We start from the raw sequence: 57,671 nt of genomic DNA, 5'->3' as shown, positions 1-57,671 counted from the left end.
AAAAAGACCATCAAGCATTGGCAGAGTTAGCCACACAATTACCAACGCTCATACCAGATTTTGATGAGATTTTTTATGTGCATGTGAATGCTAATAATTTAGCAATATTGCCGCATGCTATTCATAAACATCATGCGGTACAATTTTTATTGGAACAGCATTTGGATCATCAGCGCCCAAGCTTCGGTTTTGGTGACAGTCTGGCAGATCTGCCATTTCTGCAATTACTTGACTGGTACGGCATGCCCAATCATGGACAGCTACATGAGAAATTTGCAGCTAAATGATGAGCGCTACCTTTTATTAAATGATATTCTGCTATTAATCTATTATTAAACCGTCATCAAACGAGTACAACTATTTCTACTATGACTTCAATCCATTCTAATATTAAAACAGCCGATTTATCACAATATGGCTCAGGCAGCTATCTTGCTAGCGATGTCACTGTGCTGCTCAATATCGTTGATAAAGATGCCGTTGCTGATGTGCCTGTCAGTCAAAAAGAAGCACTGATTCAAAGTGGGCAGCGTCATTACTCTGATATGCTGACCTTGGAAGACGCGCCAAGTGCCATGCATGAGCAGCTATATATCGAGGCGTTAGAGCAGGGAAAAGTAAGAGCAGCGACTGATATTACCAATTTGGCCCATACGCTACAGCAAGTTTTTCAGCCAAACGTCAATAATGAGCGCCCGTTAATATTAGTCAGTCTTGTGCGTGCCGGTTTACCAATAGGCGTGCTGTTACAACGCGCATTAGCAACTGCCGATAGCAGCTACTCTCTACCAAGTGTGCATTATGGCGTCAGTATTATACGAGATCGTGGTCTTGATCCAGTTGCATTAAAAATGATATTAAATAATCATCCTCATAGCCCGATTGTATTTGTCGATGGTTGGACAGGTAAAGGGGCGATTTATCAAGAACTGGCGCATAGTCTAAAAGCCTTTGCCGATCCTAACCACCCTAGCTTTGCCAATATTTTCCATCAAGGTCAGGATGTTATACCGCTACTGACCCTTGCTGATCCGGCTGGTGTTGCTTGGCTGGCTGCTAGTATCGATGACTGGTTGATTCCGTCAGGTTTATTGAATAGTACTGTATCAGGGCTTATATCACGCAGTTTATATACTGAGCCAGAATTGGGGCTGCATCGCAGTGTCTTTTATGATAATTTGATCAGTGTAGATCATAGTCTGGCCTTTATTGATTGTATCGATGCGACAAGGTGTACATTAAACACGCCTTTGAAATGTTTGCCAACACATAAGCAACCTCGCTATCAAACGGCCAAATTAGTCGATAGCTTGGCTGCTGAGTATAGTATCAGCAATCGTAATCGTATTAAACCGACCATTGCTGAGGCGACACGCGCGATACTACGCCGCGACCCTGAACGTATTTTGTTAGCGAGCGCTGAGCACCCCGACACTATATTATTAAGACATTTATGTACACAGCGACATATCGCTATTAGCGTACTAGGTGATAAAATACTGCCTTATCAAGCGATTACCCTTATTAAGCAGCGCGCTACAGACGATTAATAACTCCTTATCTTTCTACCTAATCTTGAAACCATACTTTTAGACCCATTCATTTACCACTATTTACGATGCCCATTATGTCAGATATGCCAAAAAACGAGTCCCACCTTTATCAAAACACCCAGTCTTACGCGCATCTGATTACTGAGCGTCATGCTATGCTCAAGCCTAACATGCATCATCCGTATCAGTTGGGAGCGAGCTTATATATGCCAGCGACGCGCCAAGATATCTGGCAAGTGATCAAGCGTGATAAATTACCGACGATTAATAGTATTATCATCTGTCTAGAAGATGCGGTCAGCCACAATGATGTTGAGTTGGCACTTGAGCGCTTGCAGACGCTGCTGTATACGTGGGCGACGCACGTTGATAGTATCAATGAGCCGACACAGCAAGCTGAAACACAACAAACCAAGATACAGACTGAGCAGCCAACGCGTCCGTTGGTATTTGTACGTCCGCGCCATCCTGCCATGTTAGAGCAGTTATCGGGCTTTACCCATATTGATTTGATTGATGGTTTTGTGATGCCAAAAGTCGATATGTACAGCCTATCTAATTGGCGCATGGCATGCCAGAATCTTAGTACTGACATGCTATTAATGCCGACGCTTGAGACGGCAGCATTGTTTAATCCACATCATAATCAAGAGCTGGCGATTGGTTTCAAAGAAGCTTTTAGCCAGCCGGTATTTGCTTTGCGTATTGGTGGTAATGATTTATTTGCAGCACTGCGTTTGCGCCGTCCTAAGAATAGCCTTGTCTATGACACACCTGTTGGTACACTAGCCTACCAGCTGCTTGGCTGTTTTGTGCCATATGGTTTTTATCTGTCGGCGCCGGTGTTTGAGTATTTGGATGAGCCTACGTTATTTATGCAAGAGTTGACGCGTGATGTCAGCTTGGGGTTGGTCGGAAAAACCGTTATTCATCCAAGTCAGATTGCTTTGGTACAGCAAGCATACTGCGTACCGCTTAGCACTTTAGATGAGGCACAGGCGATATTACATAGCGAGGCAAAAGCGGTCTTTAAATATAATAATACTATGCTAGAGCCTGCTACCCATCGTGCTTGGGCAACCGAAATCGTCAATAGAGCTAACGTTTTTGGTACCATTAATGATGGCAATAACGACTATACAGCGCGCTTATAAATTGTAAACACTCCTTTTAAAGCGTTAAAAAAGCCGTTATCAAATCCATGATAACGGCTTTTTTGCTACATTTTTTGCGATAATAAACGCTGTCATATCAGGTATATAGATCCGCAATGAATACTATATAAAGTTTACCAGAAACTTATTAATGGCTTTATTAACTTGCTCCGGCTCTTCAACCGTTGCCGTATGCCCCGCACCTTTAATCACCACCAGCTTAGAGCCTGCTATCGCAAAGTGCATGCGCTCAGCTTTTGCATACGGTGTTGCCACATCTTCATCGCCAACGATGATAAGCGTCGGTGTCTTGATATCACTGAGCTGATCATACGTTGCAGAGCGCTCAATCACGCCAGTAGTTGCCTTGATGACCCCGCCCTTACGATTGCTTTGCAACATAGACAACCACTCTCTACGGTCAGCTTTACGCGATTTATCTGCTAAAAAACTGCTACCAAACATTATGGGCATTACTTTTTGGCTGACACGCTTCATGCCCAACCAACGAATGGCTTTAATCAACTTGCGGTACTGTGGCACGTTTTTAGGATCTTCAGGATCAGCAGAAGTTTCAAGCAGCGTCAGCGATAGCAATAATTCAGGACGCTTTAACGCTATACGTTGGGCGACAAATCCACCCATTGATAGTCCTAAAAAATGACACTGCTGAATATCTAGCGCATCTAACAACGCCAGCGTATCTTCAGTTAAGGTTTCCATATCATAGCCAGATTTGGTAATTTCAGACTGACCTTGTCCCCGAAAATCAAACGCAATACAGCGATAACCCGCTTTAAAATACTCGACTTGCTTGTCAAACATACGCGTATTCCATAGCAAACCATGGGCGAATACCATGATGGGCTTTTGCTTATCGTTTGGCGCGCTGTCTTCATAATAAATATCGATATCATTGACATGAATCATTGGCATAACCACTTCCTTGTTGGTGTGATAAAAAATAAAACCTTTTGAAATCTGTCTTCTAGAATAATTCAACCCTCTTACAGATAGTAGCCTTATTTTTGAATGATAGGTTTTATACCTTTGGCAATAGTGATAGCAGCAAAAAATGTTATTCAAAACGTGCCTTAAGCGCGCACAAATCTCGCTTTTATAATAAGCTCAAACTGCTATAGTAATTAGTATTGCACTATTTGTTTTACTTACTGCCGATATAGTTGTTCCAATTTTAAAAGAGTACAACACTACTAAGGTTAATTATTCGCAGCCTCTGTCTGCGCAGGCACAGCAAGCAAGAAAAATTAACCTCAGTAGTGCTTTATAACATGTATATTCCTTTTATTCAGGCATGACTATACCAGTATTTTATTGCAACCATTATCTAGAACATCATCTTAAGGATATCCAAAATGTCACAAGCTCTCGTCGAATACCAAGCCGAAAACCATATCGCTACCATCACAATGAACGATGCTAAAACCTTGAACGCCTTTAGCACGATACTCAAAGATGCCATGATGGCAGCATTGACCAAAGCCGATGAAGATGAACAAGTACGAGTCATTGTCTTACAGGGTGCTGGCAATAACTTCTCAAGTGGCGGGCATATCGGTGAGATGTTGGAAAACGGTATGGAAAGCGAGGCATTATCGGATAAGCTAAACTTTATGGTTGGCGAAGTCGCTGAGATTAGCTTAAAGCTGCGTAATATTCATAAGCCTATTATCGCCAAATTAGAAGGTGCAGTTGCTGGTGCTGGCATGAACTTGGCGCTGACTTGTGACTTTCGTATTGCCGCTGAAAATGCCAAATTTGTACAAGCTTTTGTCAATATTGGTCTGATTCCAGATGCTGGTGGTATTTACTTATTGAATCAATTGATTGGCGTCGCAAAAACGACTGAAATGGTCATGCTTGGCGATAAGCTCAAAGCGGAAGATATGGCACGCTTAAACTTAGTCAACAATGTGGTTAGTAACGACGAGCTGGATGCGAGCGTACTGGCATTGGCAACGCGTCTGAGCAATCTACCCGGCAAAGCATTGGCATCGATGAAGCACATGATTAATACTCATGCCTATATGGGTCTTAATGAAGCATTGGATATGGAAGTAGAACAACAAACGATGCTTGCTAAAACCGATGATTTTAAAGAAGGTATTACCGCATTTATGGAAAAACGTAAGCCGGTTTATCAAGGCAAATAGTACGCTGATGACACTGTTCTTTGCAATATCATTAAAAAGGCTGCCAAGGTGCAGCCTTTTATTTTGGGTAGAGCTCTATAAACAACGAATATCCAAACAATAGATATTTACAGTAATTTACAGCAGTATTACTATAGTTGATCCACTTTTAAAAGAGTACAGAACTAATGGGGTTAATTATTCGCAGCCTCTGTCTGCGTAGGCACAGCAAGCAAGAAAAATTAACCCCAGTAGTGATTGATAATATTTGTACTTCTTTTATTTAGGACTGACTATACTTATCAAGAAGCAGAAGCACTTTTATAGTGATGTGGTAAGGTAAATATTTTGTCAAAACCCAAGGTAAAGAAAAAAGTATAAATCAAGAAAAACAGCAGTAGCACGGCTTCCATCATAAAGGCTTTGATAAAACCAACATCGTACCAAATCATATACACCGGCAGGCAAATCAAAACCAAGCCGCCTTCAAAACCTATCGCATGGGCACTACGTACCAATAACGTGCGCTGCGGCACCTGCTTACGACGTTCCCAGTTTTCAAATGCCGTATTGTAAATAAAATTCCAAATCACCGCTGCCAATGAGACCATCACGGCAACTGGTAGAGATTCTGCGGCGCTGCTGTTACTCAACAGCATAAGAACCAAGGTAGATGAAATGATAGCAATGATTTCAAAGACAGTCACATAGACGATGCGACGTTTGAGTGGGGATAAAGTAATCAACCAAAACTCCAAAGCACTTGAGCGTAAACAAAAAAGTGCCTATCAAAGTATCGGTCCGTCCCGAGATAGAAAAGGATAAATAACATACAGAGCCACGGTTTCCGCCTGCTCCCATATTATACATAAGATAATAAGAGAAACCAGCCATTGCTCACAGCAAAAAACCCCGCATCATGACGATACGGGGTTTTTGAAAACTTCAAAGCATTTAAGATTTGACCAAAATTAGCTCAACTGAGCAACGTTAATCTTATCAGCTTCTTCAGTATAGTCTTCCATACGGTCGAAGTTCATGTATTGATACACTTCTTCGCCCATGCTATCAAGCATGCCAGCGTACTGCTGATACTCTTCATTGGTTGGTAATTTACCAAGTACCGCAGCAACAGAAGCCAATTCAGCTGATGCTAGATATACGTTAGCACCTTGACCTAAACGGTTTGGGAAGTTACGGGTAGAAGTCGAAACGGCAGTAGAATTCGGTGCAATACGTGCTTGGTTACCCATACATAATGAACAACCTGGCATCTCTGTACGAGCGCCGGCTTGTGCATAGATATTATAGTAACCTTCTTCCATCAATTGACGCGCATCCATTTTGGTTGGTGGCGCAATCCATAGACGTGTTTGCAAGCTACCTGCTGGGACATCTTTTAGCAATTTACCAGCAGCGCGGAAATGACCGATGTTAGTCATACATGAACCAATGAATACTTCATCAATGGTGTCACCAGCGACATCAGCCAATGTTTTTGCATCATCTGGATCGTTCGGGCAGCAAAGAATCGGCTCTTTGATTTCAGACATATCGATAACCATATCGATGGTATATTCTGCATCTTCATCAGCACGCATCAGGCTTGGATTAGCCAACCACTCTTGCATACCTTCGATACGACGGCTAATCGTACGTGCATCGCCGTAACCTTCTGAGATCATCCATTTTAATAATGTGATGTTCGACGTTAGATACTCGGCAACTGACTTTTCAGATAGAGTAATCGTACAACCAGCAGCACTACGCTCAGCTGAAGCATCAGACAATTCAAACGCTTGCTCAGCGGTTAAGTCTTCTAAACCTTCGATTTCAAGAATACGACCGTTAAACTCGTTGATTTTACCTTTCTTATCAACGGTTAACAGACCTTCTTTAATCGCTTGATAAGGAATTGCATGGACCAAGTCACGTAAGGTGATACCAGCTTGACGCTCACCAATGAAACGGACACGGACAGATTCAGGCATATCAAGTGGCATAACACCAGTAGCAGCAGCAAAGGCGACTAGACCAGAACCGGCTGGGAATGAGATACCGATTGGGAAACGCGTATGCGAGTCACCACCAGTACCAACGGTATCCGGAAGTAGCATACGGTTCAACCACGAGTGAATAATACCATCACCTGGACGTAAGCTCACGCCGCCACGGTTCATAATAAAGTCAGGTAGTGTATGCTGAGTTTCGATGTCAACTGGCTTTGGATAAGCAGCCGTATGACAGAATGACTGCATCACCAAATCTGCTTGGAAACCTAGGCAGGCTAAGTCTTTTAACTCATCACGAGTCATCGGACCAGTGGTATCTTGACTACCGACCGTAGTGATTTTTGGTTCACAGTACATACCAGGACGAACACCTGGCAGGCCACAAGCTTTACCAACCATTTTTTGCGCTAAGGTAAAGCCTTTGCCGGTATCAACTGGCTCTTCTGGCTTAGCAAATACGTCTGAATGACCAAGACCCATATATTCACGAGCACGATTGGTCAGACCACGACCAACGATTAACGGAATACGACCACCAGCACGAACTTCATCAAGCAAAGTTGGCGAGTTTAGCTTAAAGGTTGACAGTACTTCATCAGAATCATGCTTAGTGATTTTGCCATCATATGGATAGATATCAAAGACATCACCCATGTTTAGGTTATCAACGGCTACTTTTTCGATTGGTAATGCGCCAGAATCTTCCATAGTATTAAAGAAGATAGGTGCGATATTGTTACCTAGTACTAGACCACCGCCACGTTTGTTTGGCACGTTAGGGATATCATCACCCATCAACCATAGTACTGAATTGGTCGCAGATTTACGGCTAGAACCCGTACCTACCACGTCGCCAACATAGGCTAATGGATGACCTTTTTCTTTTAACGCTTCGATCTGTTTCATCGGACCGATAACGCCCTCTTCGTCAGCAGTAATGCCGTCACGAGAGTTTTTATGCATCGCTAATGAATGTAATGGGATATCAGGACGGCTCCACGCATCTTGTGCAGGAGACAAATCATCGGTATTGGTTTCGCCAGTGATTTTAAATGTCGTGTAAGTCGTCTTTGCTGGTACAGCGTCACGGCTCAAGAACCACTCAGCGTCAGCCCAAGATTGAACGACTTCTTTAGCAATAGTATTGCCCGCTTCTGCTTTTTCGGTCACATCATTGAATGCGTCAAATACTAGCAAGGTTTTTTTCAACGCATCGGCAGCTTCTTGGGCGACTTCCGCATCATCAAGAGCAGCAACCAAAGGTTGTACGTTGTAACCACCTTGCATCGTACCCAAGATTTGAACCGCTTTTTTCTTACTTACTAGTGAAGAGGTCGCTTCACCCTTAAGGATCGCTGCCAAAAATGCCGCTTTAACGTAAGCAGCTTGGTCAACACCGGCAGGAATACGATTTTCAAGCAAGTCCATCAAGAACGCATCTTCGCCCGCTGGTGGATTCTTTAGTAGTTCAACCAACTCTGCTACTTGTTTTTCGTTCAGTGGTAGCGGAACCGTTCCTAGCTCAGCACGTTCTTCGACATGTTTACGATAAGCTTCTAACACAATAGTCGTCCTCGTCAGTTGGGAGTATTAGCACATTACGTGGGTAGTCAGCATGACCGCCTGCGTCTATATACTAGATGGAATAATTATCCGTGCAATCATAGCTTAAAACGCCCTAAATGTTAATGGCTCAGCCTTTAAAAGGCTCATAAAGCGGTCATAAAGGGGGCATATTGAACATTTATTATATAAATAGTGCCATAAATAATATGACTAATGGTGCCTATATCATAAATTCTAAATTTTTCAAACTGAGGGCTTATTGTGTTTTTTAACATTCACAATATATTGGTAGTAAATTGCGGTTGCAACTATCTATTCACTTAAAAAGATATACCGCTACTGTCTTAGTATCTCGTTATTGTTATACGTTGTTATTGTTAAATGGAATCAACTATATCTCGATTAACGGTTAAATAAAACCTACTCGACTGTTATAATGTTTGATAAGAATATACCGATTAAATGCAAAGGATTTAATCATAAAATCAAGGATGACAATGGCTAATAAAGAAAATGAAGATCGCAATACTACTCACAGTATGAGTCACAATGCCAATCAAGGCACCAGTCAAAACGCCAATTATGAAAACGGTCTAAAAGTTCGTACCGAGGTGATGGGTGCAGCACATGTCAAACGCTCACTTGAATCAGCAACGCCATTTACTCAGCCATTACAAGATTGGATTATTGAGCACGCTTGGGGCAGTACATGGCAAGATGACTCGGTACTACCGCGCAAATATCGCTCGCTTATCACGATTGGTTTTTTGATTGCACAAAAAAGTCCCGCTGAGCTAAAGGGACATATCCGAGGTGCCATCAATAATGGCGCCACTGTCGCTGAGATTCGAGAAGTCTTGATGCACAGCCTGCCTTATTGCGGCGCACCTGCCACTCAAGAAGCGTTTCGCGCTGCCATAGACGTACTAAATGACATGAACATTGATATCAATAAATGAAACTATGCTAAATCGCTTATTTATAGTAGCCTTGATAAACTGCATTTCATGCGATTGCCTAAAAAACCTTGACCAAATATCTGCTATAATAGCTCTATTCATAAAGCATTCTAATAATTCCATAAACCCTTGTTCTATCAAGGGTTAAGAGAACATTCGATTATGACAAACGCCGTACAAACGCACACGCCTGCTGCCCGCGCAAAACCCAAAAAAGCCATCCAAGGCGAAAAACTCCGTGGCTACGATAAAGTTGCTCGTATCCCAATTAAAATTATCCCGACTGTCGAGGCTAAGAAAAAGCCAGATTGGATTCGGGTAAAACTGTCTTCACCTGCGGAAGTCGCACGTATCAAATCCACCTTACGTGAACAGAAACTCTATACCGTTTGTGAAGAAGCTGCCTGCCCTAACCTTCCACAGTGCTTTGCCGATGGTACCGCCACCTTTATGATTATGGGTGATATCTGTACACGTCGATGCCCGTTCTGTGATGTCGGACATGGTCGTCCAAATGAGCTTGATAAAGATGAGCCGCGTCATACTGCCGAGACCATCCAAGGTTTAGGTCTTAAATATGCCGTCATTACCTCGGTTGACCGTGATGATTTAAAAGATGGCGGCGCGATGCATTTCGTTGAAGTATTGAATGAATCGCGTGCGCTGAGTCCAAATTGCTTGATCGAGATTTTGGTACCAGATTTCCGTGGTCGTATGGATATTGCATTGGACTTATTGACTGAAACGGCGCCTGATGTTTTTAACCACAATATAGAAACCGTGCCTCGTTTATATAAAGCTTTCCGTCCAGGTTCAGATTATCAGCATTCATTAGACTTGCTAAAGATTTATAAAGAACGTCGCCCTGATATTGCGACCAAATGCGGCTTTATGGTTGGACTTGGTGAAACTGAAGAAGAAATCTATAAGCTGCTTGATGATCTAAAGGCGCATAACGTCGATATGATTACCGTTGGTCAGTATTTACAACCTAGTAAAGACCATGCGCCAGTCGATCGCTATGTGCATCCAGATGAATTCCAGCGTTATATGGACTATGGCAAAAAGATTGGCTTCTTTAATATTTGGGCAGGTCCTATGGTGCGCTCAAGCTATTTTGCTGATCGTCAGTACTATGGTGAAGATTGCCCTGCACCTATCCGTAGCAAAAAAGCATTAGCAGCAGAAGGGAAACTTGGCTGTTAAGTGAGAGTCGTCACTATATCAACGTAAAATGACGGGTCTTAAAATATAAAAAGGGCGAATAGCAGATAGCTGCTATTCGCCCTTTTCTATAGTAAATTCTAAATAAAACAGATACGTTATGTTCCAACGTAGTACTGGTATAAATTTTTCTGGCGTGCTGTGCCTACGCCGACAGAGGCTGCGTAAAATTCATCCCAGTCCTACTGTATCGCTTTAATACTGAATTCGCTATATGCTTCTAACTTTTCTGTCTCACTTGAAGTAGCAGTGCTTCAATGTTAAACACTTAAAGCGGTTGGCGCCTTACTACCTTTTATATTGAACGCCGCAATACCTAGTACTATTACGCCACCTATTGCACCTGTGATCAGCCCAGGATAAATCAGCAGCAATGCGCCTAATGCTAATATTAAGCGCGTAGCGAGATTCATATCACTTTTAAAATAACCCTCTAACGCGGCACTAAGTCCAATCACACCAATGACTGATGTCACAACAGCAATAATAATATCGATGACCGGCGGCAATGGAAATTCTTTCGCCGTGACCGCAAGATCTGTTGGGTCAATCATCAACATCGCAGGATTATAAATAAACATAAAGGGGACGATAAAACCTGCTAACGCTAACTTTAATGATAAATACCCTGTTTTCATCGGATCGCCGCCAGAGATACCAGCACCAGCAAAAGCTGCCAGACAGACGGGCGGGGTAATATTTGCAAACACACCAAAATAGAAAACAAACATGTGCGCTGACAAAATAGGAATATCAAATCCTGCTAGAGCAGGCGCTGCCATGGTTGCGGTAATGATATAAGCAGGGATAGAAGGCAATCCCATACCCAAGACCATAGACGCCAGCATGGTCAAAATCAAAGTAAGCAATAAAGACCCTGCACCCAAAGTAACAATTGAAGAGGTCATTACTGTACCAAAGCTGGTCAAACTAACGACCCCAATGATGATACCTACAACCGCACAAGCTGCCATCACTGCTAATGATTGGCGTGCGCCATCTTCTAGAGCGCCTAAAATATCTTTAAAGCCCATGCGGGTTTCTTTGCGTAGCATACTGATGACAACAGTAAAGCCAATGGTATAAGCCGCGGCATAACCTACAGGAACATTTTGTATTAGTAAATAAATCAGAAATACAATCGGCAACAACATATGACCGCGTGCTTTTAATACCTCTTTTACCTGCGGCAGACTCTCTTTTGCCATGCCTTTTAAGTCACGGCGACCGGCACGAAAATGTACCTGTGCGATAACGCCTAGATAATAGAGAATAGCAGGTAATAGCGCAGCCAAAGCAATAGTGCTATACGGTAGACCTGTCGTCTCCGCCATAATAAAAGCACTGGCACCCATAATAGGTGGCAATATTTGACCACCGACCGACGCACTCGCCTCTACAGCTCCTGCAAAGTCTTTATGATAACCAACCTTTTTCATCAATGGGATGGTAAACGCGCCTGTACTAACTACGTTCGATAAAGCTGAACCATTGATACTACCCATAAACCCACTGGAGATCACAGCAACTTTAGCAGGTCCGCCTTTTTTATCGCCTGCTAGCGCCAATGCCAAATCATTAAACAGCTGACCCATTCCAGAGCGCGCTAAAAATGCCCCAAATAGAATGAATAAGAAGATAAAAGTGACTGATGCGCCGATTGCAACCGAATATAAGCCTTCTGTCTTTAAGAATAATTGACCAAAAATATCGCCCAGATCATAAGGGCGTGTGAGCAGCCTATCCGGCATAAAGTCCAAATGACTGATAAAAGGATATAGCAAAAATATAGAGGCTAATATGGGCAAGATCCAGCCAGTAATACGCCGACTGCCTTCAAGGACGCAGATGACCGTAATAATAGAAAAGATCACATCGACCGAATTTGCCATACCGCCGCGACTGGTGACAATATCTTGATACTCATAAATGAGATACGTCATCCCAGATAAGGAAAAGATAAACCAAATCCAGTCATACCATGCCACTTTCTTACGGCTGCTTTTTTTACTGGCAGGGAAAATCAAAAAAATCAAAGCGAAGCCAACGCCCACATGCACAGAGCGCTGTAGTAACGATGGCATTGGATTAAAGGTAATGTATAAATGAAAAATGGAGTAGAAAATACAGATCGCAGCGATAATATACTTCACTGGACCTTGGGTGATATGACGCGTAATAGATTCTCGATCGTATTTTTCTAATATTGCCTGTGTGACACTAGGATCAACGTCATCGTAATTCTCAGTATCTTCAGGCGCATTTGGCTGATTTGCCAACTTAGCATCATCACTGACATGAGGCTTATCGCTACTGTGATCCATCACTTGGGAGTTCATGACAAAAATCCTTATTGAATCTATCGATTGGACTATATGCTTTGGGCATGATAGTTACTTCTGAATAATCTGGTACCAGTTGATGAATAAGAATGCGCTGACTGGCATAGTCAATCTCACCTTTTGTCAGTCTTGATACAACCCAGTTGAGATGGGGAAACCTTTGGTTGATTTGATACCCGACATAGCCCTCTTTTTGTATAGGAGCGATATTTTCAGTAGACGGCGTACCAGCACCAAACGCTTGAAAGTAGGTAGTGGTTAATAGTAAGCCCTCTTCTTCACGAAGATACTGCTCCTCCCACCACTGTTTTTCTACCGAGTGAATCCAGCGCAATTGAAAATTGGGCTCAACAAAATAGCAGACTAGGCTGGCACTATTGTTATTGTTACCAGCAACGCCCGCTACTCGTACTTCAATGACTGTTTGGCGGCTGAAAATCGCCCATAGTATAAATAAAACCAGCGCAGCAATAGCTGCTACGCCAGCAAACCACCATACTTGTTTATTTAGCTGCTTTCTCATCATAGTATTTTTTGGCACCAGGATGAATAGGAGCAACCATACCGACTTGAGCCGTCTCTAAACTGATATCGCTCGCCGCTTGATGAGCATTCTTTAGACCATCCAAGTTTTCAAACAATGCTTTGGTCAGCTTATAGCCATCTTCTTCAGAGATATCAGAACGTACCAATAAAGCATTCATAACGGCTGTGGTTGGAATAGCAGCAGCATTACCATAGGTCCCAGCAGGAATCTCAAAAGTTTTAAAGTAAGGCTTGGTCTCAATAATTTTTTTGAGCTTATCTTGATTGATGGTGACCAACTGCAACTTAATGCCCTGCTCTAGCTCTAAAAGCGAAGAGTTTGGTAAGCCACTACTAAAAAATGCCGCTTCAATTTTGCCAGCTTTCATCGCATCTGCAGCATCTGCAAAGCCTAAATAATCTACCTTGACATCATCATAGGTAATACCAAAACCTTCTAACAGGGTACGAGCATTGACTTCAGTACCAGATCCTTGATCACCAACCGCAATACGTTTGCCTTTTAAATCTTCAATGTTTTTGATGCCAGATTTCTCTGAAGCAACCAGCTGAATGACGTTGGGATACAGAACAGCAATTTGCTGAATATTGGCGATAGGTGCCTTAAAGTCATTTTTACCTTCGACCGCATCAGTGACGACATCACTGAGCGCCAGCACCATATCTACTTTACCTTGCGTCAACAGATTGACGTTTTCTACTGACGCCCCTGTCGTTTGGGTCTTAGCATTAACGCCAAAAGTCTTGGCATAAATCTCTGCTAAAGACGTCCCAATAATATTATAAGGACCGGAGGCGCCTCCTGTAGCAATGGTGACAAATTTGGTTTCAAGCTTGTCATTTGCTGTGGCAGCGGTATCTGTAGTGGTTTCAGCAGTAGCACTGTCAGTAGCTGCGCTATCAGTAGCCGCTTTGTCTGAACAGGCAACCATTGTCATACTGGCTGCAATCATTGCCGCAAGTAAAGGCAGTTTATAAATGGACTTCATTATTTTCTTCCTTGATAAAATAAAGCAAATGGACTTAAAAAAGTATGACTCAGATATGATGGTACTATCCATATCCGTCACACTAGCAACGTGCTACTTTGAATGGCTTTTTACTCACTCTGTTGTCATGAGAGCGCCATAAAAAAACAGTCTATCTAATTAAAACATGAGAGACTTTATATTGCTATATTGTTTTTCTCACTAACTCTTATCCTAACTATAAATCGAGATTTATTGAAAGTTAAGCGCTATTATTCACTAAATACCGCTTTCTTGTTTCGCTAAGCGATACTAAGTTTCATATTGTAAGTTATTTAAACAAACTTTAACCGCCTTGTAAACCTTTAAGTCCATAAAGATGAACTACTCCTAGAATATTTATCATCGTTCTGTCTACGACACAATTTGGTATGAAAAATAATTGTTAATAGATATTTTGATGGCACGTTTATATTTCCTTTGTCATCAATATTGAGTTCTAGTAAGATGACTTTTTATTTGTGCTGCTAATCGTACTGATCATGCAAACATCACAAGGTATAGACAGTAAAAAGCAGTTTATAGGTTTTGGTACATCTGCTCAGCACGATATAAAACTTTAAGAATATCCCCTCATAATACTGATCAACCTGAAAGGAAATTTGATGAAAAAATTATTCGCATCAACAGCATTACTAGCAACATTTGCACTAGCGGGCTGTGCCTCAACGGGCGGTAATACCAATGCAGGAACAGCAATGGGTACTGCAAACGAGATCGGTATGAGCGTTTTTAAAGCAGCTATCGACAATCAATGTCGCAGTCAGATCGAACAGCAAAACGCGTGGCGTATTGCCAGTGTCGCTATGACTGAAGCGCAAGAAGAAGCGGTAAAAGGCAGAGTTTGTGGTTGCGTTAGTGAGCAAGCACCGCAACAAGTCAGCATCGTTGAATTGGGTAATGCAGCCATAGACCCACAATATCGTGTGCAATTAGTGGCTAGAGTCGTTGCAAAATCATTGCAGAGCTGTTATTCCAGTATCGTTAAATAAATAGTTTATTAATAATATCAGTCATTATAAATAATTAGGCTGGGTTGGCGATTGCTTAACCCAGCCTATTTGTATAGATTATCAACAATAGATCGCGATCCATCGTTAACCGCAGAACACCCTTTTGATATCAATGAACACGCTTTTCAGTGTGAATGCTATTTTACCAATACTTTAAAAACACGCGACGACAGTACTCTCTTTACCAAAGGCTTGGTCACACCAACCAAGACCAAGCCTTTAGTTGGAGGCGTACAATCTATTCCTATTACTAAATCATCTGTTTTATCTGCCAAAGATAAAGCTGTTGCTACGAAAAACTAAGCATCAGTAATGGCTGTTTCAAGCTGACACTAAAAAATGAAGTAAGAAAAAGGGCGCGTCATTTAAATATAACGCACCCTTTTTCTTACCAATTGCTTTTATTTTTTCTAAACCTACAATAGTTCAAATCACCTTATAGCTTACTTGTTGTAATGTGGCTGAGACATTAGAGACGCTGTAGGATGCAATGTCTTGTTCTGGCGAAAATATTTTGACCGACGCTCAAGTATCTTACTCACCTCTTTAGTCAAATCATGAATAATATCATCATAAACCCCATGATATAGCTCGGTTTCAAACGCAGTAAATGGATGCTTACGTGATGCAGAACTTACTTCTGTCACGCCGTCCTTGGTATAAAAAACATCCACTCGACCATCACTATTGAGTACACAATTTAATAATCCGCCTTCTAGCGCCATCTCTACACGCTCAGGCATAAAAATATAATCGTCTAAGTTGATGAGCTTTTTTTCTACTTCTCGTTTAAAAAATGATTTGATATCAAACATGAATATATCTTTAACCTTATAATTATAATTGACGTTAGCACACTTAACTTTAGCTATCGCTCAGCGTTTATCCAGCGACTTAAATTTATCTAGCAACTTGAAAGCTAGCAATCTAAAAGAGTGTGCTTAACTGACCAATCTTATAAGATAAAGTGATGTTTTTTAAGATGGGATATGTAAAACTGCGTTTGAGGTTGGTTAAGACATATGATTTATCTCACTTATACCCAGTCCTTTTCACGAAATAACTTTAGTACTTTGATAAATGCTGCCATTTCATCAGGCGTACCAAGTGTTAAGCGGTTGAAGCCTGTAACAGGTGGGAACTCGCGACCAACCTTGATGCCATGGTCTCGCATTCTGTCGATATATGTTTTTAAATCACCTTTTATTTCATGAAAAATAAAGTTGGTCTGTGAGGGTAAATAACGCAGTCCCAGATCGTCTAAGACTGTTTCAATCATCTGACGCGACTGATTGGTATTGCGCAAACTTAGCGCTAAAAACTCTGCATCATTTAACGTCGCAATAGCAGCAACCGCACCTGACAAGTTGGTGTTATCCATAGACATAAACGCCTCGACAGTCTCAATAGCTTGCGGGTTAGAAATCGCGTAGCCCACTCGCATACCAGCTAAGGCACATAACTTTGAAAAAGTATGAATGACAATAAGCTTGTCTGATAACCCTTGTTTTACCCATTCAATCCCACTCTCAAAACTTGGGTCTGACACGTACTCCAAGTACGCTTGATCTAATAAAAAGTAATGGTTGTCTGGCGCCTTACTTATCCAAGCTTTAAGCCTTGAAGTTGATGTGATGATTCCAGTTGGGTTGTTTGGATTGCAAATATAAAGTAGGCTGATGCCATCAAAATCGTCAGCTGCTTTTTGTAGTTCATCAAAATTATAATCATAGTTTTCAGCGGTTAACGGTATCTTGACTACAGGCACGCCAATGGCATTCGCATACATCTCTGCACAATCAAAAGTGGGAACAGGGATCACCATTTGAAACTGCCTGCCCTCTTTTAGAGCTTTATATTGCAGCATTTGTAAGGTAGCTCGAATATTTTCAGTCGAGCCATTGCCTAATGAGATTTGGTTTTCTGCCACGCCATGGATGGTGGCAATTTTGCTAATGAGTGCCGCACGTGGATTATCTGGATAACGGAAGCCTGCACCTAAAGAGTCTGTAATGGCTTGTTTGGCAGAAGCTGACATGCCTAGTGAGTTTTCATTCGCATTTAATTCTAAGCATTTATTATTTTGCATGATGGATTATGTGCCTCAACGTCCGTTGTTATAAGTTCATATTGCTCATTGATATCATATTAATTGGCATTTAGTATAAACACAAGTTTTGTCATTACCAAGTATTGGTTATTAATAACCTCGGGCAAAAGCGAGGTTATTTTAGTTATAAGAAGACCATAAAAAAGGTGAGCTGCACCGTTGGCAACTCACCTTTTTATTACTATTTTAAACTTAGTAGCGTTACTCTTTACAATAAATGCGCCTTTAACTCTAGCACTTTATCACGCGTTTTTGCTGCATCTTCAAACTTCAAGTCACGTGACATCTGCTTCATGAGCTTTTCAAGACGATTGATTTCTTTAGCCAATAAATCAGGACTGCGTAAGATACTGATATCGACATCAGGCAGATTGCTCTTAATTGGAATCATCTGATTATCATTGGCATCATGGTCATCACCTGTGTCAATTTTATCCGTGATACTACGGCGCGCACCTGTTGGCGTAATGTTATGTTCAAGGTTGAAGGCGACTTGTTTTTCGCGGCGACGATCGGTCTCATCAATCGCTTTTTGCATACTGTTGGTAATACGATCAGCATAAAGGATAGCCTTACCATTGATATGACGCGCAGCTCGTCCAATGGTCTGAATCAAAGCACGCTCAGAACGCAAGAAGCCCTCTTTGTCCGCATCAAATATCGCAACCAATGACACCTCAGGCATATCAAGCCCTTCACGTAGCAAGTTAATACCGACCAGCACATCATGCACGCCCGTACGCAGCTCATGGATAATCTGCATACGCTCAAGGGTATCGATATCCGAGTGTAGGTAAGCAACTTTGACATCGTATTCTTTGAGATAGCTGGTCAAATCCTCTGACATACGCTTGGTCAAGGTAGTGATTAACACGCGTTCGTCTTTTTCTCTGCGTTTAGTAATCTCTGATAACACGTCATCGACCTGCGTTAATACAGGACGAATCTCAATCTCAGGGTCAATCAAACCAGTCGGACGTACGACTTGCTCGACCACTTGCTCACTATGTTCCAGTTCATACAATGCAGGCGTGGCGCTCACATAAATAGTCTTAGGCTTGATACGCTCCCACTCTTCAAACTTCATGGGACGGTTATTCATCGCGCTTGGTAGTCGAAAGCCATAATTAACGAGATTCTCTTTACGTGATCTATCACCTTTATACATTGCACCAATCTGCGACACAGTCACGTGCGACTCATCAAGAAATAATAACGCATCTTCTGGAATATAATCAAACAAAGTCGGTGGTGCTTCCCCTGATGGACGACCAGAGAGATGCTGTGAATAGTTTTCGATACCGTTGCAGTAGCCGAGCTGTTGAATCATCTCAAGGTCATACTGAGTACGCTCTTTGAGACGTTGCGCTTCTATCAGCTTGTTATTTTCACGGAAATACTCTAGCCGTGGCTCAAGCTCAGCGCGGATGGTATGACTAGCAGCCTCCAATTTATTGCGCGGCGTCACGTAATGTGATTTTGGATAAATAGTAATACGCGGCACTGTACGCACCGTCTTCCCTGTTAAAGGATCAAACCACGTGATTTTTTCCACTTCATTATCAAACAAGTGCACACGCACCGCTAGCTGCTCAGACTCAGCAGGATAAATATCTAACAGCTCACCGCGAAGACGATAAGTACCACGCCCAAAGTCCAGCTCGTTACGCATATATTGCATTTCAACAAGACGTTTAATGGTAGCAGTGCGATCAATTTTGTCCCCAACGACGACGTGCAGCAGCATTTTTAAATAACTTTCTGGATCACCCAAACCATAGATACAGGATACCGAGGCGACAATAATCGCGTCACGGCGCTCTAAGAGTGCTCGCGTCGCTGACAGACGCATCTGGTCAATATGATCATTAATGGCGCTGTCTTTTTCGATAAAGGTATCGCTCGCTGCGACATAGGCTTCTGGCTGATAATAGTCATAATAACTAACAAAGTATTCAACCGCGTTATTGGGGAAAAACGACTTAAACTCACCATATAATTGGGCAGCAAGCGTTTTATTATGTGCCATGATAATAGTTGGACGTTGCGTCTCAGAGATGACCTTTGCCATGGTATAGGTCTTACCAGAACCCGTCACACCCAGTAATAGCTGCTCATCCATGCCAGCATTAATACCATTAACCAGTTTCTTTATCGCTTGCGGCTGATCGCCTGCTGGCTCAAACTCGGTGACCATCTCAAAAGCACGACTTGATATTTGTGTCCCAGACGCGTTGACACCACTAATTTCAGCTTCGCCTTGCAGCTGAGTGGCCAATTGATTTAACTGACGCGACGAGCGCGGTTCAGGCATTCGCATAATGGTTGTCTTCCTGATATTTATAAAAAATTATAAGAGGTTAGGTTTATAACAATATGGGGTTAAACCTTTATTTTTAAAGGTCATGTATTGCGCAAAACGCCCACAAATGGATGCACAAACACTCAATAAAAAGCATAGAAACTCAGGTATAGTTCAATGACCATTAATCAAGGAACGAGTTATGAAAGGTCACTGTCTGTGCGGTAACGTCATCATCGAATTAGAAGATATTAATACCTTTGAGGCGTGCCATTGTACGATGTGTCGTCGTTGGGGCAGCGGACCATTAATGGCGATACATAGCCACTCAAAACCTGATATTAAAGGTGAGGAGTCAATGACTATTTACCCCTCTTCAGCATGGGCGGAGCGTGCGTTTTGCCATAAATGCGGCACCAATCTCTATTATCATCAGCTTAGCTCTGAGACTTATGTCCTGTCACTAGGACTGTTTCAAGAGAATCCAAACCTTACTTTTGAGAGCCAGATTTTCATTGATAGAAAACCCGATTATTATGAATTTGCCAATGACACAGTCAACTTAACTCAGCAACAGCTGTTTGATAAATTCGCAGAGAAAGGCATTAGACCAAAGGACTAAATATTTATAAGGCTTAAAATGCGTATGACTATTCTTAACTTAACGTCAATTAAATCAAATTTTAATACGATTGAATATGCTGGCGTGTGCACGGATTGTTATCAAAGCGTCTATTTTAGCGGTTAAATTTACAAAGGTTTTCATGATTAACAAACTCATTACACGACCCTTGTATAAAGCCTAAATGTTGGGGTTCCATCTGTTATTTAAGCTGTTATTATCGATAATGAATTTATAAGCAGTCAGCAACACCTTAATAAATAAAAATTTAAAGAGCTGTTGATAATTAGAAACTTAGATTTATTAAAATAGAATAATGGAGCAGAATATGAGAGAACGTTACGCAAGTGGAATAGATGACGCAACTGCAAAAAAAATGATCGATTTGTTGAATGCTAACCTAGCAAATCTCATTGATTTGAGTATGGATAGCAAGCAATGTCATTGGAATCTTCAAGGTACTGGTTTCATTGGTGTACATCAGTTATTGGATGACACTTATGGACGCTTAACAGAAGCTTATGATACAGTCGCTGAGCGCATTGTTATCCTTGGCGGCAAAGCCAATGGTATCTCTAAACGTGTCGTTGAGGACTCTATCTTAGAGACTTACCCGACTGATATCACTGACGTTGACCAGCATGTTCGTGAGCTGACCAATCGCTATAAGACCATTGCTGCGTCTTTGCGTGAAGGGATTGATGCCGCTGGCGATGCTGGTGATGAAGATACCGCTGACTTATTGACTGAAGTGAGTCGTACTGTTGATAAAGATGCTTGGTTTATCGGTGCAAATGCCCCGAAAAAAGACACGTCTAAAAAATAAGCACGTTTCAACATAAGATTAACTTATTTGCTAAATAGAAAAAGGTCACCTCTATGGTGACCTTTTTTATGTTTGACGATTTTGACTAGAATCATTAAACATCAATACCGATGAATCGTATATTACTGGTATTAATTTTTCTTGCTTGCTGTGGCTACGCAGACAGAGGCTGCAAAACATTTATACCAGCACTAGCATAGATCTTTTAGGAACTTTAACTATATTTCTAACACACACTTTAAAAAATACCTTTCACAATTTGCTTCATCTGCGGTAACAGCTCACTTAATTGGTTTTCAGTCTCTGAGGTATCTTGCGGTAAAGATTGCTTTAAAAAAGCGGCAGTAATTTGTGGCTGTTTTGCTAAGATATTTTGACCGACAGCAGTGTCGTAAAATTTGATTTGGGCATCCACTTCCGCTTGCGTATAGTAAGTTTTTGCTGCACTGATATAAGCTTGCGTTAAGGTTTGAATATCTGCCGTATTACCTATCCCATTGGTCATAATTTTAGCATATTGCCCTAACACACTTTGGATCTGATTTTGTAGCTCACGTTGACGTTTATTCAACGGTTTATCAGTCGCCTGTTGATTCTGAGTTTGCGTATTGATTGCATTGATAGCCGCTTGCTTGCCATCGACGATAGATTGTATTTGCTCATCAATGTGCATCACCTGCATGAGCTTAATGATAGAGACATCAGTCGGTAACGGGCTGTTGACTCTTTCTAATTCATTAATCTTACTAACAGTATAGGGTATTGCTATAACCGTTTCTGAGTGTTGAATTCGATTGGCATCACCGTGTACGATTAATTCTGCATTGGCTTGTACAGCAGTAGCTGACATTAAAGTCACTACTACTAATGCCAGCAACGGTGATACTATCTGTGTATGGCGATTAGGATGTTTTGTTAACGGTTTTAAAGGACTTTTCATATTATGTTCTCATTCTTATTATAGATTATGAATGTTCATTATCAGGTAAGCGTAAGATTTCAGCGTTAGGGACAGATAAAGTTAAGATAGCTTCTTGAAACAATGACTGACTGCGAAACTGATTTTCTATACTTTCAAATTTGTGCGCAATCTCATGTTCATGTTGATTTCCAGCAATATCGACCGCCGCGACCATAAATATTTTTTTGGGACCTACCCACTCCAAATGCAAGTAAGAAACACTATCAATATCTGGATGCTTGATAAGCTCTGATAAAATATAATCGTGCATTTTTTCTGAGACTCTATAGCCAACCAAAAAATCACGATTACGACTGATTAAAAAGACTGCCACTACGGCCAGCAATATACCGACAATGATGGACCCAAGCGCATCCCAAAATGGTTCGCCTGTATAGGCGTGCATTGCCATAGCAGCTGCGGCCACAACCAACCCAATGACTGCCGCCAAATCTTCAAAGAAAACACCGCGCAAGGTGGGGTTAGAGGTGTCCATCACATAGCCGATGGCACTGACATTAATCGCTTCGCCATGTTTTTTACTTTGCAAATACGCTTGTGTTAAAGAAAATCCTTCAAGCACAAAGGCGACTGCCAAGATAATAAAACCGATGGTATAGTTGGTTTCAGTTTCAGCTGCATTCCACTCGGTAATGCCAGTATAAATAGACACTACTGAACCTGCCATAAAGACGCCAAACGCGGCAATCATCGACCATACATACGACTCTTTACCGTAGCCGAGTGGATGGCTTTTGTCAGCAGGTTTGACCGACTTTTTCTCTGCAACGATTAACAGTGTACCATTGCCCGCGTCTGCCCAAGAATGCGCTGATTCCGCTATCATGGAAGCGGAACCCGTCATAAACGCCGCTACTGTTTTAGCAATCGCAATAATAAGATTGGCACCAACTGCAATCAAAACCGTTATTAATGAGCTCGATTTTTTGTCATCATGGCTTGGCGTAGATTTAGAGGGGTCAGAATTGGTATTATCTGAAGCATTAAAAGGGTTTTGAGCGCGTGAGCGACCAATGCCGTGCGTATCAGCGCGCGGCGTTGGCTCATCTTTTGGATTGGATTCTGGCGGTTTTAAACTCATCTAGGTCTCAATAAATGGATGGTTTAAGGTATAAAACCAGACTAGTTATATATAAACACTAGCTGATCTATTAGTTACTTTAGATTCCATTTACTGTAGTCAAAAAACCTGTTCTTATCAGTAATGTTTTGGTGAGAGTATGTTTATTGTCTGCATTAATAAGCAGATTATGCGCTTGATACTTTATTAGTCAATTTACTGATGTCACAGCTGATACGTTGCGAGCCTTCCATACGCAGCTTTCTGCGCTCTAAGCCTGCGTCAAATCGGCATTGTTGCAAGGCATCTTTAATCTCAAGCTCAGGGATTAGCGTGGGTTTACGATTTTCATCAATCGCCACCATGGTAAAGTAGCAGCTGTTGGTATGGCGAACGGTACGTGCACGTACATCTTCTGCCTCTACTCGAATACCGACTTCCATTGAAGTCTTACCAACGTAATTGACACTAGCTGCAAACGTTACCAACTCTCCAACATGAATAGGCTCACGGAACATTACTTGATCAACTGACAGTGTCACCACATAACTACCGCTATAGCGACTGGCACAGGCATAAGCGACTTGGTCCAGCATCTTGAGCAAATCCCCACCATGGACGTTACCAATAAAATTGGCCATATCTGGCGTCATAAGCACTGACATATACAGCTCATGGTTTAATGGGACTGTTTTGGCGGTAGAGCTGGTGTTATATTGCGTCATAATGTTCCTTAACGGGGGTAGAATCTATTTAAAGTGCTATTTATACATTAGCAATTTCGATAGCGCAAATATAGTCGATTTAACTTAACTACTAGATTAGCTTAACCAATGAAAATGATAAGCAAGCCAAGCCACGATAGCACTCACTGAACCTGTTAAAATACCACCCCAAGCAAAATCAACCAAAGCGGTGTCCAGAGTAAAACCTTTATATAACGCTAAGCTAGTAAAATCATAAGTACCGTAAGCCATTAGCCCTATTAGAGCGCCCAATAAGAAGATATGGTGAATCGGCGCATTTGATCTGATTTGTGGGTATAAAATAATAATACACAGCGCCAATAGGTAAAACAGATAAAACACCCCAGCAGCAGTCATATTTGGCTGTTCGGCAAGTAAGTGTCCGATACGCTTTTCATAAAACAGGCCGGTCATGGTCTTCAGCCAAACAGCATCAATGCCCAAAAATATGACAAGAGAAGCAAGATAGATATAAATATAACCCATAGTAAGATCCTTTTATAATAGGGACTAAAATGTAGCCTATGAATGCCATGCATCAATGTTGTTTGGCTTGACGGCAGTGACTTGCACGACTCCAATCGTACGTTCCAAAAACCCCCCTTCGCAGTAGCAGAAATAAAACTCCCATAAGCGAATAAACGCTTCATCATAACCGAGTGCTTTTATCTCCTCACGTTGTGCCATAAACGCAGTACGCCAATCCCGCAGCGTAAAAGCGTAGTCAAAACCATAATCATGCAATTGTTTGATGACCATATCGGTCTGCTCAGTAAACTGCGTAGTCAATTCTTGATTGGACAATAAACAACCACCAGGGAAAATATGCGTCTGAATAAAATCGACCGACTTTATATAGTCTTGATAATTTTGATCATTAAAGGTAATCGCTTGTAGCACCATCAAACCCGTTGGCTTCAGCAGGCTATTACATTTAGCAAAAAACGTCGGCAAATATTCGTGTCCAACTGCTTCAATCATCTCAATACTGACTAATTTATCGTATTGTCCTGCCAGCTCGCGATAGTCTTGCTTCAGTAAAGTAATTTTATCCGACATTCCAGCCGCTTCTACACGGCGCTGCGCCTCTTCATATTGCGCATCCGAGATAGTGGTCGTCGTTATATGACAACCATAATGCGTTGCTGCATAAATAGCAAACCCGCCCCAACCAGTCCCAATTTCTATGACAGTATCTTCGGGTTTCAGTTGTAAACGCTCACAAATCAAAGCGAGTTTATGCTGCTGCGCCTCAGCCAATGTCGTATCTACTTTTTTATAGACTGCTGATGAGTACATCATCGTATCGTCTAAAAAACGCTGGTACATGTCATTACCTAAGTCGTAATGTGCCAAAATATTAGACTTTGAACCCAATTTATCATTACTGCGTAACTTATGATTGGCTCGCTCAAAGGTTTTACTAATAACCGCAAAACGATTTTCTAACTGATTAAGTACTGCCAAATTACGCGCTGCCAGTCGAATCAAACCCGTTAAATCATCTGTATCCCATTCGCCATTGATATAGCTGTCCGCTAGCGCAATAGAACCACCAAATAATAACTGACGATAGACGCTGCTATCATGAATGGTCAGCGTCACATCCAATGTATGACGACCGATAGCTGAGCTACTTATGTTGCTAGAAGCAGCTGTGCCAAAACAATGCGGCTTAGCATCCTGCCCAACAAAATCCTCAATGATAGTAATACTACCAAATTGAATGTGCTTCAAAGCTCGGAATATGGCTTTTCGCGCCAGATAATTCACGCTATTACTAACTGGCTGCAAAATAGCACTATCGTTAACCGTTTGATTGATGTGAGCAGTGATTTTTCCTAATTTTGATACGGGTGCATTGCTTGCTAGTCTTGCTGACATCATTTATCCATCCTTGTATAATTATTCGATAGTAAGAGCTCTACGTTAAACTCTTGAGTCTTTGAACCTTTGAAGTTTTGAATTTTTGGCATAGTAGTTACTGTCACTGCTCATGCTTATTATTGCCATTCTGCTGCTTGCTATCGGCTAATGTTTCATCGTAATTAATATAGGGTACTTTTTTAATGGCATAGAGTTTAAAAGCCTGACCATAAATACGCATTAAAGACGTTATATTCATCAGTGGATTTTTGCGTAAGCTCTTATAAATCGTCGATGCCGTCATTGGTACGCCAGACATTTTAATACCTGTTTTTAATACTTCACCGCGCTTATCGCTGATATTTATAGCGATACGAACGTCCAAGCAGTGATTAGACAGCTTTTCTTTCTTACTTTTTACTTCACTAGTGACAGTATTTTTTATTGCCCTTTTAATCGTTACTTGCCACTGATACTGCTGGTCAATAGGATTAAAAGGTGAGACATGGAAATCTTTATCGTGACAAAACTCAGTGTTTGCGCCATCTAATAAAAACCCATAGTAATGGTGTTTATCCCATGGCGTATTAGATACTTCTGCCAATAGATGGCTGGGTTTTTGCTCTTTATCAAAACCCAAATAGAAATTTACTGGGCTAAAATACATCCCTGCATTACGACAAACGACCATTCCAATCATATCGCCTGTTGGTGCACTACCCGTCCGTTCTATAAATGCTTGAATTAAACGTTGTTCTAGTGATTGAACATCTGATAAATACCCTCCTTTATCGTCAGCATCTTTACTTTTATCTAGGCTATTTTTATCTTGTGTGCTCAATCCTTGTAAGTAATCCTCAGGATTAAACTGTTGTAAGGCTTTTTTTGTTCCAGAGAAGAGTAATTGCTTATTAAATGGCAATTTTTTTAGGATTTTATTACCGCTAAATGAACTGATATCCACTTCTGGCAATGTTTTCCCTGCTGCTAATGCAGTAATGTTGACGCCCCAATAACGATAAGGATAGGCAAATTTATGCACACTCGGTAGCAACCGCCTGTGCCAAGTTATTCCGTGAAATATTTGGTGCGGCAAGCCCTTAGTATCATCTGCCAATGTAGGCTCTACGCTTATACTGTTAGGCTGTTCTGCTTCTACCATACTTAATAACCTTAATTGGTAATGCTGTATTTAACTGCTACGAGTGCTTATCTTTACGAGCAGCAAAAAATCCCAGTTTTTTCTTTTTAAACGCTTTAGCCGCGGGCGCCAACATTGCAATGTATTGAACCAACTCTTGATTGGTCGTGGCAGTGACTAGCTGACGTTTCTTAAGTTTGCGTAATTGTTTGTCTGCTTTTACTGGTAAATCTTTATAGCGGAACGGCGTATGTGCGCTTTCAGCATCAGGTAAATGGCTTGGGTCAACGCTATCCTTAATATCGATATTGCATCCCAATGCCTGACAGACACGTAGCGCGCTTCTTACGCCATCCTCATGGAAGCCGTTGAACCAATAAGCACCGCAAAAATGGGTGTGTGAATCGCTACTACCAGAGATATTTGACCACTGTGCTTGCGCGGCAATCATTTCATTGTTAAATACTGGATGGCTATAGTCGATACGCTTGATGACTTGGCTCTCATCCACCTCATGATTGAGAGTCACTAAGTAATTATGCTTTTTAGTCAAGCGCTGCAAAATATTCATATGATAGGTCAATACGGGCTTTGTAGCAGTTTGCAGCGATTCTTTATCTTTTTTAATAGCATTTTTATCATCGATTAAATAATTCCAGCTTGCCCACGCCAGCGGTTTTTTGGGTAAGACTGAGGTATCGGTATGTAGAATGGCTGTGTTATCGGTAAAGGTAAAATGATTCAGTACTTCTTGCTCGGTAGGATTGGCATCTTGTAATATTTTGAGCGCTGTATCTGCATGACAGGCAAAGATGACTTCATCAAACACAAGTCCTTGCGTCTTATTATCTGTTGTATCTGTAACGCTCAATATCACCTTATTATCTTCTCGAATCACTGATTGCACGGGACTGTTCACGCGAACGCTGCCACCTGCCTTCACAAAACGTCTGATCAGTTTATTTACATACTGCTTAGAACCGCCTTTTATCGTAAACCACTGCGGACGATTGACCACATCAAGCAAACCATGATTATCAAAAAATTGAGCGAAAAACACTAAGGGGAAATCTTGTACGTCGCGCAGACTTGTCGACCAAATAGCAGATACCATGGGCAATAGATAATTATCGGTGAATAAATCACCATACTTTTTAGTATCTAGATATTCGCCTAGCGTTTGCTTGGTAAAAACAGCAATATCCTGCCCCTGCTCACGCGCCTTATCATAATCTTGGCGCAGCTGACGCACCTGTTTATTAAACTGCAAAATATCATTAATAAATCCCCAAAACTTCGGGTTCAAAATATTCTTGCGCTGCGATAATAAGGTATTAAGCGTATGGCCGTTATATTCGAAGTTGCGTGCAGTATTTTTGACTGAGAAACTCATATCTGTTGCTTGAAATGGTACTTGCAGCTCATGAAGTAAGCGAAAGAAGTTAGGATAAGTACGCTCATTAAAGACAATAAAGCCGGTATCTATGGCACTTTTTTCAACCTTATTAGGCTTGGATTTTTTACCATCTTGTAGCGTCACATCGATGGTATTTACGTGTCCACCGATATAATCACTAGCTTCAAATACGGTGACGTCAAATTGCGTTGCCAAGTAATGAGCACAAGTTAAACCTGATACCCCTGAGCCAATAATAGCGATACTTTTTCTGACTTGTGCATCCTTCTTATCCTCTGAATGACGGCTTGTAGCCTTAACAACGGCTTCTACTTGATTAGATAGCTGCTTAGATTTACGGCGTAAAAACGGCATAAAATATTCCTAGTTATTTTCTTTATAGGTGTTCAAAAATAGTAAAACTGGCTATTTTTTATTAATTTTTGTACTGACCTGTTGCCAAACCATATCAGGTAATGTCCCTAATACTTTTAATGGCAACGTCAGTTTTTTGGGAAATTCAATAACGTCATTGCCACTTTTTATACCATCACGAATCGCTTGACTTGCCTGCTGCGGTGTTTGTAAAAACGGCATCGGAAAATCGTTTTGTTTGGTCATTGGCGTCTCTACAAAGCCGGGAACTACTAAGCTCACTGACACGCCTTGCGGTGCAAGGCTAATCTGTAAAGTTTTCATTAAATAGTGAATAGCTGCTTTTGAGCTACCATAAGCCTCTGCACGAGCAAAAGGCACGTAAGCCGACGCCGAGCCAATACCAACTAAGCGTCCTTTTGAAGCAATCAGCTTTGGCAGTACTCCTTCAATGGCATGCGATAACGTACCCATATTCACCGACAGCACTTTCATAAACGCCGCACTATCAAAGTTTGGCATATCTAGATACTCACACATGCCAGCGCCGCAAATCGCCAAATCAATCTCATTAATTTTATCAAAAGCAGCAATCACCTTATCTCGATCCATTAGATCTAAATCGATAGTTTCTGCTCCTAATGATTTTAGCTCAGACAAGGCTTCCTCATCGCGACCGACGGCATAGACATGCTGTCCCTCTCGCAGATAGTCTTTTACCAGCTGATAACCAATCCCAGAGGTCGCACCCGTAATCACAATATGTTGTTTCTTAGCAGTTTCTGTCATCGCAAATATCCTTTTCGTCGTTTACTATCTTATTCTTGGTTTGGCTTTGATAAATCTTTATCTTATAAGCCTTTAGCAGCTTTATAGCTATTAACAATGTAATTTCATTAGCATTATTTTATTAACCAATGCGGTCTTTTATTTATCAAATCTAAATAATTATAGTATAAGCAAGTTGCTTTATTTGTTGTTACTTCGCAAACAGAGTGATATCGAAGATATGACGCAAATTGGCTCGACAACAACCTTTGCGCTAGCGTTAATATCTTTAATGTATAAAAACATGCAAAAAAAGCTTGACGTATTTTTTATCTTTGCTAGAATACGCCCCACTTAGCAAGAACTCGTTAGAGACTTTCTAAGCTCGCAGTAAGTCATTAAACACTTACCGCTTATTCTCCAATAGCTCAGTTGGTAGAGCAACGGACTGTTAATCCGTGTGTCCCTGGTTCGAGCCCAGGTTGGAGAGCCATATTTTAGTAGTAAATTTTTTGAGTCATATTTGATTCGATTATGGCATTTGCCAAGACCCTCATCACTTTGATGGGGGTTTTTTTATGGTCGATATTTTTGTAGCTGTCGTTTAAATGAATAGACCATAACGCTGACTAAAAACCAAATAACATACTAATGTTGCCAAATTTCGCAATTAGATTGGTTGTAGCAATAACTTATCCCTATAATAAAGCCCTAAAAAATATATAATCTATCTCATCATACCCTTAACCATTCAAGGACTGGATTTTTATGAGTAATAATGAACAAATAACTTCCTCTGACAATACCCATTATCTGCATCATAATTTTTTTGAGCCGAGCCATAGTGATACTGTCATTAGTGCAACCTTGCTGATTGTACACGGCATGGCAGAGCACAGCGGGCGTTATGCAGACGTGGCGCAATTTTTAGCCGATCACGGTATTGCGGTCGCCACTTATGACCAGCTTGGTCATGGAAAAACTGTTAAATCAGCCAAAGACTTAGGTTTTTTTGGTGAAGAGCATCCTGTGCAGTCATTATTAAAAGATGTCATCGTCATGGCGGACAGCTTAAAAGCGCGTCATCCGAATGTGCCACATTTCGTCATGGGTCACTCTATGGGCTCGTTTATCGTCCGTAACGTCCTTAAACACCATGCGCGCAACTTTACTGGTGCTATTTTAATGGGCACAGCGGATGCCAATCCATTGATCAAAGTATTATTGCCGGTCAATAAGTTACTGACAAAAGCGGCACCTAAAAAGCCAAACGCCCTATTTGCTAACGTGATGAATAAAGTACTTAATAGCAAGCTTAATAATCGTATTTCTTCATCAAAGTTTGCGTGGTTAAGCGAAAATCCTGCCGCCGTTGAAGCTTATGAAGCCGATCCATTGACGGGTTTTGATTTTACCAATAACGGCTTTATGACCCTCTTTACACTGATGAATGCAGGCTTGCATAAAAACTGGGCAATGACGATTGCCAAAGATTTTCCAATGTTATTAATCAGCGGAGAAAATGACCCAATCGGTGATATGGGTCGCGGTATTCGTAATATTGCCAATCGCCTAGACAGACAACATTTTGATCATGTCTCTGTGAAGCTCTACCCTCATATGCGCCATGAACCGCTCCATGAACAGAATAAAGAGCAGGTTTACCAAGACATCTTAGGCTGGATAAATAGCAATACTTAAGCCCATAAAATCCCAAAATTATAGTATCGTCTATCACGTTTGCTAAAAGTCGCCAAATTAGCGACAATACGGCAAGTTTTTTATTTACCTTCATCAATTCTAGGAATGTTTATGTCATTACAACAAACCATCGAACAAGCTTTTGAAAACCGCAACGAATATAGCCCAGCAACCATGCCGCAAAATGTCCGTGATGCCATCAATCAAGTGCTTGAGCAGCTAGATAACGGCACTTTGCGCGTTGCAGAAAAAAAGGATGGCGAATGGGTCGTTAATCAGTGGGCAAAAAAAGCTGTCTTGCTATCGTTCCGCTTAAATGACAACTACGTTCAAGCAGCGGGCGAGCATGTCCAGTTTTATGACAAGGTACCAACGAAATTTGCGGATTGGACAGAAGCGCAGTTTAAAGAAGCTGGCGTGCGTGTTGTACCACCAGCCGTTGCGCGTAAAGGCTCTTATATCGCGCCAGGCGCCGTATTGATGCCATCGTATGTCAATATCGGTGCTTATGTCGATCAAGGCGCTATGGTAGATACCTGGGCGACCGTTGGTTCATGTGCTCAAATCGGTAAAAACGTCCATCTATCAGGCGGCGTCGGTATCGGTGGTGTTCTAGAGCCATTACAAGCCAATCCGACTATCATTGAAGATAACTGCTTTATCGGTGCGCGCTCTGAAATCGTTGAAGGCGTTATCGTAGAAGAAGGCGCAGTGATCTCTATGGGCGTCTATATCGGTCAATCTACTCGTATTTATGATCGCGAAACTGGCGAGATTCATCGTGGTCGCGTACCAGCAGGCTCAGTTGTTGTGCCAGGTAGCTTGCCTTCTGAAGATGGTACGCATAGCTTGTATGCAGCTATCATCGTGAAAAAAGTCGATGCGCAAACCCGTGCTAAAACATCCGTAAATGAGTTATTACGTTTAGCTTAAATTTGTATTACTACTCATATAATTATTGATTAAAAAGTCTGAATAAAAAAAGATGCTGAAGCTTTGTGCTCCAGCATCTTTTTTGTTGTTAGGTAGCAGCTTAATAGAGGACTTTACGTTATAATCTTTGTCTTGTCTGGGCGCTGAACTTCCGAGCGTTAGACAGATTATTAAACCTTTTTTATTTGATATGTGCTCGATGACATGATCAATCTTCAACTGTATTTGAAATATTATGAGTGAGTTATCTTTACGCACGGCTGCCATCCCTGTCACTGACCCTGAAGCGGGTCTGCGTTTGACGGAGATTTTCTACTCCTTACAAGGTGAAGCCATTACCTCAGGGCTGCCGACGATATTTGTGCGCTTGACCGGCTGCCCGCTTCGCTGCGTTTACTGCGATACCGAATATGCCTTTAGTGGCGGCGAACGTCAATCGCTTGAGACCATCATGGCAACCATTGCCAGCTTCCCTTGCAAGCGTATTTGCTTGACCGGCGGTGAGCCTTTAGCACAGCCTAATGCCATTGAATTGATGAAGCGTTTATTGAATAGTGGCTATGAGATTTCTCTTGAAACCGCAGGTGCACTGACGGTCGAAAATGTCCCGCCAGCGGTCAGCAAAGTGATGGATTTAAAAACCCCAAGCTCAGGTGAAGTCGATAAAAACTTATGGTCAAACCTCGATTACCTCACTCAACATGACCAAATAAAATTTGTCATCATGAATCGCACCGATTATGACTGGGCAAAAGAAAAATTGTTTGAGCATAAGCTAGACAAATTAGTCGGTACCGTGTGGTTTTCACCGATGTTTAATGTGGCACATGAAGATACGGCAAACGATAATAGTCCAGAAGTGCCAGTACTCGCACGTGAGCTTGCCGAATGGATGTTAACCGACGCCCTACCCGTACGTTTTCAATTGCAACTACATAAGATTATTTGGGCGGATGCCAAGGGCAAATAGTCTCTAAAATCTGAATGGATTCTCAAATAAATAGCAAGCCAAGGAAGAAAGGGACAGCTATGATCAAACTCATTTTATTGGGCTTATTAGCGGGCGCGTTTTTTAGCTCCACTTTTATTTTAAATGAGATGATGAGTAGTGCTGGTGGGCACTGGTTTTGGTCAGCAAGTCTGCGCTATTTATTTATGTGGCTCATCATTACTGTCCTGATTGCGATGCAGCATGGTTTTGGACGTATTAGAGAATTGAGCGCTATTTTCTTTCAGCATTGGCGATTTTGGTGTATTACCGGCAGTATCGGCTTTGGTGTGTTCTATACTGGCATTTGTTATGCTGGCGACCACGTTGCAGGCTGGGTGGTTGCAGCAACCTTTATGTTTACGGTGGTGACAAGTTTATTGGTGTTGGTGGCATTTGGGCAAAGATTTGATAAGAAATTTATCATTTATGCTCTATTGGTCTTTATCGGCGTAGTGATGGTCAATGTCAGTGAAGGCTTACATGCATCCACTCTCGCTGATACCGTACCTATGGCTGATATGCTGCTATATGGCGCGCTGCCTGCACTGATTGCAGCATTCAGTTATCCGATTGGCAATCAGCTGGTTTGGCAAGTGTCTCATAATTCGCGCAAACACAGTGCTGAGCAGCAACAGGCTCGTGATAATCTTCAGCCAAATGACACTGATGATAACATTGACACTCATACCCAACGCATCATTACCGAAGCCCCTATCCTACCTATCGATAGAGAAGCTGCGTCACGCTTACAAAATCTCATCGCGCGCATTCCTGCGATTGAAACAACCTTATTACAAAATGCCTTTAATAAAGTCTGGTTAATGACCCTAGGTAGTTTACCCTTTTGGTTACTATTGGGCTTAATCATACGTCCTGAGCAACCGGCGACCACACAGGTTTTTAATACGTTACTGGTAGCAGTACTCGCAGGTGTGGCGGCGACGAGTATATTTTTATATGCCCGTGAGCGAGCATTGACATCGAGCGAGGTGGCAGGCGTAGATTCTACTCAAGCCAGTGAAGTAATATTTGCTTTAATTGGCGGCATGTTATTACTGAATAATGCCCTTCCTTCTACACTGGGCTTGGTGGGTATTGCGCTTATCATTCTGGGACTGATATTATTTGCAAAAGATGGCTAAGGCTCAAATATAGCGATGATAAATAACTTTATTTTCCCCGATATCCTGCTGTATGTGTTGGATATGGTTGGGATCATCGCCTGTGCTATCGCTGGCACATTGCTCGCGCAGCACAAAGGTTTTGATATTGCAGGCTGCATATTAGTTGCACTGGTCAATGCTATCGGCGGTGGTACACTACGGGATATGGCACTTGATCGCCACCCCTTATTTTGGATGACAGATCTCAATTACGTCATTGTGATTACTGCCACCTCTCTTATCTTGCAAATGTTTTTTCATCTGTATCATAAAATTGATAACGCGCTTAAGTTCTTTGATGCTATTGGTCTAGCAGCCTTCAGTGTGATTGGCTTTAAAGTGGGATTGACGCAAGATATAGCGCCAATGATTGCTATTATGATGGGGGTTTGGACAGCCATTATTGGTGGTTTATTGCGTGATATCATTTGTAATGAGATTCCGCTCGTATTACAGCGTGAGATTTATATCACTGCCAGTATTGCAGGCTCATTGGCGTATGTGGTGCTCGACTACTGGGGGCTAGACGCGACAATAAACGAATTTATAATGCTATTTATCATCTTTGCCATACGTATGCTGGCATTGAAATTCGATTGGCACTTGCCTTCCATTCGTTTGATCGATTAACGGATTAGCCAGTTTTTACGATGAGCGAAGAAACTAGCAGCACTGTAATCTCAGTGCTTTAATGAGAATAACTCATGCCCATTATTGCCTTAGATTCGGATTTGATTACTACTTTTAACCCGCGCTCACTGATTTATTTGTTCGATATGATTGGTATTGTCGCTTGTAGTATTTCAGGGACGATATTAGCTAAGCATAAAAATTTCGACGTGTTCGGCTGCTTGCTGGTATCGATTGTGACGGCTATCGGCGGGGGTACGGTGCGCGATGTTATTTTGGATCGTCACCCACTGTTTTGGATGGTAGATATGAGCTATTTGACAGTTATTACCATCTCTTCACTGGTGATGCAGATATTCTTTCACCCCAATTCTAGACGCGTTGATACATTTCTTAAACTCTCTGACACTATTGGTCTGTCAGCCTTCACCTTAATCGGTATCAAGGTGGCTGATAGTATGGGCGCAAATATGCCGGTGGCATTATTACTCGGGGTTATTACGATTATTGTCGGCGGTATCATCCGCGATATGATTTGCAATGAAATTCCGCTGGTGCTACAGCAAGAGATCTATATCACCGCCGCTTTAACAGGTGGTATCCTTTACTTTGCGCTACACCATATTGGCGTGACCGCTTGGATTGCTGATATCTCAGCAATGGCGACGATTTTTACCTTACGTATGCTTGCTATTCGCTATGACTGGCAGTTTCCGACCATTGAATGGAAATATTAAAGCATAGAAATATTGACGCTTAGTGACTATTAGCGCAGTTACTATCTGTACCGTTAAGTCTCTAGTTTGCTTCGACCGTCTCTTTTACCAGCGCCAAATCTTTTATCATTAACTGCAAGCTTTGTTTGCCATTCCATTCATTGATGTCCAGCTCAAACAATATATGTACTTTTTCGGCACGGTAATCCCAAGCACTGCTATCAAAATTAAATTGAATCGCCTCAATCGGATACTGTACATCAGGATAACGTAGCGACAGTTTAAGGTGTTTATCCTTTAACACTTTAAAGTTCAACACTTCAAACACCCCATCAAATATCGGTGGCGCAAACCCATGTCCCCAAATACTAGACTCTGCAAGATGCTCAGCAAACCATAAGCTAAAATCACTTGCTTGCAAAGCACCATCGGTGAATTTTTTCTCAGCGAATACCTCATCCCCCATCTGTGCCAGCACCGCGTTAAATGCTGTCACAAAGGCATCAAAGTTACTTCGTTTCAACGTCAGTCCTGCTGCCATGGCATGACCGCCAAAATGACTGATTAAATCAGGATGGCTCTCGGCAACTTGTTCAATGGCATCACGAATATGCACGCCAGCAATAGAACGTGCTGAGCCTTTGATGGCATCTTCAGCACCTGTACGTTCAGTATTCGCTGGCGCAAAGACAATGCTTGGCAGATAATGGCTTTCTTTCAAACGTCCTGCGACGATACCGATAACACCTTGATGCCAGTCATCTTGATATAACACAATACTGCGGGTATTAGTGATCTTCTTCTCAAGCCTATTCTGAACGATAATATCATCGCTTTCTTCAACATCAGCTTCAATACCTGTATCAGCAGCAGCTAATGCTTGGACGATATTATCCGCTTGCGTACGCATCTCACCTTCTACTTGGCGACGCGTACGATTCAGCTGCTCAAGCTCTTGTGCCAATCGCTGCGCTGTTGCCCAATCATCTGCTAGCAAGCACTCAATACCGATGCGCATATTATCCATACGCCCAGCCGCATTAATACGTGGACCCAAGACAAAACCAAAATCTTGCGCCTGTAGTTTTTTGGGATCTCGACCCGCTTGCTCGAGTAACGCTAGTATGCCAAGAGAGCCACGTCCTTGACGAATAGCCGCTAAGCCATGATGGACCAAAATACGATTGTTTTTATCAAGTACGCCCACATCAGCAATCGTACCAAGCGCCACTAAATCCAAATATTGACTGACTTGTACGGTAGATTTGCCAGCATCGCGGCGCAGCTTTGCCAGTCGTCCGAGTACGTAAAAAGCTACCCCAACACCTACCAAAGCTTTACTAGCAAAAGTGCAATCAAGTTGATTGGGATTGACTACCGCTTCAGCAGGCGGTGTCTCTTTGGTGGTGAGATGATGGTCTGTAATAATGACAGTAATGCCATCAGCCTGCGCGCGCGCCACGCCTTCATGGCTTGAGATACCATTATCTACCGTGACGATCATTTGCGGTTGATAAGTTTTAATACCCAATTCGACAATCTCTGGCGTCAACCCATAACCGTATTTAAAACGGTCAGGCACTAGAAAATCAACCTTGGCACCCATGGCAGTCAGGGCGCGCATCATTAACGCCGTACTGGTTGCGCCATCACAGTCAAAGTCACCAACGATCAGAATACGCTGACTGTCATCAATAGCGATATCTAATAGATCTACCGCTTCAATGATACCTTTTAGCTTCTCAGCAGGCAGCAAACCAGCCAGCTGTGTCTCAAGCTCATCTGGCTGCATAATACCGCGAGCAGCATATAGGCGAGCAAGCGTCAATGATTGGGCGGCAAGTGGTTGCAACGCGGCGGGCAACTCGTCAATGCGAGTGCTGGTATAACGGGGAGTTAAATTTAGCATGAAGCTATTCTACTGGCTTTAGTAAGTGCTCACAATATTAATTTAGAGGTAATTTTTGGCATGTCGGTGCAAGGTTAGAGATTGCTTATACATCCATCATCACTTAACTTATAGAATAATTTGAGCGCACCTAGACAATGTATTTATTTCTAAACTTCTATTTTTAGCGTATGGCTTCATTTACAAAAACGGTGCAGATTACCCCTATTTTTCAGCATTTTGCTACAAAGCAGCGATTGTATGGCGTTTATAAATACATAAAATGGTAGGCATCTTATAAACACTGCAGTTGCTTGTTATTTATTCCATGCTTGATGTTTTATTTTTTTCTTTTAATTGCTATTTTTATCTATTTTAAGGATATTTCATGAAAACGACCCCTTTAGCTGAAAAACTACCGAATACGATTGATCCAAACTTAAATCTTGAACAAGTCAAAAAAGAATGTATCGCCATGGTCAAAAAGCGCGCCAGAATCTCTGCTGGTGTTGCTATCGTTCCGGTACCATTTTTTGATGTGGCAATTGACGCTAGCATGCTGACAATGCTTTTACCTGAAATCAGTGAGCGCTTTGGTTTACTTGAGGATCGCCAAGCAGCGGTAGATTTAGAGTCACGCGCTATTCACTGGAGTGCGCTAAAAGATCGTACCGTTGACTTTGCAGGCTTAATGGCAACTCGTGGTATCGTTAAAAAGACAGTGCAAGGCTTTGGTGGTCGTATCGCTGCTAAGCAAGTGACCAAATTTATCCCACTTGGTGGTCAACTGGTCGCAGGTACTATGGGCTATATGATTTTTAAGAAGATTGCTACTGACCATATCAATGAATGCTATAACTTAGCTAAAGACATTCAGCAAAAGCAACACGGCAAAAATGTCTAAAGTACTATTTTAAATAAAGAAGTTACCTATCGCTTAATAAAAAAAGCCCTGTACCTAACAGGGCTTTTTTGTGCCACCCATTTAATGAATCGTAGCGTTTTAAAACTAATGATTTATGTATGTGGACTTTGCTCAAACGAACCCCTTCGTCTGTAAAATAAAATCAGATTGTGATACAGAAATGTTGGCAAACGGAATCAGTACAATAGTATGGCATCATTGATATTAGAACAAAGATAATATATTATAAGATTCATTTTAAATGAATCTTATAATTTCGGTTAACGATTTGACTTTTAAGTGTTGAGTCACTGCGTTTTATTGGCTCATTCGGCGGTTCGAAATTTTGATTATCGTTATTAATTTCGTTCATTAATCTTAAATCACTAAATATTATCAATGTGAATATTCACTAAAGGATCCACAATGGCTTCACTACAAACATTAGCAATCGTCAAAGCAACGGTACCGGTACTCGAAGAGCATGGGACAGCGATTACTACTGTATTTTATAAGAATATGTTTCATGAGCATCCTGAACTACTTGATATTTTTAATGAAACCAATCAAAAGCTTGGTCGTCAACAGACTGCACTGGCAATGACAGTTTTGGCAGCGGCTAAACATCTAGAAAACTTAGCGACATTATTGCCGCAAGTGACGCAAATCAGCCATAAGCATCGCGCCTTACAAATCCTACCAGAGCACTACCCTATCGTTGGCAAGCATCTGCTTGCTGCCATCAAGGAAGTATTGGGTGATGCAGCAACTGACGATATCCTTACGGCTTGGGCAGAAGCTTATGATGAGATTGCCTCGATATTTATCCAAATCGAGCACGGTATGTATGAGCAGGCAATATGGCAAGGCTTTGCACCGTTTATAGTAACGGCAAAAGTAGAAGCAGCGACTGATATCGCCGCCTTTACCGTCGTCCCGGTAAATGACCATTTAGTAAACAATCAGACTATCGATTTAAGCAAGATTAAACTGTCTGCCGGTCAATACATTACTGTAAAAACAGACCCAGCAGATAGCGATCATATTGCTCTGCGTCACTACTCTTTATACTCAGCCAATAGCGATCAAGGTATCCAATTTGCAGTTAGACGTGACAATCGCAATGAGCATCATGGTCTAGTGTCTAATTATTTACATGATCATCTAGCCGTCGGTGACACGGTTTTATTGTCGGCACCGGCTGGTGATTTTGAGCTAGACCAAGATTTGGTACAGCAAAATGATATTCCCTTGGTACTGATCAGTGCTGGCGTTGGCGTGACACCTATTTTATCCATGTTAGAATTTCAAGTTACCGCCAATCCAAAACGTCCTATCGTTTGGGTTTATGCTTGCCAAAACCAAGAGCATCATGCTTTTGATAGTGAAGTTAATAAACTATTGGCTACTGCGATAAACGTAGAAAAGCACATTTTTTACTTTGAGTCTGGGCAGATTCTTAATGAAGCTTGGCTTAGCAATTTGCCTAAACTTGCTGATATTTATGTTTGTGGTTCCATGCCTTTTATGGAAAGCATTATTGATAGCCTGATCATCCTTGACCATGTCCTTGATAACATTCATTACGAACCCTTTGGTCCCAAAATGAGTATAGAGCTGGCTTAAGGTTATAAGCAATTGTTAATGACAAAATAGCATTACTGGGATGGTTTTTTGAAGCTTCTGCATCGTTTTCTTCGAGCAAGCGATAAAAAAACTATCTCGGTAAAGTGATATGAAAATCTGCTCTATTTTTATCTATTTTTTAACGTACAACCTCAGTCATATCTTACGACTCCGCTTATAAATTCCCTGTCAGCCATGTCATTCTTATGGTATAAAGTATGTCTGATGCTATATATAGCTCAACATTAATAAGATGAGTACAAGGTTATGATTACGGTTGAAGGGCTTGTAGCTGAGATACAGCAGCGCGTAGAGAATTATAATAATAACGACTATCCGCTTAATAAAAGAGCCGTCGCTAACTACGATTTATTAGACAGCTGTCATCACATACTGGCTGAAGATATCGTCTCGCCTTTTTCGGTACCAAGACAGAACCTATCTGCGATGGATGGTTATGCGATTGCTAAAAGGACTAAGCTTGCAACAAATACTACCATCACCATCATCGGAGAATCGCAAGCTGGTAGCCCTTATAATGGTGATATCCAGTCAGGTCAAGGAGTACGCATTTTTACTGGTGCGGTCATACCTGATGAATGTGATACCGTTATCATGCAAGAAAACACCAATTTTGCCGCGATAAAAAGCAGCATTGATAAATCAAAGCCATACTCAATCATCCTTAGCCAAACGGCTCAGTCTGATGACCATATTCGCAAACAAGGCGAAGAAATTGCAGCGGGAGAAGCCGTTTTATTTAAAGGTAAGCGGCTGAATCCTGCTGATATCAGCTTACTGGCTAACTTAGGCTTTGATAAAGCCAACGTCTATCAGCCTTTAATTGTTGGTGTATTCGCGACAGGCGATGAGCTAGTGGCGATTGGCAATGAGCTTAAAAGTTTGGCGCAAATCTATAATTCTAATACCCCCACTCTTAAAAGCCTGCTCTCTGATTTACCAATAGCTATTCAAGATTATGGGATTATCCCTGATAATTTAGACAAAACGACGGCTGCTGTCACTCAAGCCATGCAAGAGTGTGACGTACTGATCTCTACCGCTGGTGTATCCGTTGGTGATTATGATTTTTTGACCACCGTCATTGAACAATTGGGCAAGATTAATCACTACAAAGTCGCGATGAAACCTGGTAAACCGTTTGTCTTTGGTGAGCTGACACAAAACCTTGCCAAGCCTGTCTTATATTTTGGTTTGCCTGGTAATCCACTATCGACGGTCGTTGGTACGCTACAGTTTGTGATTCCTGCTTTGTGGCAAATGGCAGGCGCGTCTCATTCAGAGCGACCCATGCAATTAACAGTCATGGCAACACTTAAAAACGATGTTAAAAAATCAGCGGGTCGTAAGGACTTCCAAAGAGGCGTTTTAACCCAAGATGAAGCAGGCAGTTTTTATGTTGAAAGCTTTACCAAACAACAATCACACCGTATCAAGCAGCTGAGCCATGCCAACTGCTTTATTGTATTGGCACAAGATTCTGGCAATGTAGCCACTGGCGAAAGCGTACAAGTGCAACCTTTCCCTTGGATATAGTGAATGTCGCTTAAAAATGATACAGTGAATAAACCTCTATGCTATAAGCCGTGTAAAACTTAACATTTATTATCTAACTGCTACTCTGATGTTAGTCACTAATTGAATGACGGTTGATTGTTATTTGTAGTTAATCCGCCATATTTATACCTGAATAGCCTATTTCACTCACAACCTGAGGCAACGCTTAAAAGTACACACTATATTTTATATTAATGGTAATCATCTATGAACCATCTTGCCCCCACCGTAGGAAATGCTCAACTGTATTCGCCTACTGCTGCATCTAGTTTTTTTGATGATCATTTACCATCGAAATTGGCAGTTTTGTCTACTGATTTTGCAGCTAACCTAGCTCAACCATTATTAGCTCAACCATTAACAGATGGCTTTGCACGACGTTTGACCTATTTGCGTTTATCGATTACTGATTTCTGTAATTTTCGCTGTGAATATTGCTTGCCCAATGGCTATCAAGGCAAACCTCCCCAAGATGAGCTTAGTGTCGCTGAAATTGCTACGTTAATCCGCGGATTTGCTCAAGTTGGCACCAAAAAAGTCAGGATTACGGGCGGTGAGCCTTCTATACGCCGTGATGTGGTAGACATTATTAAAACAATCAAAAACACTGAAGGCATTAAAACCGTTGCCATGACCAGTAATGGGTATAAGCTTGGTAAGCACTTGGCTAGTTGGCAGGCAGCCGGACTAAATCAGCTTAATATCAGTATGGACAGCTTTGATGCCGCTACTTTCCATAAGATGACTGGCTTTGATATGTTGCCGCAACTCTTGACTGATATGGATACCTTGCTGGCAACCACCGATATTAAGCTTAAAATAAACAGCATTCTGATGGCAGAAACTGCCTTTGAAAACTTAATGAATGCCATTGATTATGTCAAAGATAGAGCAGTCACTTATCGCTTTATTGAATTTATGCAGACCAGTGACAACAGCGATTTATTTTTTGCTCAGCATGCGCAAACCGACATCATTACCAATTATCTGATAGAAGACGGCTGGCAAACTCATGAACGCGGCAGCAACGACGGTCCAGCAATTGAGTACAGTCATCCTGATTATAAAGGGCGTATCGGACTGATTGCCCCATATGCAGCCCATTTTTGTGACAGCTGTAATCGCCTACGGGTTAGCAGTCAAGGCAAGGTGCATCTGTGCTTATTTGATCAAGGCAATTACGACATTCGTGAGCATTTGCAGCAAGATGATGTTGCAGGACTGGTCAGTACTTTACATAGTTTTATGCCCATAAAACCTGAGCACCATCATCTTCATGACTCGAACAGTGGCATTATGAATAACTTGTCAATGATTGGTGGTTAATTTATCAGCAATATTTTTCATAATAAGCATATTTATCAAGGAACATTCATGAGCAAGCTGCAAGCACCTTTTACCCCACTTAATCTCGCGATATTAACCGTTTCTGACAGTCGTACGATGGCAGAAGACAGCTCAGGACAATATCTGGTCGATCAGTTAACCGCAGCAGGGCATCAGCTTGCTGATCGTCAACTGATTACCGACGATATCTATAAGATTAGAGCCGTTGTCAGCGGCTGGATTGCGGACCCAAATGTTCATGCAGTGATTACCACTGGCGGTACGGGGTTTTATATTAGAGACAGCATTCCAGAGGCAGTCAGCGTCTTGTTTGACAAGTCAGTAGATGGTTTTGGCGAGATGTTCCGCTTAATCTCAAAAGACGATATCGGCATGTCTACCATCCAATCTCGCGCTGTAGCTGGTATGGCAAATGGTACAGGCATTTTTTGCTTACCTGGCTCATCAGGTGCTTGCCGCACTGCTTGGGAAGGCATCTTACAAGAGCAGCTGGATAGCCGTACGCGCCCATGCAATTTTGTCCCGCACTTTATGCGTACCAACCCCGGTCACGATTAATCATGACAGATGCTGTAAATACCTTAAAAAGTGTAAATAGCTCAAGCGATATAGATCACTTGAATCGCTTAGCAGGTATCGTCATCTTAGCAGGCGGTGCATCCAAACGTATGGGTTCGCCTAAAGCTGAGTTGATGCTACCAACCAATGAGCGATTGCTTGATTATCATGTCAGGCAAGCGCTTAAACTAAGCGCAGCCACTGCTCATAATGTGTCTATTATGATTGCAGATAACGGTCGTGGTTTTGGTATCAATCCAGATTTGATTTTGAATAACCCGCAAGTGCTCATCATTCATATCACTGATTACCTTTCGGTTGACGATTTTGCTAGTAATGACAATGAACAGATCGAAACCGGCGGCGCATTGGTCGCCATAGAGGCGGCATTACAATATTTGACCAGCTCAATGATTATGCAATCAACCAATGCGGCAAATTCGTACGCATCTTGGCTGATGGTTATTAGCTGTGATAGCTTGATTGCTGCAAACGATTTATGGAAAAAACTGCAACCTTATATAACGCAAGCTGTAGATAAATCGGTAATTTGTCTCACCGATGAGCATCATTTATATCCATTGTTAGGTATTTATCGCTTAAGTATTGACCCGGATTTGAAGCATTATATTGACAATGGGCAGCGCCAAGTAATGAAATTTATTCAGCCAATTGTACAGCCTGTAACGTTTTTAGAGGATTGGCAATCTATTACCAATTTTAATACGCCTAAAGATTTTGAGCGTGCCTGTATTGCCTTACGTAACATATAATAAGATTTACTGAGAGAAACTAGCCATTTAAGAGAAATGATAAATGAATATCAGCAGTCAAAAACCCATTCAAACTGCCTTGTCGCATTTAGATAGCGACGGTGATATCACCATGGTCGATGTGAGTGGCAAAATAGCGACGACAAGAGAAGCACGTGCGCAGGGACAAGTGATCTTCCCTGCGATAATTTATGAGCAAATCAAAGCTGCTGATGGTATGACCAAAAAAGGCAGTATCACGCAGACCGCTCATATCGCAGGTATCATGGCTGCAAAACGTACCCATGACCTGATTCCACTTTGTCATCCCCTACCATTAGATAAGATTGGTTTAAATTTTGAATACGACGATAGCCAAAACAGCATTACTGTCACTGCTACTGTCAGAGTTACGCATAAAACCGGCGTAGAAATGGAAGCACTGACAGCTGTCAGCGTCGCTTGCCTAACTATCTATGATATGACCAAAGCCATCTCTCACGACATCATCATCAATAACGTCCATCTGATGAATAAGACGGGCGGCAAATCTGACTATCAACATGCGTAAATACGCCATAGCGATATGATAGATATAAAGCTTGGCAATTAATAAATAATGGAGACTTCTATGAGCGATTTAATAGAAAGCAGTGACGATATAAATACGACGATGAATATCACCGTTTTATACTTTGCCAGCTTAGCCGATGAAGCCAATTGTCATGAAGAAAAAGTAAACGTACCACAGTCTACGTCATTGACCGAGTTATACGAGCAACTGCGCCAAAAGCATCGTTTTAGCCGTCCACAGTCAGAGCTGCGTGTGGCAGTAAACGATTACTTTGCCAAGTGGACAGATGAGGTTAATCATGGCGATAGCGTGGTTTTCATTACTCCAGTAGCAGGCGGTTAATAGTATTTAGACGCTTATGTGTATCGCTAAAAATTTTAAGAATAATAAATAGAGACAATATATGGCAGACCAAGTACATGGGCAGTCGATGCGCATTAAGCATAGCATCGATGAGGCTTATCTCATCGCTGAACGTGATGGCTTTGCGCTACTAGATTCAGATATTGATGAAAATCGACTAAAGAAAACCCTTAATGATGACAGCTGCGGTGCTTTCGTATGCTTTGAAGGTCGTGTACGTAATCACAATAATGCCAGTAGCGTCAACCGCTTGACTTACTATGGCTACGAGGAACTTGCACTCAATCAAGGGCGTGCCATTATCGAAGAAGCCAAAAAGCGCTTTGAAATTACTCACGCTATTGCCATTCATCGTATTGGTGCTTTAGAGATTGGTGATGTGGCAGTTTGGGTTGGGGTCGTTTCTGCCCATCGTTATCCTGCTTTTGATGCCTGCCGCTGGATATTAGATACGATAAAAGCGGACATTCCCGTTTGGAAGCAAGAATATTACCAAGATGACTCTTCAAAATGGCTTAGCAATAATGGGTAAGAATATAACAGTGTCAGCAGTGTGCTTAGCCTTGATGCTAACGGCTTGTACTAAAGAAAAAGGTACTGACTTGCCAGCTGAGATCAAAAATATCAATGAGCCAAGTCAAATACTCCGTATCGCTGCAGCTGCCAATTTATCGGACGTATTGCCTGAAATTATCGAAGGCTACAAAACTGATAAGGGTTTACCTAACCAAGAAATAGAAGTCACTTTTGCCTCATCAGGTAAGCTTTATTCTCAAATTATCTCAGGTGCACCATATGATATCTTTTTAGCAGCCAACCAAGACTTCCCCGCGCAGCTGCTAAATGAGGTTTTTAAAGGTGATGCAAATCATACGCCTTTTACTTATACCCAAGGGCAACTGTCCATTTATAGTGCCACCAAAGCTGTCGGTGTATTCGATCAAAACACATTGACTGAGCTACTTAATAGCAATGATAAGAGCAAAATCACCATTGCCAATCCTGAGCTTGCGCCTTATGGTGCATCTGCAAAATCCTATCTACAAACGCAAAATCTATATGATGCGCTAATAGCACAAAAACGTCTTATCCAAGCGGAAAATATCGGTCAAGCGTTCCAATATGCCCATACTGGTAGTGTCGACTATGGCTTTGTTGCGCACTCACAAGTCATAGCAATGAAAGCAACACCTGAGCATTTTTACCTCTTACCATCAACATCTTATCCTGCTATCTTACAAGACGGCATACTCATTACTAATGAAGCAAATGCAGCAGATTTCACGGATTATCTACGTTCTCCTACAGGACAAGCTTACTTCTCTAGAGCTGGTTATTTAGCAGTTCGGTAATCTATTTATAGCCGCTATGAATAAAAAGCCATCCTAGCCGTTTTATACTGTCTTTTATCAATGAGCACGCTTATCATAAGGCTTTAAATATCGTTATAAATGTGTTTTCTTATCATGATGTTTGAAAAAAAAGGATACGATAAACGGTACTTTATAATTGATGCTCTATATAACATGGTAAAAGTGCGCTATTAGATAAAAGGTAAATAAACAGTAACGTTATGATGTCTAATGCTCTTATCTCAGATATGCTGCTTCCTGTGTGGGTGAGCATCAAGCTTGCTGGTGTCACTACCTTGTGCTTGCTGGTGTTCGCAACTCCATTAGCCTATTGGCTGGCAAAGCCGAGTCGTGGTCAGATTATTGGGCGCATCAAAATTATGCTCATGGGCGTGATTGCGATGCCGCTGGTCTTGCCGCCTACAGTGATTGGTTTCTATTTATTGTTACTGTTAAGCCCCAATTTTGGTATCGGTAAGTGGCTGTTGCAATACAATATCAGCGCCTTTGTATTTACCTTTGAAGGACTGGTCATTGGCTCTATTATTTACTCGTTGCCTTTTTTTGTTCAGCCTGTCTACGCGCAATTTTTACGCATTCCAACCAGTGTCATGGAGGTTGCAAGCTTACTGGAACCTAGCCGTTTCAGACGCTTTATACGGGTAGCATTACCCCAAGCTCGTATCGGTATCATCCTTGGCAGCTTAATCAGCTTTGCGCATACCATTGGCGAGTTTGGCGTGGTATTGATGATTGGTGGCAGTATTTCGGGGGAAACCAAAGTGGTCTCCATTGCTATCTATGAGCAAGTAGAAGCATTGAATTACGAAGCAGCACACATGATGTCTGCTATTCTTATCATAATGGGTATGGTCATGGTGGCGCTGATTGCAAGTGTCAGTCGACTCTATCAGCGCCCATAAGCGCACGAGTCAAATTTAAAATTTATGCGGTTTTTTAGCACCTTTATTTTCTTCTTAAGCCTATCTGACTTTCGATTTTTTTGCATACAAAACAAAAAACCCTCATCCAACCGATAAAGTTAGCATGAGGGCTTTATTAATCATATTTAAAAATTCATAACTGTTTAAAAATGGAACTTCACTAAAGCGCTCGCGGCATTCTGCGTTTTGTCACTACCAAATTTATTCTTCCAGTAGCTATATTCCATACCGACTTCTAAGCGGTTATCAATACCCAACACTTCTTGTAAGTTGTATTTTAATTGCGGATTAATATGGATATTATCTTTCACAGAATCATCTTCGCTGTTAAATGCATAGTCAACATAACCATCTATGACAAAGTTATTTTTCTCCCAGCCATAGGTTAAGGTAATCTGTTGATCATCAGCATTGTCCTTATCATTAAACGCATGATATAGCGATGCCGATGCATATTTCATACCCGGAATAGGGACATTTAAATCCGCGCCAACACCTACCAGATAGTTATCTTGACTAAAACCATTACTGTTTGAGCCAAACTCGTACTGCCCCGCTAAATTGACTTGTTTGATAAAGCTGTTATCAAACTTTGCCAGCTTAAGTTTGGGCGCAAGCTCACCATAGGTTTCCTTAAACTCTTTACCTGCCGCATTTTCTTTACCTTGATGGCGATCGACAAAGAAAAATACACCACCCCATGTATGGGTCGAGGCATGCTCTAAAGTAACGGTGGTTAAGGTTTCTTGAGGCACTAGCTCATAATCAGTACCGTAAAGCGCTGAGATACTGGTATCAGTGAAGAGCACTTTTGCTTGAGCGCTGCTCATAGCGCCTAAAGCAGCAATGGCAACAAGCGCATAGGTTAGCTTATTAGTGATTAATGATAGGCTTATAGATGAATGATCACGCACAGTAGTATTCCTTTATTTACAGTCGTTGGTGCCTAGCAACATTGCCATCATGGTTATCATGGCTATAAACGGGGTTTAACTTCCTGTTAAAACGCACCCGTACTGCTAGAGGGAAAAAGGCTATTAGCTTTCAGTAAAAATAAAACGTCATCAAAACAAGCGTCAATGCTGCTGAAACTACAAAGATTTTCTTAATAACTTATTTCAGTAATCCTTATTTCGGCAGCAATTATTAACACTTTGAAACAGTTAAGCATGTTTTATAAGGGCTGACAACTGTATTTTAGCGCCAAATATCAGTAAAAAACGTACTCTAAGTTATTGATATCATCTAAGTTTATGATTTTATTAAAATAACTGACTAAATGGTCAGGAATATTAATTTTGTAAAGGAGGAAGAAATATTGTTACTGTGGTCAATAATCTGATGCTGAAATGCTTGGAGAATTTTTAGACAGAAAAAAACCTCAATTACGTAAATAATCGAGGCGAACTTTGCTTAAACAATAACATCTAAATACAGTCTTAATTATTTGGCTAAGTGGGACAAGAAGCTCGAATTTTCTTATTTGATACTTATTTATCTAGCCATCATCAACTCAACACTGACTTGAAAGTAAGAGTCATCTTTTATAGTAATACTGACCTTGCCATTATGGGCATTGGCGATAGCTTGCACGATAGATAAGCCTAAGCCTGTTCCCGAATGCATCGTATTCGTTTTATCATGACGGTAAAAGCGCTCAAACAGTTTATCAGCCTCTACTTGAGTCAATGGTTGATCTAATCGATTGGTGATCACTACCTTGAAAGATGCAGGATTTAATATAGATAACCTCATATCTTGCTTATCACTCGTGACAGTATGAGGCACAGTGGGGATCTCAATACTAGAGACTTCAATAATAATCACACTGTCACTAGCAGCATAATAAATGGCATTTGACATGAGATTGGCGAACAATCTTTGTAATAAGCTTTCGTCTCCTAGCACAGCTTGGAAGTTGCCCGTCTTTTCAAAAGAGATATTCCGATCTTCTGCGATTAGCTCATAGTAATCAATAAGCTTAGTGAACATTGACTCGGTATCAATCTGATTGAGCTGTGAGTTAGACAGCCCTTTTTGTGTCTTTGCCAGTAGCAGCATATTATTAATCAGCGTAGATAACTGCTCAAGGGTGTCATGCTGATGGTGCAGCTGCTCAACATATTCATGGCTCGCTCGAGGCTTACTTAACATCACTTGGGTTTGAGTGCCAAGCGTCGCCAGCGGAGTACGTAGCTCATGGGCAATATTGTCTGAGAAGCGTGATAACGATTCAAAATTACTTTCCAGCTTTTCCATCATTAAGTTATAAGACTCAGCCAATGGTCGTAGCTCTAAGGGCATATTACTGACCACCACTCTTTCATGTAACTGTTCAGGATTAATACCCTTCATCTTTTGGACGATAGTAGCAAGTGGCGCAAATCCCCAATAGACACTTAATGCGGCAATTGACACCAGTAATAATGTGATCGCGATCAGTATCAAGCTCAGCTGGCGATTAAAATGTATGAGATACTGATGATGAACATCGATAGGCAGCGCAATAAGCGCCAAAGCCTCGTGGTTTGCAATGACCATCGCTCGATAATGTCTACTATTAATCTTAATCATAAACTGCTGATCGCGATAGTCCTGCCGTAGTTGTAATAAGCTAAAGTCGGTCGGTAAATCATGGATGAAATTACTGGGATCGCTGGATAATAATTTGCCATTTTTATCTGATATTAGCGTTTTTAAATCATAATCTAGCCAAGAAGAATGCAGGTGATTGTCATCAATGAGTGATTGGGACTTTGAAGCTGTTAATGGCTCTACTTCCTCGCCCAAGGCAACCATACGTTTGCGCAAATTAAACGCGGCATGAGTAATGATCTCTGAGTCCATTTGCTCAAAGTGCTCGTTAACAGAGCGCTGAACCCATATATAAATAATGACTTGAGAGATGACAACAAATATGGTCAGTAAAAAAACAGTGCGCCATAACAGCGGCCAACGTCGATTCTTAAATTTATATCTCATTTTATTTTGGATCATCTTTGTCATCGTCGCCCACGCCTACAGCCAGCGGCTCTAACCTGTAGCCCATACCGCGTACTGTGTGAATCAGCTTGGTGTCAAAACCATCGTCGATTTTGATTCTTAGACGTCTGATAGCTACGTCAATGACATTGGTATCGCTGTCAAAATTTATATCCCATACTTGCGAGGCAATCACAGTACGTGGCAGTACTTCACCTTGACGTTCTAGGAAAAACTGTAATAAAGCAAACTCTTTGGCAGTCAGTTTGATAAGGGTGTCGCCTCTATATACAGTGCGTTTGGCAATATCCATTTTCAGATCAGCGGTATGGATGACCGTGCTTTTATAGTCCGATTGATTGGCACGACGTAACAGGCTTTTTATTCTAACAATCAGCTCAGCAAAAGCAAAAGGCTTGGTCAGATAATCATCGCCACCAATTTCAATACCTTTGATTCGATCGCTTAAATCATCTTTAGCGGTTAAAAATAAAACAGGCGTATGCTTTCCAGCGGCACGGTAGCGCTGTATCAGCTCAAAGCCACTGACGTCAGGTAGCATAACATCCATCAGCACCACACTAAATTCTTCAGTCATTAGCGCATGATAGCCATCTAGACCAGTCATATAATGATCCACGATGAAGCCAGCCTCAGTTAAGCCTTTATTAATATATTCTCCAAGTTTTTGCTCATCTTCTACTAACAGTACTTTCATCGTCGCCTACCTTCATATCATTATATTTGTCAACAGCGTATCACTAACGTTGTTAGATTATCATCTATATATTTATCAAAAGTCCTTGTTATAACGGCGCTCTATAGATAAAAGCGGATAATGACATTTAGTTCTAATGACAAGCAGATGACAGTATTGTTTTGTTTCTAACAAAAACGTCATGTCTGTGTCATCTAGCTGTCAGCCTCTATTTAGTATTCTAAATCAACGCCACATAGAAGCTTGTCTCTGATATAGGCCGCTTCTATGAGTTAGGCAATTATCTTACTTAAATGATTTATTATTTGAATTCAAAGGGTTTTAAATGAAAAAATATAGTACATTAAAAAAAGCAGCTTTACTTTCAGTATCAATGTTAGTTGGTATGTCAGCGGCCAATGCTCACACCACGAACTTAGATGCTTCTATTCTTAGTAGTTGTGATGCGGTTACTAGTTTTGCAAAGAACGCAGATCATAACGATGCACAAATTTCTAGCGCGCAAATGAAAGGTTATGTCGATGCGAGAGTCGCGTGTCAGGTTCAGCATCAGGATCAACACTTGCAATCTGAAAAATATTTTGTGAAAAATTATAATAGCGAGAAGTAATACTAAAAGATTACTTGGGATATTGAAATCCCAATATGTGAAGATGACAATATTGTAATCTTAATGTCATGTGCCAGTCAGAATGAATAATGTATCATTGGGGCTGGTCTAACTGCTTTACCCTCAATAGCTCTTAATCCAATCAATAGGAATTAATTATGTCGCAATTTAAAGCACTGACTAAATCAATCGCCATTACTGCCATCGCTCTTGTTGTATCAACCTCAGCTCTAGCGCATGACCCTAAAATGCATGCTGAAAAAGATCAAATGAACTGTGAAAAGATGCAAAAGCACATGCAAATGATGGGAAAAATGGATCATAGCAAGATGGACATGAATGACCCTGCTATGAAAGCCATGATGGCCAATATGAGCAAAATGAAGCAAATGTACCAAAAACATTGTGTGACTACTGACAGTAAATCTTAAAAATTTTAGCTCTGTTAACTCACAGCTCCTCTCTAATAGCAGAGAGAAATTAACGGAAATAAGTTTTTAGGAAAATATATGAAGTTTTTATTGGGTGTGCTCTTTACTTTATTTGTGGCAATCGTTGGGATGTTTGCGGTTGTCAGCAGTGGCGTTGTCAACGTGGGTGCAGACCAAGAGCATAGCCCAATGATGTATAGCTTTTTAGAAACTGCGCGCAATCGTTCTATACAAACTGCCAGTAAAGATATTGTGGTACCAGACTTAGAGCAGGTTGACATGATCAGCTCTGGTGGCGCGGACTATAAAGATATGTGTGCAGGCTGTCACTTGTCTCCGGGAGTGGCACAAACTGACTTTAGCGAAAGCTTATATCCGAAGCCGCCCAACTTTACCAAGGCTGATATCGTCAAACGTTATCAAACTGAGGATGGTGCAAAGCAAAGCTTTTGGGCCATCAAACATGGCATTATGGCTTCGGGAATGCCTGCATGGGGCGCCTCCCATGATGACGATAGAATGTGGGCAATGGTCGCTTTTATCAGATCGCTACCTGAATTAGATGAAGCTCAGTACACGATGCTAACCACTCGGATAGATGGCGATATGATGGACATGTCATTTGATGGTGATATGAATATGTCGGATGATGGTATGGGTATGGAGATGTCGGAAGATGGTTCTGGAATGCAGCATTAACCCTGTCTGTATATAGAAGCATCATCATTAAACGTTATCGTTATTAATAATGCAGTACTGAACGGTGCTGCATTTAACGTTTTTAGTTAAGACCACAAATATAGGGTCCAGTTTTTAGAGTATCGAGCATAATAACAGACACTTAAAGGTGATTTGATGAGACATTACATACACGGGTTTTCTAATGGACATCACTGGTTATCCGGTCGTGTCCTTTTATTGATGGCGGTATCAGCACTACCCCTTACACTAGCCGCTTGTAGCCAATCTACTACCAGTGTCTCTGATTCTCAACCAGTAAAGGTTGAACAGTCTGCTACCCAGAATGCACAAGTACAAAACGAAAGTTCGGCTCCGGCAGATGCTCCTGCAATCGACCCGTCATCATTACTCAAAAACGTCTCAGCGACCGTCTATAAAGATGCCAACTGTGGCTGCTGTAAAGAATGGGTAGGCTATGCAAAAGACAATGGATTAAGTGCAACCGCGCAAGATGTGGCAGATGTCTCTTTATTCAAAGATCGCTATGGCGTACCACAGCAAATGCGCTCTTGCCATACCACCGTTACTACCGACGGTTTCGTCTTTGAAGGACATGTCCCTGCTAAACACATGGCTCAGTTCTTAGAAAATCCTCCTATACAAGCCATTGGACTTGCCGTACCTAGTATGCCAGTTGGCAGCCCCGGTATGGAATATCAAGATAAATTCATGCCTTATAAAGTAATGCAGCTTAATAAAGACGGCACCACAGAAGTTTATGCCGCTATTGATTCTCCTCAGCAGCAACTATAATTTTGATGGTTGTTTTGGCTGAGATCTGGATAAATTGAATGTGAGTAGCATTAAAAGCGGCTTAATAAGATTCCCAATCGTAATTGACGTATCGTTAAATATTATAACCATAAGCTTAACCACCATCTCTCAAATTAAATTAGGTCATCATTATGAATAAACAGAACATATTGAACCGCCGACGTTTTTTAACCGGATCCTCCGCTGTCCTTGGCGCCTCCTTGATACCGACCATGGCCAGTAGTGCATTGGGACACTCAAGTCGTTCGGGCAGTCAGGGTGCTACTATCAATAGTGACCAAAACACTCATAAAGTGCCTATATTGACCGGTAAAGAGTTTGACTTATACGTCAGTAAACAGTCCGCTATTGTCAACGGTAAAAAGAGCATGGCAACGCTCATCAATAATTCACTGCCAGCACCGACGTTAAAGATGCGTGAAGGCGATACGGTGGTGATACGTGTTCATAATCAGATGGATGAATCAACCTCTATCCATTGGCATGGACTACTAGTACCGTTTGAGATGGATGGGGTGCCGGGCATTAGCTTTGATGGCATTCCTGCAAACAGCACCTTTACTTATAAATTCAAACTCAAACAATCAGGCACCTATTGGTATCACTCACACAGTGGCTTCCAAGAACAAACCGGTATGCTGGGTGCCATTGTGATTGAACCTAAAGGTCGTGAGCGTCATCCTATCGAAGAAGACCACGTGATCGTGCTCAGTGATTGGACCAGCCGCAACCCGCATAATCTCTTGAAGCTGCTCAAACAGCGCGCCGACTTTGACAACTATCATCTGCCAGACTTCAAGAAGCTACTGTCTGATATCGCTGAAACGGATATGAAAACTGCGTTTGATAAACGCAAAATGTGGAATCAGATGCGCATGATGCCCACTGATTTTACTGACTTGTCGGGCGAAAACACCTTCACCTATCTTATGAATGGCAAAACCACCGCGGCTAATTGGGCACAAATCGTCAAGGCAGGACAGCGCGTTAAATTACGCTTTATCAATGCTTCAGCACAAACCATCTTTGATGTGCGCATACCCGGTCTCAAAATGACTGTGGTGGCAACCGATGGTATTGATGTCGCACCCGTTGCGATTGATGATTTTCGTATTGGCGTGGCTGAGACCTATGATGTCATTGTCACCCCGACCAAAGAGGCGCATACCATATTTGCCCAAAACATAGACCGTTCAGGCTATGTCGCCGCAACGCTTGCCACCAAAGAAGGCGCTCGTGCGCCAACGCCTGCTATGGACAAAATAGAATGGCTCACCATGGCAGATATGATGGGCGCTATGGGTGCTAATGGTTATAAAGCCAAGCATGCCAAAACTGAGTATGACTTCAAATCTGACATGCGTGTGGACAGTCCACGTATGAACCTTGATGATCCCGGTATTAACCTGCGTAACATTGATAGAAAGGTGCTGAACTATAGCCAGCTGCGCTCTGTCGATGAGGCAATATTTGCAGAGCAGCGCAAGCCTACCCGAGAGATCGAGCTACATTTGACCGGTAACATGGAGCGCTATATCTGGGCGTTTGATGGGGTTAAGTTCAGTGAAGCGACACCGGTTAATATTAAGCCGGGTGAGCGCGTGCGCATTACCTTAGTCAATGACACGATGATGAACCATCCGATGCATTTACACGGCATGTGGAGCGATTTGCGCATGCCTAACGGCGAGTTTCAGGTGCGCAAGCATACTATTATGGTGCAGCCGGCACAAAAAATCAGCTTTGATGTCACAGGGGAAGCTGGTCGATGGGCATGGCATTGTCATCTGCTCTATCACATGGAAGCCGGTATGTTTAGAGAAGTGGCGGTCATTTAAGCAAATCTTTGATTGATAGGTGAGAGATGAGATGAAAATACATAAAGTAGGTTTACGGTTCGCTGGGGCATCATCATTGGTACTGCTGGCATCATCATTTGCTAATGCTGCTGACCCGTCCACTGCTAAAAAAGACATGATGATGTCAGGCATGGATCATAGTAGTATGGATATGTCAGGTATGGACATGTCAGATATGGATCACAGCGGCATGGACATGTCGGATATGGATCATAGCGGTATGGATATGTCAGATATGGACCATAGCGGTATGGATATGTCAGATATGGATCATAGCGGTATGGATATGTCAGATATGGACCATAGCGGTATGGATATGTCAGGTATGGACCATAGCGGTATGGATATGTCAGGTATGGATCACAGTGGCATGGACATGTCGGGTATGGATCATGGCAGCATGGATATGTCAGGTATGCAAGGTGGTAAGGCTCCAGCTGATGCACGAAGTTCCGACTACTCAAACGGCGTTCCCTATGGACAGTATGGTAAGCCTATGATGATGGGTGATATGCCATTATGGGGCGTTTCTGTAGATGATTTAGGTTATCAGTTTGATGACGATCAGATTAATTATGAGGTTGGTGCTTGGTATGGCGTAGATGAGCGCCGCCTCTCTTTACGCAGCGAAGGTAGTATTAAGACCGAAGGTGATAAAGAAATTGATAGTCTGACCTCACTATCTTACTGGAAGCCGCTAAGTATCTTCTGGAATGGCGAGGCCGGTGTTGCTTATGATACCGAAAATGACAAACCTGCCATTATGGCGGGTATTGTCGGTACTATGCCTTACTTTATTGAAACCGATGCCAGAGCTTATCTGTATTCTGATGGACAAGTTCGATTGGACCTTGGCGCAGAATACGAGTGGCGTTTGAGCCAGCACTGGGTTGTGATACCGGAAGTAGGACTAACAGCCTTTAGTAAAAAAGACAGCGACAATCATATTACCAAAGGTTTTAACGAGATGGATGCTGAAGTGAGGCTCACTTATGAGACATTCAGTCGCCAACTTGCGCCTTATGTGGGTGTGAGTTATGAGACAGCGCTTGGTAGTGCTCGAGATCAGCGTCGTCAACATAATGAATCAGTTGATAGCAGTAGTTTGACTGCGGGGGTTAAATTCTGGTTCTAATATTATTAATGTAATAGGAGATATACTATGAATGCTTCAGATCAAAACAACATGAATCATCAACAGGGCATGAACCCTTATATCAAGTTCACCCTGATGATAGTGACGTCTACGATTGTGATGTACATCATGATGTATTTCAATACCTATGAGTGGGATCACATCTACTTTAGCGAAACCCGAGCTTATATGGCGCTCTACATGGGTGCGGGTATGGCGGTCATTATGCTCGCCTTTATGGGTAATATGTACAAAAAAACCAAAGTTAATTTGATGGTTTATGGACTAAGTGTGTTGATGTTTGCCGTTGGGATATGGGGCGTGCGCTCTCAAGCAACGGTCGATCAAGTCGATTGGATGCAAGCGATGATACCACATCACTCGATTGCTATTTTGACCAGCTCAAGAGCAGATATCGAAGATCCTAGAGTGCAACAGCTCGCTGACGATATTATTAAAGCGCAAAAGCGTGAAATCGCTGAGATGCAAGCGCTGATCGAAGAGCTGGAATAGACACTGATGTATGTAAATATAGTCAATCTTAGATAAAACCGATACAATGTTTATAATCAATTCATTTAGTGAAATAAACCGTGACCTATTCAATCGACTTTCGCAAACAAGTACTGCGTAGCATTAAAGACGGCATGACCATTC

At 41.7% G+C, this 57,671-nt stretch carries 55 protein-coding genes and 1 tRNA gene (1 of these 56 running past the window's edge); 35 read left to right on the top strand and 21 right to left on the bottom strand.

Annotated features, from left to right (window positions below):
* The 3 genes from JMX75_RS11490 to JMX75_RS11480 form a co-directional block, all read left to right on the top strand.
* On the top strand, nucleotides 1-287 hold the end of the coding sequence (locus JMX75_RS11490) for an HAD hydrolase family protein (protein ID WP_201532413.1). 532 nt of this gene lie to the left of the window's left edge; 287 of the gene's 819 nt are visible here — the last part of the coding sequence; the start codon falls outside the window, past its left edge; the stop codon is at nucleotides 285-287.
* A gap of 81 nt (nucleotides 288-368) precedes the next feature.
* Entirely contained in the window at nucleotides 369-1,550 is a 1,182-nt protein-coding gene (locus JMX75_RS11485; protein ID WP_201532412.1) for a cysteine protease StiP domain-containing protein, read from the top strand.
* A gap of 77 nt (nucleotides 1,551-1,627) precedes the next feature.
* A complete protein-coding gene (locus tag JMX75_RS11480; RefSeq protein ID WP_201532411.1) occupies nucleotides 1,628-2,707 on the top strand; it encodes an HpcH/HpaI aldolase/citrate lyase family protein in 1,080 nt (359 codons plus the stop codon).
* A gap of 123 nt (nucleotides 2,708-2,830) precedes the next feature.
* Here JMX75_RS11480 and JMX75_RS11475 read toward each other — a convergent pair whose 3' ends face one another.
* Nucleotides 2,831-3,643, bottom strand: coding sequence for an alpha/beta fold hydrolase (locus JMX75_RS11475; protein WP_181210976.1), 813 nt, complete (start codon nucleotides 3,641-3,643; stop codon nucleotides 2,831-2,833).
* A 440-nt stretch (nucleotides 3,644-4,083) separates the two neighbouring features.
* On the opposite strand from JMX75_RS11475, the gene JMX75_RS11470 reads away from it, so the two are divergent.
* Nucleotides 4,084-4,881 carry an enoyl-CoA hydratase/isomerase family protein gene (locus JMX75_RS11470; protein ID WP_201532410.1) on the top strand — a complete coding sequence of 266 codons (798 nt, stop codon included), beginning with the start codon at nucleotides 4,084-4,086 and terminating at the stop codon, nucleotides 4,879-4,881.
* Between the two features lie 281 nt (nucleotides 4,882-5,162).
* Here JMX75_RS11470 and JMX75_RS11465 read toward each other — a convergent pair whose 3' ends face one another.
* The gene (locus tag JMX75_RS11465) at nucleotides 5,163-5,606 is read right to left on the bottom strand and encodes a PACE efflux transporter (RefSeq protein WP_201532409.1); all 444 of its coding nucleotides are present in this window, start codon (nucleotides 5,604-5,606) and stop codon (nucleotides 5,163-5,165) included.
* A gap of 225 nt (nucleotides 5,607-5,831) precedes the next feature.
* Nucleotides 5,832-8,435, bottom strand: coding sequence for a bifunctional aconitate hydratase 2/2-methylisocitrate dehydratase (gene acnB, locus JMX75_RS11460; RefSeq protein ID WP_149410045.1), 2,604 nt, complete (start codon nucleotides 8,433-8,435; stop codon nucleotides 5,832-5,834).
* Between the two features lie 542 nt (nucleotides 8,436-8,977).
* On the opposite strand from acnB, the gene JMX75_RS11455 reads away from it, so the two are divergent.
* Nucleotides 8,978-9,397 carry a carboxymuconolactone decarboxylase family protein gene (locus tag JMX75_RS11455; protein ID WP_049751826.1) on the top strand — a complete coding sequence of 140 codons (420 nt, stop codon included), beginning with the start codon at nucleotides 8,978-8,980 and terminating at the stop codon, nucleotides 9,395-9,397.
* 162 nt (nucleotides 9,398-9,559) lie between these two features.
* Nucleotides 9,560-10,603, top strand: coding sequence for a lipoyl synthase (gene lipA, locus JMX75_RS11450; RefSeq protein WP_011513094.1), 1,044 nt, complete (start codon nucleotides 9,560-9,562; stop codon nucleotides 10,601-10,603).
* A 278-nt stretch (nucleotides 10,604-10,881) separates the two neighbouring features.
* Here lipA and JMX75_RS11445 read toward each other — a convergent pair whose 3' ends face one another.
* The 3 genes from JMX75_RS11445 to JMX75_RS11435 are packed head-to-tail and all read right to left on the bottom strand — an operon-like array spanning nucleotide 10,882 to nucleotide 14,498.
* Nucleotides 10,882-12,960 carry a TRAP transporter permease gene (locus JMX75_RS11445; RefSeq protein ID WP_201532408.1) on the bottom strand — a complete coding sequence of 693 codons (2,079 nt, stop codon included), beginning with the start codon at nucleotides 12,958-12,960 and terminating at the stop codon, nucleotides 10,882-10,884.
* Nucleotides 12,932-13,486 carry a DUF1850 domain-containing protein gene (locus tag JMX75_RS11440; RefSeq protein WP_227673180.1) on the bottom strand — a complete coding sequence of 185 codons (555 nt, stop codon included), beginning with the start codon at nucleotides 13,484-13,486 and terminating at the stop codon, nucleotides 12,932-12,934. The genes JMX75_RS11445 and JMX75_RS11440 overlap by 29 nt, the downstream gene beginning before the upstream one ends.
* The gene (locus JMX75_RS11435) at nucleotides 13,467-14,498 is read right to left on the bottom strand and encodes a TAXI family TRAP transporter solute-binding subunit (RefSeq protein WP_201532406.1); all 1,032 of its coding nucleotides are present in this window, start codon (nucleotides 14,496-14,498) and stop codon (nucleotides 13,467-13,469) included. The genes JMX75_RS11440 and JMX75_RS11435 overlap by 20 nt, the downstream gene beginning before the upstream one ends.
* 644 nt (nucleotides 14,499-15,142) lie before the next feature.
* On the opposite strand from JMX75_RS11435, the gene JMX75_RS11430 reads away from it, so the two are divergent.
* Nucleotides 15,143-15,529: a hypothetical protein gene (locus tag JMX75_RS11430; RefSeq protein ID WP_011513090.1), complete on the top strand. Its 387-nt coding sequence runs from the start codon at nucleotides 15,143-15,145 to the stop codon at nucleotides 15,527-15,529.
* A 51-nt stretch (nucleotides 15,530-15,580) separates the two neighbouring features.
* Complete coding sequence (locus JMX75_RS11425) at nucleotides 15,581-15,853, top strand: hypothetical protein (RefSeq protein ID WP_201532405.1); 273 nt, start codon at nucleotides 15,581-15,583, stop codon at nucleotides 15,851-15,853.
* Nucleotides 15,854-15,993: 140 nt separating this feature from the next.
* Here the strand turns inward: JMX75_RS11425 and JMX75_RS11420 are convergent, their stop codons facing one another.
* The 3 genes from JMX75_RS11420 to uvrB all read right to left on the bottom strand — a co-directional run bounded on the left by JMX75_RS11420 (nucleotide 15,994) and on the right by uvrB (nucleotide 19,980).
* Nucleotides 15,994-16,365 carry a hypothetical protein gene (locus tag JMX75_RS11420; protein WP_041753004.1) on the bottom strand — a complete coding sequence of 124 codons (372 nt, stop codon included), beginning with the start codon at nucleotides 16,363-16,365 and terminating at the stop codon, nucleotides 15,994-15,996.
* 221 nt (nucleotides 16,366-16,586) lie between these two features.
* Complete coding sequence (locus JMX75_RS11415; RefSeq protein ID WP_201532404.1) at nucleotides 16,587-17,639, bottom strand: pyridoxal phosphate-dependent aminotransferase; 1,053 nt, start codon at nucleotides 17,637-17,639, stop codon at nucleotides 16,587-16,589.
* A gap of 229 nt (nucleotides 17,640-17,868) precedes the next feature.
* On the bottom strand, nucleotides 17,869-19,980 hold the full coding sequence (uvrB, locus tag JMX75_RS11410; RefSeq protein ID WP_201532403.1) for an excinuclease ABC subunit UvrB: 2,112 nt from the start codon (nucleotides 19,978-19,980) through the stop codon (nucleotides 17,869-17,871).
* Between the two features lie 184 nt (nucleotides 19,981-20,164).
* Between uvrB and JMX75_RS11405 the strand changes: the two genes are divergently transcribed.
* Entirely contained in the window at nucleotides 20,165-20,584 is a 420-nt protein-coding gene (locus tag JMX75_RS11405) for a GFA family protein (protein WP_201532402.1), read from the top strand.
* Nucleotides 20,585-20,912: 328 nt separating this feature from the next.
* Nucleotides 20,913-21,410: a DNA starvation/stationary phase protection protein Dps gene (gene dps / locus JMX75_RS11400; protein WP_133105181.1), complete on the top strand. Its 498-nt coding sequence runs from the start codon at nucleotides 20,913-20,915 to the stop codon at nucleotides 21,408-21,410.
* 238 nt (nucleotides 21,411-21,648) lie between these two features.
* Here the strand turns inward: dps and JMX75_RS11395 are convergent, their stop codons facing one another.
* The 8 genes from JMX75_RS11395 to JMX75_RS11360 form a co-directional block, all read right to left on the bottom strand.
* Nucleotides 21,649-22,350, bottom strand: a complete 702-nt coding sequence (locus JMX75_RS11395) for a DUF2059 domain-containing protein (RefSeq protein WP_201532401.1) — start codon at nucleotides 22,348-22,350, stop codon at nucleotides 21,649-21,651.
* 25 nt (nucleotides 22,351-22,375) lie between these two features.
* Nucleotides 22,376-23,473 (bottom strand): cation diffusion facilitator family transporter, encoded by a 1,098-nt coding sequence (locus JMX75_RS11390; RefSeq protein WP_201532400.1) that lies wholly within the window; start codon nucleotides 23,471-23,473, stop codon nucleotides 22,376-22,378.
* Nucleotides 23,474-23,640: 167 nt separating this feature from the next.
* Nucleotides 23,641-24,177, bottom strand: coding sequence for an acyl-CoA thioesterase (locus JMX75_RS11385; RefSeq protein WP_201532399.1), 537 nt, complete (start codon nucleotides 24,175-24,177; stop codon nucleotides 23,641-23,643).
* A 96-nt stretch (nucleotides 24,178-24,273) separates the two neighbouring features.
* Nucleotides 24,274-24,684 (bottom strand): DUF2177 family protein, encoded by a 411-nt coding sequence (locus JMX75_RS11380; RefSeq protein WP_201532398.1) that lies wholly within the window; start codon nucleotides 24,682-24,684, stop codon nucleotides 24,274-24,276.
* A 36-nt stretch (nucleotides 24,685-24,720) separates the two neighbouring features.
* Nucleotides 24,721-26,085: an SAM-dependent methyltransferase gene (locus JMX75_RS11375; protein ID WP_201532397.1), complete on the bottom strand. Its 1,365-nt coding sequence runs from the start codon at nucleotides 26,083-26,085 to the stop codon at nucleotides 24,721-24,723.
* A gap of 100 nt (nucleotides 26,086-26,185) precedes the next feature.
* On the bottom strand, nucleotides 26,186-27,226 hold the full coding sequence (locus JMX75_RS11370) for a DUF1365 domain-containing protein (RefSeq protein WP_201532396.1): 1,041 nt from the start codon (nucleotides 27,224-27,226) through the stop codon (nucleotides 26,186-26,188).
* A gap of 37 nt (nucleotides 27,227-27,263) precedes the next feature.
* Nucleotides 27,264-28,976: an NAD(P)/FAD-dependent oxidoreductase gene (locus JMX75_RS11365; protein WP_201532395.1), complete on the bottom strand. Its 1,713-nt coding sequence runs from the start codon at nucleotides 28,974-28,976 to the stop codon at nucleotides 27,264-27,266.
* Between the two features lie 51 nt (nucleotides 28,977-29,027).
* Complete coding sequence (locus JMX75_RS11360) at nucleotides 29,028-29,765, bottom strand: SDR family NAD(P)-dependent oxidoreductase (RefSeq protein ID WP_201532394.1); 738 nt, start codon at nucleotides 29,763-29,765, stop codon at nucleotides 29,028-29,030.
* A 396-nt stretch (nucleotides 29,766-30,161) separates the two neighbouring features.
* Here JMX75_RS11360 and JMX75_RS11355 point away from each other — a divergent pair.
* The 7 genes from JMX75_RS11355 (at nucleotide 30,162) to JMX75_RS11325 (ending at nucleotide 35,899) form a co-directional block, all read left to right on the top strand.
* A tRNA-Asn gene (locus tag JMX75_RS11355) sits at nucleotides 30,162-30,237 on the top strand.
* 275 nt (nucleotides 30,238-30,512) lie between these two features.
* The gene (locus JMX75_RS11350) at nucleotides 30,513-31,445 is read left to right on the top strand and encodes an alpha/beta hydrolase (RefSeq protein WP_201532393.1); all 933 of its coding nucleotides are present in this window, start codon (nucleotides 30,513-30,515) and stop codon (nucleotides 31,443-31,445) included.
* Between the two features lie 111 nt (nucleotides 31,446-31,556).
* Nucleotides 31,557-32,378, top strand: coding sequence for a 2,3,4,5-tetrahydropyridine-2,6-dicarboxylate N-succinyltransferase (gene dapD / locus JMX75_RS11345; RefSeq protein WP_201532392.1), 822 nt, complete (start codon nucleotides 31,557-31,559; stop codon nucleotides 32,376-32,378).
* Nucleotides 32,379-32,613: 235 nt separating this feature from the next.
* On the top strand, nucleotides 32,614-33,348 hold the full coding sequence (gene queE, locus JMX75_RS11340) for a 7-carboxy-7-deazaguanine synthase QueE (RefSeq protein WP_201532391.1): 735 nt from the start codon (nucleotides 32,614-32,616) through the stop codon (nucleotides 33,346-33,348).
* 59 nt (nucleotides 33,349-33,407) lie between these two features.
* Nucleotides 33,408-34,511, top strand: coding sequence for a multidrug resistance efflux transporter family protein (locus tag JMX75_RS11335; RefSeq protein WP_201532390.1), 1,104 nt, complete (start codon nucleotides 33,408-33,410; stop codon nucleotides 34,509-34,511).
* Between the two features lie 15 nt (nucleotides 34,512-34,526).
* Nucleotides 34,527-35,162 (top strand): trimeric intracellular cation channel family protein, encoded by a 636-nt coding sequence (locus JMX75_RS11330; RefSeq protein ID WP_201532389.1) that lies wholly within the window; start codon nucleotides 34,527-34,529, stop codon nucleotides 35,160-35,162.
* Between the two features lie 74 nt (nucleotides 35,163-35,236).
* A complete protein-coding gene (locus tag JMX75_RS11325; protein WP_011513071.1) occupies nucleotides 35,237-35,899 on the top strand; it encodes a trimeric intracellular cation channel family protein in 663 nt (220 codons plus the stop codon).
* Between the two features lie 61 nt (nucleotides 35,900-35,960).
* Here the strand turns inward: JMX75_RS11325 and recJ are convergent, their stop codons facing one another.
* The gene (gene recJ, locus JMX75_RS11320; protein ID WP_201532388.1) at nucleotides 35,961-37,787 is read right to left on the bottom strand and encodes a single-stranded-DNA-specific exonuclease RecJ; all 1,827 of its coding nucleotides are present in this window, start codon (nucleotides 37,785-37,787) and stop codon (nucleotides 35,961-35,963) included.
* Between the two features lie 367 nt (nucleotides 37,788-38,154).
* Here recJ and JMX75_RS11315 point away from each other — a divergent pair, with 367 nt between their 5' ends.
* From JMX75_RS11315 to modB, 11 genes are all read left to right on the top strand, one after another.
* Complete coding sequence (locus tag JMX75_RS11315; RefSeq protein ID WP_149410024.1) at nucleotides 38,155-38,670, top strand: hypothetical protein; 516 nt, start codon at nucleotides 38,155-38,157, stop codon at nucleotides 38,668-38,670.
* A gap of 426 nt (nucleotides 38,671-39,096) precedes the next feature.
* Entirely contained in the window at nucleotides 39,097-40,296 is a 1,200-nt protein-coding gene (locus tag JMX75_RS11310; protein ID WP_201532387.1) for a globin domain-containing protein, read from the top strand.
* A gap of 267 nt (nucleotides 40,297-40,563) precedes the next feature.
* A complete protein-coding gene (gene glp / locus JMX75_RS11305; protein WP_201532386.1) occupies nucleotides 40,564-41,853 on the top strand; it encodes a gephyrin-like molybdotransferase Glp in 1,290 nt (429 codons plus the stop codon).
* A gap of 228 nt (nucleotides 41,854-42,081) precedes the next feature.
* Nucleotides 42,082-43,200, top strand: coding sequence for a GTP 3',8-cyclase MoaA (gene moaA / locus JMX75_RS11300; protein WP_201532385.1), 1,119 nt, complete (start codon nucleotides 42,082-42,084; stop codon nucleotides 43,198-43,200).
* Nucleotides 43,201-43,248: 48 nt separating this feature from the next.
* Nucleotides 43,249-43,779 carry a molybdenum cofactor biosynthesis protein B gene (gene moaB / locus JMX75_RS11295; RefSeq protein WP_020443017.1) on the top strand — a complete coding sequence of 177 codons (531 nt, stop codon included), beginning with the start codon at nucleotides 43,249-43,251 and terminating at the stop codon, nucleotides 43,777-43,779.
* 2 nt (nucleotides 43,780-43,781) lie between these two features.
* The gene (locus tag JMX75_RS11290; RefSeq protein WP_201532384.1) at nucleotides 43,782-44,552 is read left to right on the top strand and encodes a molybdenum cofactor guanylyltransferase; all 771 of its coding nucleotides are present in this window, start codon (nucleotides 43,782-43,784) and stop codon (nucleotides 44,550-44,552) included.
* 43 nt (nucleotides 44,553-44,595) lie between these two features.
* On the top strand, nucleotides 44,596-45,102 hold the full coding sequence (moaC, locus tag JMX75_RS11285; protein WP_201532383.1) for a cyclic pyranopterin monophosphate synthase MoaC: 507 nt from the start codon (nucleotides 44,596-44,598) through the stop codon (nucleotides 45,100-45,102).
* Nucleotides 45,103-45,162: 60 nt separating this feature from the next.
* Nucleotides 45,163-45,447, top strand: a complete 285-nt coding sequence (locus tag JMX75_RS11280; protein WP_201532382.1) for a MoaD/ThiS family protein — start codon at nucleotides 45,163-45,165, stop codon at nucleotides 45,445-45,447.
* 61 nt (nucleotides 45,448-45,508) lie between these two features.
* On the top strand, nucleotides 45,509-46,000 hold the full coding sequence (locus tag JMX75_RS11275) for a molybdenum cofactor biosynthesis protein MoaE (protein ID WP_201532381.1): 492 nt from the start codon (nucleotides 45,509-45,511) through the stop codon (nucleotides 45,998-46,000).
* On the top strand, nucleotides 45,993-46,820 hold the full coding sequence (modA, locus tag JMX75_RS11270) for a molybdate ABC transporter substrate-binding protein (protein WP_201532380.1): 828 nt from the start codon (nucleotides 45,993-45,995) through the stop codon (nucleotides 46,818-46,820). The genes JMX75_RS11275 and modA overlap by 8 nt, the downstream gene beginning before the upstream one ends.
* A gap of 221 nt (nucleotides 46,821-47,041) precedes the next feature.
* Entirely contained in the window at nucleotides 47,042-47,743 is a 702-nt protein-coding gene (modB, locus tag JMX75_RS11265) for a molybdate ABC transporter permease subunit (protein ID WP_201532379.1), read from the top strand.
* Nucleotides 47,744-47,907: 164 nt separating this feature from the next.
* On the opposite strand, the gene JMX75_RS11260 is transcribed toward modB, so the two are convergent.
* From JMX75_RS11260 to JMX75_RS11250, 3 genes are all read right to left on the bottom strand, one after another.
* On the bottom strand, nucleotides 47,908-48,678 hold the full coding sequence (locus JMX75_RS11260) for a DUF5020 family protein (protein ID WP_201532378.1): 771 nt from the start codon (nucleotides 48,676-48,678) through the stop codon (nucleotides 47,908-47,910).
* A 580-nt stretch (nucleotides 48,679-49,258) separates the two neighbouring features.
* Complete coding sequence (locus JMX75_RS11255; RefSeq protein WP_201532377.1) at nucleotides 49,259-50,746, bottom strand: ATP-binding protein; 1,488 nt, start codon at nucleotides 50,744-50,746, stop codon at nucleotides 49,259-49,261.
* Nucleotide 50,747: 1 nt separating this feature from the next.
* Nucleotides 50,748-51,464, bottom strand: a complete 717-nt coding sequence (locus JMX75_RS11250) for a heavy metal response regulator transcription factor (RefSeq protein WP_201532376.1) — start codon at nucleotides 51,462-51,464, stop codon at nucleotides 50,748-50,750.
* Nucleotides 51,465-51,789: 325 nt separating this feature from the next.
* Here JMX75_RS11250 and JMX75_RS11245 point away from each other — a divergent pair, with 325 nt between their 5' ends.
* From JMX75_RS11245 to JMX75_RS11215, 7 genes are all read left to right on the top strand, one after another.
* Nucleotides 51,790-52,074, top strand: coding sequence for a hypothetical protein (locus tag JMX75_RS11245; protein ID WP_149410012.1), 285 nt, complete (start codon nucleotides 51,790-51,792; stop codon nucleotides 52,072-52,074).
* Between the two features lie 158 nt (nucleotides 52,075-52,232).
* A complete protein-coding gene (locus JMX75_RS11240) occupies nucleotides 52,233-52,505 on the top strand; it encodes a hypothetical protein (protein ID WP_020443008.1) in 273 nt (90 codons plus the stop codon).
* Between the two features lie 78 nt (nucleotides 52,506-52,583).
* The gene (locus JMX75_RS11235; RefSeq protein WP_181211007.1) at nucleotides 52,584-53,204 is read left to right on the top strand and encodes a c-type cytochrome; all 621 of its coding nucleotides are present in this window, start codon (nucleotides 52,584-52,586) and stop codon (nucleotides 53,202-53,204) included.
* A 156-nt stretch (nucleotides 53,205-53,360) separates the two neighbouring features.
* Entirely contained in the window at nucleotides 53,361-53,999 is a 639-nt protein-coding gene (locus JMX75_RS11230; RefSeq protein WP_201532375.1) for a DUF411 domain-containing protein, read from the top strand.
* A gap of 152 nt (nucleotides 54,000-54,151) precedes the next feature.
* Nucleotides 54,152-55,858, top strand: coding sequence for a copper resistance system multicopper oxidase (locus JMX75_RS11225; protein WP_201532374.1), 1,707 nt, complete (start codon nucleotides 54,152-54,154; stop codon nucleotides 55,856-55,858).
* A gap of 31 nt (nucleotides 55,859-55,889) precedes the next feature.
* Nucleotides 55,890-57,014, top strand: coding sequence for a copper resistance protein B (locus tag JMX75_RS11220; protein WP_201532373.1), 1,125 nt, complete (start codon nucleotides 55,890-55,892; stop codon nucleotides 57,012-57,014).
* Nucleotides 57,015-57,041: 27 nt separating this feature from the next.
* A complete protein-coding gene (locus JMX75_RS11215) occupies nucleotides 57,042-57,527 on the top strand; it encodes a DUF305 domain-containing protein (protein WP_020443003.1) in 486 nt (161 codons plus the stop codon).
* Nucleotides 57,528-57,671 lie beyond the last annotated feature (144 nt).

The organism is Psychrobacter sp. LFX-11D (assembly GCF_904846475.1).
GTDB lineage: Bacteria > Pseudomonadota > Gammaproteobacteria > Pseudomonadales > Moraxellaceae > Psychrobacter > Psychrobacter cryohalolentis.
Note: the sequence above shows the minus strand (reverse complement) of the source record. Positions and strands in the feature narration are given on the sequence as shown.

Bases quoted from the DNA above. Each gene is read 5' to 3' on its own strand.
- JMX75_RS11485 (WP_201532412.1), top strand. From the start codon at position 369: ATGACTTCAATCCATTCTAATATTAAAACAGCCGATTTATCACAATAT.
- JMX75_RS11480 (WP_201532411.1), top strand. From the start codon at position 1,628: ATGTCAGATATGCCAAAAAACGAGTCCCACCTTTATCAAAACACCCAG.
- JMX75_RS11475 (WP_181210976.1), bottom strand. From the start codon at position 3,643: ATGCCAATGATTCATGTCAATGATATCGATATTTATTATGAAGACAGC.
- JMX75_RS11470 (WP_201532410.1), top strand. From the start codon at position 4,084: ATGTCACAAGCTCTCGTCGAATACCAAGCCGAAAACCATATCGCTACC.
- JMX75_RS11455 (WP_049751826.1), top strand. From the start codon at position 8,978: ATGAGTCACAATGCCAATCAAGGCACCAGTCAAAACGCCAATTATGAA.
- lipA (WP_011513094.1), top strand. From the start codon at position 9,560: ATGACAAACGCCGTACAAACGCACACGCCTGCTGCCCGCGCAAAACCC.
- JMX75_RS11445 (WP_201532408.1), bottom strand. From the start codon at position 12,960: ATGAACTCCCAAGTGATGGATCACAGTAGCGATAAGCCTCATGTCAGT.
- JMX75_RS11440 (WP_227673180.1), bottom strand. From the start codon at position 13,486: ATGAGAAAGCAGCTAAATAAACAAGTATGGTGGTTTGCTGGCGTAGCA.
- JMX75_RS11435 (WP_201532406.1), bottom strand. From the start codon at position 14,498: ATGAAGTCCATTTATAAACTGCCTTTACTTGCGGCAATGATTGCAGCC.
- JMX75_RS11430 (WP_011513090.1), top strand. From the start codon at position 15,143: ATGAAAAAATTATTCGCATCAACAGCATTACTAGCAACATTTGCACTA.
- JMX75_RS11420 (WP_041753004.1), bottom strand. From the start codon at position 16,365: ATGTTTGATATCAAATCATTTTTTAAACGAGAAGTAGAAAAAAAGCTC.
- JMX75_RS11415 (WP_201532404.1), bottom strand. From the start codon at position 17,639: ATGCAAAATAATAAATGCTTAGAATTAAATGCGAATGAAAACTCACTA.
- uvrB (WP_201532403.1), bottom strand. From the start codon at position 19,980: ATGCGAATGCCTGAACCGCGCTCGTCGCGTCAGTTAAATCAATTGGCC.
- JMX75_RS11405 (WP_201532402.1), top strand. From the start codon at position 20,165: ATGAAAGGTCACTGTCTGTGCGGTAACGTCATCATCGAATTAGAAGAT.
- dps (WP_133105181.1), top strand. From the start codon at position 20,913: ATGAGAGAACGTTACGCAAGTGGAATAGATGACGCAACTGCAAAAAAA.
- JMX75_RS11395 (WP_201532401.1), bottom strand. From the start codon at position 22,350: ATGAAAAGTCCTTTAAAACCGTTAACAAAACATCCTAATCGCCATACA.
- JMX75_RS11390 (WP_201532400.1), bottom strand. From the start codon at position 23,473: ATGAGTTTAAAACCGCCAGAATCCAATCCAAAAGATGAGCCAACGCCG.
- JMX75_RS11385 (WP_201532399.1), bottom strand. From the start codon at position 24,177: ATGACGCAATATAACACCAGCTCTACCGCCAAAACAGTCCCATTAAAC.
- JMX75_RS11380 (WP_201532398.1), bottom strand. From the start codon at position 24,684: ATGGGTTATATTTATATCTATCTTGCTTCTCTTGTCATATTTTTGGGC.
- JMX75_RS11375 (WP_201532397.1), bottom strand. From the start codon at position 26,085: ATGATGTCAGCAAGACTAGCAAGCAATGCACCCGTATCAAAATTAGGA.
- JMX75_RS11370 (WP_201532396.1), bottom strand. From the start codon at position 27,226: ATGGTAGAAGCAGAACAGCCTAACAGTATAAGCGTAGAGCCTACATTG.
- JMX75_RS11365 (WP_201532395.1), bottom strand. From the start codon at position 28,976: ATGCCGTTTTTACGCCGTAAATCTAAGCAGCTATCTAATCAAGTAGAA.
- JMX75_RS11360 (WP_201532394.1), bottom strand. From the start codon at position 29,765: ATGACAGAAACTGCTAAGAAACAACATATTGTGATTACGGGTGCGACC.
- JMX75_RS11350 (WP_201532393.1), top strand. From the start codon at position 30,513: ATGAGTAATAATGAACAAATAACTTCCTCTGACAATACCCATTATCTG.
- dapD (WP_201532392.1), top strand. From the start codon at position 31,557: ATGTCATTACAACAAACCATCGAACAAGCTTTTGAAAACCGCAACGAA.
- queE (WP_201532391.1), top strand. From the start codon at position 32,614: ATGAGTGAGTTATCTTTACGCACGGCTGCCATCCCTGTCACTGACCCT.
- JMX75_RS11335 (WP_201532390.1), top strand. From the start codon at position 33,408: ATGATCAAACTCATTTTATTGGGCTTATTAGCGGGCGCGTTTTTTAGC.
- JMX75_RS11330 (WP_201532389.1), top strand. From the start codon at position 34,527: ATGATAAATAACTTTATTTTCCCCGATATCCTGCTGTATGTGTTGGAT.
- JMX75_RS11325 (WP_011513071.1), top strand. From the start codon at position 35,237: ATGCCCATTATTGCCTTAGATTCGGATTTGATTACTACTTTTAACCCG.
- recJ (WP_201532388.1), bottom strand. From the start codon at position 37,787: ATGCTAAATTTAACTCCCCGTTATACCAGCACTCGCATTGACGAGTTG.
- JMX75_RS11315 (WP_149410024.1), top strand. From the start codon at position 38,155: ATGAAAACGACCCCTTTAGCTGAAAAACTACCGAATACGATTGATCCA.
- JMX75_RS11310 (WP_201532387.1), top strand. From the start codon at position 39,097: ATGGCTTCACTACAAACATTAGCAATCGTCAAAGCAACGGTACCGGTA.
- glp (WP_201532386.1), top strand. From the start codon at position 40,564: ATGATTACGGTTGAAGGGCTTGTAGCTGAGATACAGCAGCGCGTAGAG.
- moaA (WP_201532385.1), top strand. From the start codon at position 42,082: ATGAACCATCTTGCCCCCACCGTAGGAAATGCTCAACTGTATTCGCCT.
- moaB (WP_020443017.1), top strand. From the start codon at position 43,249: ATGAGCAAGCTGCAAGCACCTTTTACCCCACTTAATCTCGCGATATTA.
- JMX75_RS11290 (WP_201532384.1), top strand. From the start codon at position 43,782: ATGACAGATGCTGTAAATACCTTAAAAAGTGTAAATAGCTCAAGCGAT.
- moaC (WP_201532383.1), top strand. From the start codon at position 44,596: ATGAATATCAGCAGTCAAAAACCCATTCAAACTGCCTTGTCGCATTTA.
- JMX75_RS11280 (WP_201532382.1), top strand. From the start codon at position 45,163: ATGAGCGATTTAATAGAAAGCAGTGACGATATAAATACGACGATGAAT.
- JMX75_RS11275 (WP_201532381.1), top strand. From the start codon at position 45,509: ATGGCAGACCAAGTACATGGGCAGTCGATGCGCATTAAGCATAGCATC.
- modA (WP_201532380.1), top strand. From the start codon at position 45,993: ATGGGTAAGAATATAACAGTGTCAGCAGTGTGCTTAGCCTTGATGCTA.
- modB (WP_201532379.1), top strand. From the start codon at position 47,042: ATGATGTCTAATGCTCTTATCTCAGATATGCTGCTTCCTGTGTGGGTG.
- JMX75_RS11255 (WP_201532377.1), bottom strand. From the start codon at position 50,746: ATGAGATATAAATTTAAGAATCGACGTTGGCCGCTGTTATGGCGCACT.
- JMX75_RS11250 (WP_201532376.1), bottom strand. From the start codon at position 51,464: ATGAAAGTACTGTTAGTAGAAGATGAGCAAAAACTTGGAGAATATATT.
- JMX75_RS11245 (WP_149410012.1), top strand. From the start codon at position 51,790: ATGAAAAAATATAGTACATTAAAAAAAGCAGCTTTACTTTCAGTATCA.
- JMX75_RS11240 (WP_020443008.1), top strand. From the start codon at position 52,233: ATGTCGCAATTTAAAGCACTGACTAAATCAATCGCCATTACTGCCATC.
- JMX75_RS11235 (WP_181211007.1), top strand. From the start codon at position 52,584: ATGAAGTTTTTATTGGGTGTGCTCTTTACTTTATTTGTGGCAATCGTT.
- JMX75_RS11230 (WP_201532375.1), top strand. From the start codon at position 53,361: ATGAGACATTACATACACGGGTTTTCTAATGGACATCACTGGTTATCC.
- JMX75_RS11225 (WP_201532374.1), top strand. From the start codon at position 54,152: ATGAATAAACAGAACATATTGAACCGCCGACGTTTTTTAACCGGATCC.
- JMX75_RS11220 (WP_201532373.1), top strand. From the start codon at position 55,890: ATGAAAATACATAAAGTAGGTTTACGGTTCGCTGGGGCATCATCATTG.
- JMX75_RS11215 (WP_020443003.1), top strand. From the start codon at position 57,042: ATGAATGCTTCAGATCAAAACAACATGAATCATCAACAGGGCATGAAC.